We start from the raw sequence: 41,722 nt of genomic DNA, 5'->3' as shown, positions 1-41,722 counted from the left end.
CACATCACCCGCCGGGGCGTGGCCGGCGCGGTGCTGGACATTCAGATGAAAGCAGCCAACGGCAAGCTGCCCACAGCCGGCCACGACGGTCACCGTGAGCTCGCACAGATCTGGCGCGACGTGGGCAGCGACGACTCGGTGCGCTGCGCCGTGTTGCGCGGTGAGGGGCTGGGATTTTCCGGCGGCGGCGACCTGGCCCTGGTGCAGGACATGGCCGACGACTTTGCCACCCGAACCCGCGTCTGGAAAGAAGCGCGCGACCTGGTTTACAACGTGATCAACTGCGATAAACCGATTGTCAGCGCCCTGCATGGCCCGGCGGTAGGCGCAGGGCTGGTGGCAGGTTTGCTGGCCGACATCTCGATTGCCGCCAAAAGCGCGAAGATTGTTGATGGCCATACCCGGCTGGGTGTGGCGGCGGGCGACCATGCTGCCATTGTCTGGCCCTTGCTCTGCGGTATGGCCAAGGCCAAGTACTACCTGATGCTGTGCGAGCCCATCAGTGGCGAAGAAGCCGAGCGCATCGGTCTGGTGTCGCTGGCGGTGGACGAGGCCCAGTTACTACCCAAGGCCTATGAGGTGGCCGACCGCCTGGCTGCCGGTTCGCAAACCGCCATCAGCTGGACCAAATACGCGCTGAACAACTGGCTGCGCCAGGCTGGGCCGGCCTTTGACGCCTCGCTGGCGCTGGAGTTCATGGGCTTTGCGGGGCCCGATGTGCGCGAAGGCGTGGTCAGCCTGCGCGAGCGCCGGCCCCCCAGCTACGGCCCTGGCGCTGCGTAGTTGCTATAAAACTGATAGCTGCTTGTGCAATTGCTATATGGGCTGGAGGCTGATTTTGCTTGTGAGAGCGGCTCAACAAGGTGCTGGCCGATAAAACGGGTTGACGTGGCGCCGCGACCCTGCACAATGAAAGCATCGTGAACTTTTCACACGTCCACAACAACACCAGGAGACAGACATGAGCGACGCCGACAATTCTTCCTTCGCCGGTTTCGGCAAGATGGTCCCTGGTTTTGATTTTTTGCAGAACCTGGCCAAACAGGCAACCGACACCGCGACCCAGAAGATTCCCCAGTTGCCTAACCTGGGCAACTGGATCGCACCCACGCTCAATGTCGAGGAGCTGGACAAACGCATTGAAGAGCTCAAGGCGGTGCAGTTCTGGCTGGATCAGAACGCCATGGCGCTCAAGGCCACCATCCAGGCGCTGGAGGTGCAGAAGATGACACTGGCCACGCTCAAGGGCATGAACTTCAACATGGGCGACGTCGCCAATGCCTTCAAGCTCAAGGTGGCAGACACCGTGGCGGGCGGCGTGCAAAAAGTTGCCGACAAGGCCAAGTCCTTCTCCGGCCTTGAAATTCCGCCTACCGGTTTTCAGGCCACTGCCGGGAAACGTGCAGCCCCCACCAGGTCCAGAACGGGCAGCGCCAAAGCGGCGGCCCCTGCCCCCGGTGTGGTGGACCCGATGCAGTGGTGGGGGGCGTTGACCCAGCAGTTTCAGAGCATCGCCACCACAGCCATGCAGGACGCGGCCAGGAAGACCACGATGAGCGCCACCAAAAACATGGCGACCGGTCTGGCCAAGGACGCGATGAAAACCGCGACCGGCATGGCCAGCGGCCTGGCCAGAGGCATGGCTGATACCGCGAGCCGGACAGTTGCCAAGGGCGCCCGTTCTGCCATGGACACCGCGCTGCGCAGCAGCCAGGCGTGGCCTACGCCAACCGCAGCGCCTGCGAAAAAACCAAAGGCCAAGGCTGCTCCGCGCAAGACGGCGCGGAAAACAGCGCGTTGATGTAGCGTTGAGGGCGCGGTTTACTTCCTGACATTCGGGTCGGCGCCTGGCGCCAACACATCACCATCGTCTCAGCACCATGAAACTTTTCCCTTACGGTCACGCCACTCACCCGCAATGGCAGATGGCCGCCGGCTTGGTACTGGCCCAACTGCGCGCCCTGATGGCTCTGCCCGGGTATGCCAGTGCGCCTTCGCTGGGTCTGCTCTACATCACTGACCATTACGCCGCGCAGGCGCAGGACATTCTGGATTTTGTCGGCGCCGAGCTGCCTGAAATCACCGACTGGGCGGGCACGGTGGGTATCGGCATTGCGGCCAATAACGTCGAATATTTCGACGAACCGGCGCTCGCTGTCATGCTGTGCGAATTGCCCAGCGACCAGTACCGGGTGTTCTCCGGCGTCTCGCCCCTGCCGCCTGCAGGCGCCAGCCATTTTCAGGCCCATACCGCACTGGTGCATGCCGATGCCAGCACGCCCGATGTGGCCGAACTGATAGCCGAGATGGCGCAGCGTACAGGCAGTGGTTATGTGTTTGGCGGGCTGGCCTCCAGCCGCAGCAGTGCAGTCCAGTTTGCGCTCAGCGGTAACGGCAATGTCAAGGGGCAGGGGGCGGCGGGCGGGGTGTTCAGCGGCGGCCTCAGTGGTGTCGCTTTTGCCCAGGGGGCCGCCCTGATGTCGCGCGTGACCCAGGGTTGCCAGCCGATATCGCGCGAACACGAGATCACCGCCTGTGACGCCAACGTCGTCACCGGGCTGGACGGCAACAGCGCGCTGGATGTCATGCTGGCCGATCTGGGGGTGTCACTCGACAGTCCACGGGAAGCGCTTGAAAAAGTGCGTACCACCCTGGTGGGACTGCGCAGTGCAGAGGCCGCTCTGCAGGACGGTCGTATCCAGCGCCCGGGGCAATTCAGTGCCGATGTGCTGGTGCGCCACATCATCGGGCTGGACCCGGCCCGCAAGGGCATCGCGATTGCCGAGCTGCCGCTGGTTGGCATGAAGCTGGCTTTTTGTGAGCGCAACGCTGTCGTGGCGCGCGCCGACCTGGTCCGCGTCTGCGCCGAAATCCGCGAAGAACTGGAGCCGGAGGAAGTGACCCTCGAAGTAGCCAGTGCACTGAGCGCCCCGGAGGCTGAATCGGCGCCGCACCCGGCCCGACGTATCGCCGGCGCCATCTACGTCAGTTGTGCCGGCCGCGGCGGCCCCCATTTCGGCGCCCCCAGCGCCGAGCTGCAGATTGTGCGGCGCGCCCTGGGCGACGTGCCTCTGGTCGGATTTTTTGCCGGTGGCGAGATCGCCAGACACCATGTCTATGGCTATACCGGCGTGTTGACGGTGTTTACTGCGGCGGCTGAATAGTCTCAGCAGTGGGCGGCGGCGCTGACCACTGAATTTCTTCAAAAATCCCGAGGTCATTCCATGAGCAAAGCATTGCGACTGTCCGAAAAATGGTTTCAGCGCGGCCTGTGGCTGGTGGCGCTGGTGTTTGCTGCTTTTCTGATTGGTCTGGGCGGCACCGTGGTGGGCGATCTGCCGCAGGTTGAAAAATCGCTGGGTGTGGACGACTTCATCGAGCAGCCAGCCGCCACGCAACTGCGCGATGGCCTGAAGGCGGCTGAGCGCAACGGGCGTGATGCGCAAGAGGCGCTGGAGCAGGCCAGGCTCAAACTCAAGGTGGCCCAGGCCAATTCACGCACGGCCAGCGAGACCTTCGGCAACTGGCTGGCCACGCGACGCGCCACTGCGCTGGCCGGGCAAGACCCGGAACTGGTCGAACGTACCCGGGTGCTCGACGGCCTCAAGGCGGCCGAGCGGCAAGCGCTGGCAGCCATGGAGACCCAGCAGCAAAAGGCGCTTGATGCCAGCCAGGGCGCCGGTCGCTCGCGCGAGCAGCTGGGGGAACTTGAGCGTGTGGCGCAAGACAAATGGCGAAGCGCGATGCGTGCCCAGGAGTTGCGCGTGTTTTTATACCGCCTGGCGCTGACCTTGCCGCTGCTGGTGGTAGCTGGGTGGCTGTTTGTGAAAAAGCGCAAGGGGACGTATTGGCCTTTTGTCTGGGGCTTCATCCTTTTTGCGTTGTTTGCTTTTTTTGTGGAGCTCGTGCCCTACCTGCCCAGCTACGGCGGCTATGTGCGTTACATCGTGGGCATTGTCGTCACAGTGCTGGTGGGCCGCCAAGCCATTGTTTCCCTGAACCGTTACCTGGAAAAGCAGAAGCTGGCCGAGCAGCTGCCGGATGCACAACGCCGTGAAGAACTCAGTTACGACACGGCGCTGACGCGGCTCTCCAAAGGCGTGTGTCCGGGTTGCGAACGGGCGGTGGATCTGAAAAACACCGCGATTGATTTTTGCCCGCATTGCGGCATTGGCCTGTTTGATAATTGCGGCGTTTGCAGCGCCCGCAAAAGCGCGTTTGCCAAGTTTTGCCATGCGTGCGGCGCCAGGGGCGACCATTCGGCAGTGCCGCCAACGCGCGCTGAAGGCGACGGTTCTTCAGGCTGAGAGCGCGCTGGCGGCCTACCCGCATCGGCCAATTGCGCCTACAGCGGCAGGCCGGCGCCGCGCGCAGAGTCGTCAAACCTAACTACAAGGTTTGACCATCATGAAAAAACATCTACGCAGTCAAGTTGCAGCCCTCTTCCTGCTGCTTCCCACCACCACCGTTTTGCTTGGACTGCCGGGCACGGCCCTGGCGCAACCGGCAGCGCCGCAGCTGCGCTCCATGCAGGTCGGCAGCGACAGCGGATTGCGCGCCGGCGCCCAGCTTGACTTTACGGTGGAGGGCACGCCCCGGGGTCAGGTCAGTCTGACGATTCGCGGCATTCCGCGCACGCTGGTCCTGAAGGAAACAGAGCGCGGCGTGTACACCGGCAGCTATACCGTCAGGCGCCAGGACCGGGTTGAAGAAAACAGTCAAATCCGCGCGACCTTGCGTGTGCGCAACCGGACGACTGCTGCCAACTACACCTTTCCGGCGGGCATGGGCGACACCAGCGTGGCAACTGCGCCCGCTGGCCTGAAAATTGACCGCTTCTCGGTAGCGCCGATCGACAAGCTGGAGCCCGGCGCCGAGCTGCGTTTCACGCTGAACGGCATGGCCGGCGGCGTAGCCGAGTTTGATATCCCGGGCGTTGTCAACAACGTGCCCATGCGCGAAGTGCGCCCTGGTGTTTATGAGGGCGCCTACACCATACGCCGGCTCGACAACCTGGCGCCTTCGCGCCCGGTGGTGGCCACGCTGCGCCTGGGCGACCGGGCCGTGACATCCACGCTAACGCAGGCTTTGCTCACCGATGCCAAACCGCCGGTGATCCGCAACATGTCCCCGCGTGAAGGCGAGGTGGTGGTCCGTAGCGCCAACACCTCGGTGTCGGGCACTTTTGACGATGCCGGTGGTGTGGGGGTTGACCCCAAAAGTGTTCGCCTCATGCTGTCGGGCCGCAACGTCACTGCCGAGACGCAGATCACACCGCAGTTTTTTACCTACCGGGCTGACCTGGCACCAGGCCGTTACACCATGGACGTCACCGCCAAGGACCTGGCGGGTAACGCCGTGCGTCAGGCCTGGAACTTTGAGGTCACGCCTGCCGTGAGTGCGGCGCCTGCCACGGTGCTGCTGCAGGTCAGCAGCCATACCAACAACGCATCGGTGGAAGGCAGCCCGGTGGTGGTGCGCGGGCGTACCGCGCCGGGTGCGGTGGTGGACGTCAAGGTCGGTGCAGTAGGCGCGCTGGCGGGTCTCTTTGGCCTGAACCAGGATTTGCTGACGCAGCGGGTCCAGGCCGACGGCAACGGCAATTTCTCCTTCAGCTTCGCGCCGCAGTTTCCGCTGCCTGGTACGCGGTATGAAATACAGATGACTGCCGGCAAAGACGGCATGACTGCCACCGAGACACGCCTGGTCTTGTTCCAGAAGTAAGATACACCAGGGTTGGGGTCTGAAACGGCCTCAGCCCTTGTGCAGCAAGCGCAAGCAGCTATGAATTAAATAGCAATCTTGTTCAATGGACGACCGAAAAAAGGATAACTCGGGTCGTTGTAGCCGTGGCTGGAGGCGTGGCCCGGGATGACGAGTTCGTTGACGAAAACCTCGTCCTCGCTGTCCAGCACCAGATCCACCGCGCCGTAAACATCTTCCAGGTGCGACAGCAGGCGCGGCCCGGCGATCACCGAGCTGACCAGCGGATTGGCCAGCACCCAGGCGGCTGCAAACTGCCCGGGCACCCAGCCTTTGGCCTCGCAGCGCGCCTTGATCTTCTGGGCAATAAGCAGCGACTCTTCGCGAAATTCGGTTTCCAGAATGCGTTTGTCGCCGCTGCCGGCGCGCGTATCTGCGGCTGGCGGCTGGCCGGGCGGGTATTTGCCGGTCAACACGCCGCGCGCCAGCGGGCTGTAGGGGACCACACCCAGTCCGTAGTGGCCGCAGGCCGGCAAAATTTCGACTTCGGGGCCGCGGTTGAGCAGGTTGTAATACGGCTGGCAGACCACGGGTTGTGGCGTGCCGGTTTTTTCACAGACACGCATGATCTCGGCGATGCGCCAGCCGCGGAAGTTGGACAGGCCAAAGCTGCGAATTTTTCCGGCGCGAATCAGGTCACCCAGGGCGCGCACGGTTTCGTCGTAGTTCTCGTCTGGATAGTCGCGGTGCAGGTAGAGGATGTCCAGGTAGTCCGTGCCCAGGCGTTTCAGGATGGCATCGGTCTGCGACAACAACCACTGCCGCGAATAGTGGCCCTGGTTGATACCCTCACCCGCCTTGTTGCCGAGTTTGCTGGCCAGCACCCAGTCGTGGCGCTGCCCGGCGAGGATTTTGCCCAGCACGGCTTCGGACCGGCCTTCGTTGTACACATCGGCGGTGTCGATGAAGTTGATGCCATGGTCTTTGGCCGAAGCGACGATGCGTGCCGCTTCGTCGTCCGGCGTCTGCAGGCCAAACATCATGGTGCCCAGGCAGAGGGCGGACACTTGCAGGTTGCTGGTTCCGAGGCGGCGGTATTGCATGAAATGTCCTGAGGTTGAAGCAGTACTAGACGCCGCGTTGCCGGTCCTGCCGGAACTGCAGCACAAAGGCGCCAAATTCTCCGGCATCGAGCGCACTGCGCACTTCCTGCATGAGGTTCAGGTAGTAGTGCAGGTTGTGGATGCTGCTGAGCATGGGGCCCAGCATTTCGCCGCAGCGGTCCAGGTGGTGCATGTAGGCACGGCTGAAATTCTTGCAGGTGTAGCAGCTGCAAGTGGCGTCCACCGGTGCGTCTTCGGTCTTGTAGCGCGCATTGCGGATTTTCAGGTCGCCAAAACGCGTGAACATGTGGCCGTTGCGCGCATTGCGCGTTGGCATGACGCAGTCGAACATGTCTACCCCTGCGCCCACACCTTCGACCAGGTCTTCCGGCGTGCCCACCCCCATCAGGTAGCGCGGCTTGTTGGCGGGCAGGCGATGCGGCGTGTGCGCCATGATGCGCAGCATTTCTTCCTTCGGCTCGCCGACGCTGACACCGCCGACGGCATAACCGGGCAGGTCGAGTTCGACCAGTGCATCGAGAGACTCCTGGCGCAGGTTTTCGAACATGCCGCCCTGCACGATGCCGAACAAGGCATTCGGGTTCTGCAACTTGGTGAATTCCTCAACGCAGCGTTTGGCCCAACGCAGGCTGAGCTCCATCGAGATCCGTGCTTCGGCTTCGGTGGTGATGTGGCCCTTGGTGTCGTAGGGCGTGCACTCGTCGAACTGCATCACGATGTCGCTGTTCAGGATGGTCTGGATCTGCATCGAGATTTCGGGCGTCAGAAACAGCTTGTCTCCGTTGACGGGTGAAGCGAACTTCACCCCTTCTTCAGAGATCTTGCGCATCTCGCCGAGCGACCAGACCTGAAAGCCGCCGCTGTCGGTGAGGATGGGTTTGTTCCAGCTCTCGAATTTGTGCAGACCGCCGAACTGCTGCATCACGTCCAGCCCCGGCCGCATCCACAGGTGAAAGGTGTTGCCCAGGATGATTTGCGCGCCCATCTCGTGCAGCGACTGCGGCATCACACCTTTGACCGTGCCATAAGTACCCACCGGCATGAAGATAGGCGTCTGCACCACGCCGTGGTTCAGGCTGAGGGTGCCGCGACGGGCGTGGGAGCCGAGGTACGCCCCGTCCGCCGCGTCGGTTTTCAAAACTTCAAAATTCAGCATGGAGCGATTGTCTCAGGGGTGCTGCGTTGCAGCAGCATGGCGTCGCCGTAGCTGAAAAAGCGGTAACGCTGCGCGATGGCGTGTTGGTACAGCGCCATGATGTGGTCGTAGCCGGCAAAGGCGCTGACCAGCATCATCAGCGTGCTTTTGGGCAGGTGAAAGTTGGTCAGCAGCAGGTCCACGACCTGGAAGTCAAAACCTGGCGTGATGAAGATATTGGTGTCCTTGCACTCAGGGCCAAACCTGGCCGCAGACTCCAGCGCACGCACACAGGTGGTGCCCACCGCAAGCACCCGGCCACCGCGCGCTTTGCAGTCGCGAATCGCCTGCAGGGTTGCTTCGGGCACCTCGAAACGTTCGAAATGCATCACATGGTCGGCAATGTTTTCCGCTTTCACCGGCTGAAAGGTGCCGGCGCCCACATGCAGTGTCACGTGGGCGCGCTGGATGCCGCGCGCTGCCAACTGATTCAGTACGGTCTCGTCAAAATGCAAGGCGGCCGTTGGTGCGGCAACCGCGCCGGGGTTTTTGGCAAACACGGTCTGGTAGCGGCGTTCGTCGTCGGCCGAGTCGCTGTGGGTGATGTAGGGCGGCAACGGCACATGGCCATGGCTTTCCATCAGTGCGTAGGGGTCGCTGCTGAGGGCAAAGTGGTACAGCGGGCCGTCCTTGTTGGGCCAGCGGCCGAGCAGGGTGGCGCTAAAGCCGCCGTCCATCTGCAAAACGGCGCCCGGCAGCGGCTTCTTGCTGACCTTCATGTGGGCCGCTACTTCGTGACCGGCATCCGGCGAGAGTGACAGCACCCGCTCGATCAGCAGCTCCAGCCGCCCGCCGCTGCTTTTTTGCCCGAACAGTCGGGCCTTGACCACTTTGGTGTCGTTGAGTACCAGCAGATCGCCGGGCTGCAGAAGGTCCGGCAACTCGGTAAAACGCCGGTCCACAGGGCTGGCGCTGCGGCCGTCCAGCAGGCGCGAGGCACTGCGTTCGGCGGCCGGATGCTGGGCGATCAACTCGTCGGGGAGTGTGAAATCGAAGTCACTGAGCTTGAAGGGCGTGTTCATGAAGGCACAATTGTCCCATGTCGCCCCCCGCTGCTTCACCCCGCAAGGCGCCACCTGCTGTGGGTGGGACGGGTAGCGCTTCGGTCGCCAAATCCCAGCCGCAGAAAGCGCTGGACAAACTGAGTCTGCGCCGCGACATCGATCTGGCGCTGCACCTGCCACTGCGCTACGAGGACGAAACACGCATCACTCGCCTGGCCGATGCGCGTGACGGCGACATGGTGCAGATCGAAGGCCAGGTGACCCACAGCGAGGTGACCTTCCGCCCGCGCCGGCAGTTGCGCGTCACGGTCGATGACGGCAGCGATACCTGTGTGCTGCGCTTCATCAACTTTTACCCCTCGCACCAGAAAACACTGAGCGTGGGTGCGCGCGTGCGGGTGCGCGGCGAAATCCGCGGTGGTTTTGTCAGCCGTGAAATGGTGCACCCGGGCTTTCGCGTCGCTGGCGGCGATCTTGCGACGGCGCTGACGCCGGTGTATCCCACGGTCGCTGGCCTGCCGCAGGCCTATCTGCGCAAGGCGGTACTTGGCGGGCTGGCCCGTGCGGACCTGTCGGAGACCATTCCAGAGCAGTTTTTGAATAAAAACATGCCGCAGCCCTTGTCCGGCCTGCGTGAGGCGCTATTATTTTTGCATCAACCCACGCCGGATGTGTTGCCGTCCACGCTGGAAGACCGCAGTCACCCGGCGTGGCAGCGGCTCAAGGCCGAAGAGTTGCTGGCCCAGCAACTGTCGCAACTGCAGGCGCGCCGTGTGCGTGCCGCCATGCGCGCGCCAGCCTTGCGCTCGCCTGTGCACGGCCCGCAATGCACGCTGCATGAGCAACTGCTGGAGCGCCTGCCGTTTCGGCTGACGACCGCTCAGCAACGTGTGGGCGCCGAAATTGCGGCTGACCTGCAGAAGAACCTGCCCATGCACCGCTTGCTGCAGGGGGATGTCGGCTCCGGCAAAACCGTGGTGGCGGCGCTGGCCGCGGTGCGTTGCATCGACGCGGGCTGGCAGTGTGCGCTGATGGCACCGACGGAAATTCTTGCTGAGCAGCACTTTCGCAAACTGATCGGCTGGCTGGAGCCGCTGGGCATACAGACCGCCTGGCTGACCGGCAGCCAGAAGGCCAAAGAGCGGCGCGAGGCGCTGGCCATGATTGCAAGCGGCGCAGCCAGCCTGGTCGTTGGCACCCATGCGGTGATCCAGGACAAGGTGGTTTTCCATAACCTGGCGCTGGCCATCATCGACGAGCAGCACCGTTTCGGCGTGGCGCAGCGGCTGGCTTTGCGCAGCAAGATGACGCAGGGCGGAGAGGAACCCCATCTGTTGATGATGACCGCCACCCCTATCCCGCGCACCCTGGCCATGAGTTATTACGCCGACCTGGACGTCTCGACGATTGACGAGCTACCGCCCGGCCGCACCCCCATCGTCACCAAAGTGGTGGCCGAAGCGCGGCGCGACGAGGTGGTGGAACGCATACGCGGACAGCTCGCCGAGGGCCGGCAGGTCTACTGGGTCTGCCCGCTGATTGAAGAAAGTGAATCGGTGGACCTGATCAACGCCACGCAGACGCATGAAGCCTTGACAGCGGCATTGCCCGGCACGCAGGTCGGCCTGCTGCATTCGCGCATGCCGCCGCTTGAAAAGAAGGCCGTGATGGCGCAGTTCACCGGCGGCCATCTCGGCGTGCTGGTCAGCACCACGGTGATCGAGGTGGGTGTGGACGTGCCCAACGCCTCGCTGATGGTGATTGAACATGCCGAACGGTTTGGCTTGAGCCAGTTGCACCAGCTACGCGGCCGCGTGGGGCGCGGTGCGGCCGCGTCAGCCTGTGTGCTGCTCTATTCCACCGGCGAAGCCCCGCGCCTGGGCGAAACCGCGCGGGCCCGGCTCAAGGCCATGGTCGAAACGCAGGACGGTTTCGAGATCGCCCGGCGTGACCTTGAGATCCGCGGGCCGGGTGAGTTTCTGGGTGCTCGCCAATCCGGTGCGCCGCTGTTGCGCTTTGCTGATCTGGCGACGGATTCGGAATTGCTGGCCTGGGCGCGGGAGCTGGCGCCAGTGATGCTGGACAAGTACCCGGACCTTGCGCATCGGCATATCTTGCGGTGGCTGGGCGGGAAGGCGGAGTTTTTGAAGGCTTGAGTAGCTGGTCGGTATTTGCATCACGCTGCGCCTACGGTTTGCTTTGGGCAGTAGGCGTAACTTCCCACTCCCAACCCCCCGCCCTTCTCTCGCCCCGCTGGGCGATGGAAGGGCGCCCCATTTGACCGCGTGCGCTGCGCGCGTGTGCAAACATGACGGACTGTTGGGATTCCCGTCGAAGAAGCGCTGCGCGCTTCTTCGACTCCGGATTGGGGTCCGTATTCGTATCTGGCTGTTTGTCTTCTCCTCCTCCACCCGTCGGGCTGGGCCGAGGAGCGCAGGTAAAAGCGGATCAGGGCTTGCGATTGTTTGAGCGAAGCGAGTTCGAGCAAGACCCCGCTTTTACCGAGCACCGCAGGTTGCCCGTAGCGAAGCGAAGGGACCCAGACCATCGGGTCGCCTTTCTTTTCCTTAGGTTTCTTTGGCGAAGCAAAGAAAAGTAAGTCGCCCGCCGGGGCGAGTCCCGGCTGGTTGGCAAACATCCGCCGCGGCAACTTATCCGCTCGAAAAGCCGCACAATAAGCCCATGACGCTCACCGAACTCAAGTACATCGTAGCCGTCGCCCGCGAAAAGCACTTCGGTAAAGGTGCAGAAGCCTGCCACGTCTCGCAGCCGACCCTGAGCGTGGCCATCAAAAAACTTGAAGAAGAGCTGCAGGTCAAGCTGTTCGAGCGCAACGCCAACGAAATCACGGTGACGCCGCTGGGCGAAGAGATCGTGCGCCAGGCGCAAAGTGTGCTGGAGCAAGCTGAAAACATCCGCGATATTGCCAAGCGGGGCAAAGACCCACTGGCGGGTGCGCTGCGGCTGGGCATCATCTACACCATTGGCCCCTACTTGCTGCCGGATCTGGTGCGCCAGGCGATTGCGCAGACCCCGCAAATGCCGCTGATGCTGCAGGAGAACTTCACGGTCAAGCTGATCGACTCCCTGCGCACCGGAGAGATTGATTGCGCGATTCTGGCCGAGCCTTTTCCCGACGCCAATCTGGCGATTGCGCCGCTTTATGACGAACCCTTCATGGCAGCCGTGCCCAGCAACCACCCGCTGGCGGCGCGCAGCAGCATCACCGCCGAGGAGCTGAAAAAAGAGACCATGCTGTTGCTGGGCAACGGTCACTGCTTTCGCGACCATGTGCTGGAAGTCTGCCCCGAATTTGCACGTTTTTCCAGCTATGCAGAAGGCATCAGCAAGAGCTTTGAGGGCTCGTCGCTGGAGACCATCAAACACATGGTGGCCGCCGGCATGGGGGTCACACTTGTGCCGCGTTTGAGTGTGCCCAAAGAGGCCCTCTTGCCTCCGGTCAAGCCTGCGACGAAGTCCAGAATTAATCAAGCCCCGGAACTGCCGTCGTATATCAAGTACCTGCCGTTTGAAGGCCATGTACCGACGCGCCGGGTGGTGCTGGCCTGGCGCCGCAGCTTCACGCGGTATGAGGCGATTGCAGCCTTGCGCAACGCGATTTACGCCTGTGAGCTGCCGGGGGTGACGCGGCTGTCCTGAGCGAAGTCATCGGGCATTTCATGATGCCTGTCAAGGCGATGCACTTTGACTGTTGCCGTGAGCCGCCTGATTGCTTAAAGTGAAATTCAACTTTGTTTGGAGGAAAAATCGCCATGCCCAAATCCGCCCCGAAAAAAAGCTCGACCGCCAGCCGCACCGGCGCTCCGCCCATCAACATCGGCATCAGTGAAAAAGACCGCGCGGCCATCACCCAGGGCCTGAGCCGCCTGCTGGCCGATACCTACACCCTTTACCTGACGACGCACAACTTCCACTGGAACGTGACCGGCCCGATGTTCAACACGCTGCACCTGATGTTCATGACGCAGTACACCGAGCTGTGGACCGCGGTGGACCCGGTGGCAGAACGCATTCGTTCGCTGGGTTATCACGCGCCCGGCTCTTATGCGGAGTTTGGCCGTCTGACCTCTTTGCCGGATGTGCCGGTCAAGCCGCCGCCGGCGATGGAGATGGTGCGTATTCTGGTCAAGGGCCACGAAGCCGTTGCCCGCACCGCGCGCGAACTTTTCCCGCTGGCCGACAAAGCCAGTGACGAGCCAACCGCCGACCTGTTGACGCAGCGTCTGACTGTGCACGAGCAGACCGCCTGGATGCTGCGCTCCTTGCTGGAAGAGTGAGTTCCGGCAGCGATTAACATCGCCGGGTGACAAGCCGACTGCGTCTTTACCTTGAACTCATCCGCTGGGACCGCCCGGCTGGCTGGCTCTTGCTGCTGTGGCCAACGCTGTCGGCGCTGTGGGTGGCGTCGCATGGCTTTCCGGGCTGGCACCTGATTGCGGTGTTCACGCTCGGCACCATCCTCATGCGCAGCGCCGGCTGCTGCGTCAACGATGTCGCCGACCGCGATTTTGACCGCCACGTCAAACGCACCGCCCAGCGGCCGGTGACGCGCGGCGCGGTATCCGTCAAAGAGGCCTTGCTACTGGGAGCGGTGCTGGCGCTGCTGGCCTTTGGCTTGGTGCTCACCACCAACAAGACCACCATTTTGTGGTCCTTCGCCGCGCTGGCCATTGCACTGATTTATCCGTACGCCAAACGCTTTGTGTCCATGCCGCAGGCTGTGCTGGGCGTGGCCTTCAGCTTTGGCATCCCGATGGCGTTTGCCGCCGTGCAGGCGCGTGTGCCTGCGCTGGCCTGGCTGCTGCTGCTGGGCAATCTGTTCTGGGTGATCGCCTACGACACGGAATACGCCATGGTGGACCGGGACGACGACCTGAAGATTGGCATGAAAACCTCGGCCATCACGCTGGGTCGTTTTGATGTGGCGGCGGTGTTCGTCAGCTACCTGATCTACCTGTCAATCTGGGCTGTAGCCCTTGTGCATATTGCGCAAGCAGCTATTTATTTGATAGCGGTTGTGCTTGCGCTGGCGCAGGCACTGTGGCATGTCTGGCTGATCCGCAAGCGCGAGCGGGAGGATTGTTTCAGGGCCTTCAGGCTGAACCACTGGCTGGGCTTCACGCTGTTTGCCGGTATTGCGCTGTCCTATCTGTTGGTCGGCAGCTAGAGACGAATTTGCTACAAAAAATATAGCTGCGAGCGCCCGCTGGATATGGGCTGAGGCCTCTTTTTATTCATAAATCTCAGCTGGTGCCGAACTCGTCGCCAAGTGCCGCAGCGCGTTGCCGGGCTGCGTGCATGGCCTGCATGAAGTGTTGCTTTACCCCGGCTTGTTCCATGGCGGTCAGCGCCGCGTAGGTGGTGCCGCCTTTGGAGGTTACGCGTTCACGCAGTGTCTCGGGTGGCTCGCTCGATGCTTTTGCGAGCGCCGACGCGCCGACAAAAGTCCCGACGGCCAGCTGGTGCGCCTGCGCGCGGCTCAGGCCCATCTCGGTGCCCGCCTGCACCATGGCCTCGATGAAATAAAACACATAGGCCGGGCCCGACCCCGAGAGGGCTGTCACGGCATCAAGCGCTTCCTCCTGCTCCAGCCACAAATACGCGCCGGTGGTCTGGATCACGCCCTCGACCGCCAACCGGTCCGCTGCCGTCACCGCTGGCCGGGCGAAGAGGGCGGTCATGCCCTTGCCAACCAGCGCCGGGGTATTGGGCATGGCGCGCACGATGCGCTCGCTGCCCAGCCAGCCGGCGATGCTGCCTGAGCGGATGCCGGCCGCTACGCTCAGGTGCAGGGCCTGGCCGGTGTGCGGGCCGGCCTGCTGCGCGGCTTGCTTGAAGGTCTGCGGTTTGACAGCCCAAACCACCAGAGTTGCTGCTGCCAGCGCGGCGTCGGGCTCTGCTTGCGCGGTGATGCCGAAATCAGCGGCCAGCTTGCTACGCTGCTCGGCCCAGGGTTCGACGATCTGGATCTGCCTGGCCGGCCGCCCTTGTTTCAAGAGGCCACCAATGATGGCGCTGGCCATGTTGCCGCCGCCGATGAAGGCGATGATCCCGGAAGATTCAGAGGCGGTGCTTGCGGTTGCTGAAGTCATGCGTGTACTCAATCAAGAAATTCAAAGGCCAGCCATTGGGTGATCTGGCGCGGACCGAAATTGTCGTCGCTGATAACGTGCAGGCTGCGGTTGCCGTTGGCAAGCCGTGGGCCCCAGCACATGCCCTCGCTATTGTCGAGGCGGTCCAGCCGCGGGCCCGGGCCTGCACCCGTGAATGCCGAAAAGTCCGCCAGCAATACCTTGACAACCGGCTGGTGATTGCCGGGCTGCAGGGCTGGCAGGTTCAAGGTGTCCGTACCGCCCCGTGTGTCAATCAAGTACAGACGCAGCGAATTGGCGGTGTCAGGCCCGTGCCCTGCCATGTAGGCCCGCTCCAGCACCAGCAGGCGGTGGTCATCCAGCATCAGGATTTCTGTCACGCCGTTATCGGCATGGGTGGCCGGGGGCAGCGGCGCACGTGGGATGGCGTCGGGCAGGTAAGCGATTTGCCGCAGCACCTTGCCGCTGGTCAGGTCAATTTCGGTAAAGCGGCATGGCCCGCCCGGTGCCTGCACGGTCGGCACCGGGCCGTCCTGGCGCAAGGGGCCTTCCATGGCGACCCAGGCGCGGTTGCCGTCCGGGCTCAGCGCCAGACCTTCCAGCGTCAGGTTGATACGCGGCCCCTGGGTGAGCTGAAAGTCAAACATGGGCGGCAGGGCGAACTCACGCAGCAACGTACCGTCGGTCCGGCTTTCACGCAGCGCCGGGGCTGCACCCGTCAGGGCATGGCCTTCGCTGGTCCATAGCAGTGTTTGGCTGGATGCGCGCCAGCGAATCGCTTCGGGGTCGGGCACCTGAATGCCGTGCAGCGCTGCGGGGTAAGTGCTGCCGTCGGCCTGGCGCAGGGTGGTCACGGCGGTCAATTCTGGCGCGCCCAGCCGGTTGGTTTCCAGTGCGATGCGCGCTGTGTAAAACCGCGCCGGGTTGAAGCTGGAGCCGTCGTCGCTGATCAGGTAATACAGGCCGCTCACCGGGTCATGATCTATGCCCGACAAGCCGCCCACGGTGGTGCCCTGAAACTGCAGCCGGTGCGGCAGGCGGGCCTCGCCAATCAGTCGCAGCCGCGCCCTGGGCCGCTGTGCTGCGGCGTGGCGCGGCAGACAAACGGCCAGCGCGGCGCCTGCGCCAAAACCCAGCGCCTGGCGCCGGGTCCATGGCGTGCTGACTGTCAGGGGCGCGGGGCGGCAGGGCATGGCGCGAGTCTAGCGCCCTAAACCACCGCGCGATGTGACAGGTCCCTAAAGAGAAACGGTTTGCCGCACCGCATGTTCCCACTGCGCCATCAGTTCCGCAGCGCGGCTTGCGCTGAGTGTGGGTAAAAAGCGGCGCTCGGCGCGCCACATGGCAGAGAGCTCATCGGTACTGGCGTACACGCCGCTGGACAGCCCGGCCAGGTAGGCGGCACCCAGGGCCGTGGTTTCGGTCACGGCGGGCCGCACCACGGGTATGCCCAGCAGATCGGCCTGAAACTGCATCAGCAGATCATTGATACACGCGCCGCCGTCAACCCGCAACTCGGCCACCGGCGCTGCGCCGGCGGCCACCGCGTCGCGGCTCATGGCCTGCAGCAGGGCCGCGCTCTGGTAGGCAATACTTTCAAGCGCGGCACGTGCAATGTGGGCCACGGTGGTGCCGCGTGTCAGCCCGGTGATGGTGCCGCGTGCTTCAGGCTTCCAGTAGGGAGCGCCCAGGCCGGTGAAGGCTGGCACCATCATTACGCCGCCGGAGTCCGGCACACTTTGCGCCAGCGCCTGCACCTCGCCACTGCCCTTGATGGCATGCAGGCCGTCGCGTAGCCACTGCACCACGGCACCGCCGACAAACACGCTGCCTTCAAACGCGTATTCCGTCTGCGGGGTTACCTGCGCCGCGCTGGTGGTCAGCAGGCCGTTGTGCGAGGTTTGAAATTTATGGCCGGTGTGCATCAGCATGAAGCAGCCGGTGCCGTAGGTATTTTTGGCCATACCTTCCTTGAAGCAGGCCTGGCCGAAGAGCGCGCTTTGCTGGTCACCAGCAACACCACCAATCGGTATGGCGGCGCCCAATATGTCAGGCGACACGTCGCCATAGTGGGTGCTCGAAGGCATGACCCGAGGCATCAGGCTCTCGGGGATGTCCAGCAAGGCCAGCAGCTCGGCGTCCCAGGTATTGCTGCGTACATTGAAGAGCATGGTGCGCGAGGCGTTGGTGACGTCGGTGGCATGCAACTTGCCGCCGGTGAGCTGCCACATCAACCAGCTGTCCACCGTGCCAAAAGCCAACTCGCCGCGCGCGGCCTGCTGTCTGGCCTGCGGCACGTTGTCCAGCAGCCATTTGAGCTTGGTACCGGAAAAATAGGCGTCAATCAGCAGGCCGGTTTTTTGCTGAATCAAGGTAGCCTTGCCGTCCTCGCGCAATTTGGCACAGGTGGCTTCGGCGCGCCTGTCCTGCCAGACGATGGCGTGGTGAATCGGCTGGCCTGTCTTGCGGTTCCACAGCACAGTGGTTTCACGCTGGTTGGTGATGCCGATCGCACGGACGTCCTGCGCCTTGATCTTTGCTTTGGCCAGCGCCTCGCGCGCGGTGGCCAGTTGCGTGCGCCAGATCTCCATCGGGTCATGCTCGACCCAACCCGGTTTGGGGTAAATCTGTGGCAGCTCCTGCTGGGCCAGGGCGACGATGTGGCCGCCCTCATCAAACACAATGCTGCGGGAACTGGAGGTTCCCTGGTCCAGGGCGAGCAGGTAGGTCATGGCGGTGGCGCGGAAAGTGGGGCTGGGTTGCTCAGGGGTGGGCGACGTCGCAGCTTACCCCGGCTTCGGCCAGCAGGGCCGGAAAGGGCTCGGGTGGGGGCTGGTCGGTAAACAGCCGGTCGATTTGCGACAGTGTGGCCAGTTCAACCATGGCCGGCCGGTGAAACTTGCTGCTGTCAGCGGCCAGCCAGACCTCGCGGGCATGTTCAATGATGACTTGGGCCACTTTCACTTCGCGGTAATCGAAGTCGCGCAGCGATCCGTCGGCCTCAATACCCGAGATCCCGATCAGCGCTATGTCCACGCGGAATTGGCGAATGAAATCGACGGCCGCCTCGCCGACGATGCCGCGATCCCGCGCCCGTACCACGCCCCCGGCCACGATCACTTCACAACTGGGGTTGCCGCTCAGGGTGGCCGCCACATTGAGGTTGTTCGTGATGACGCGCAAACCCTTGTGGTGCATCAGTGCGCGGGCAATGGCTTCAGTGGTGGTGCCGATGTTGAGGATCAGCGAGCAGTTGTCGGGCACCTCGCGGGCGACGGCCTGGGCGATACGTGCCTTGCCGTCGGCGTTGAGGCTTTCCCGCTGGCGGTGTGCCAGGTTTTCAATCGTCGAGCTGGGAGCCCGGACACCGCCGTGAAAACGCGCCAGCAGACCGGCTTCTGACAGGCGCTGCACGTCGCGCCGCACGGTTTGCAGCGTGACTTCCAGCGTGTCGGCGAGTTGCTCGACGGTGACAGACCCGCGTGCGCGGACCACTTCCAGAAGCTTGAGTTGGCGGGGATTGGAGTTCAAGCTCATGTTTTGTAGTGGATGTTTGGACTGTATATCGAAACAAAAAGAAACAAATAAGGGAAACTATCTATTCAAAACGGTCAGAAAGGAAGAAAAATCGAAAGAAATCGAAACAGGCAGATTTATTTTGTACTTACTTCCTTGCAGGATTCTGGCGCGGCTGTCCGCTTTGAAGGACGCGTGATGGAGCTGGTCCTCAACAACATCACAAAAAAAGTGGGGCCTGAGTGCTGGCTTCACGAGATGACGATTGCGCCGCGCGCGGGGGAAGTCACGGTGCTGCTGGGCGCCACGCAAGCGGGCAAGACCAGCCTGATGCGCATCATGGCGGGGCTGGACGTGCCGAGTACCGGCCGGGTCCGGGTTGACGGAACTGACGTGACCGGCATGTCGGTGCGCGAGCGCAATGTCGCGATGGTTTATCAGCAATTCATCAATTACCCCTCGTTGAAGGTGGCGGACAACATCGCGTCGCCGCTCAAGTTGCGGCGCGAGGCAGACATTGATGTGCGGGTGCGGGAGATTGCCACGCGCCTGCATATAGAGATGTTTCTGGACCGCTACCCCGCCGAGCTTTCGGGTGGGCAACAGCAGCGTGTGGCACTGGCGCGCGCGCTGGCCAAGGGCGCTCCCCTGATGCTGCTCGACGAGCCGCTGGTCAACCTGGACTACAAATTGCGCGAAGAGCTGCGCGAGGAGCTGACGCAGCTGTTTGCAGCAGGTGATTCCACCGTGATCTACGCCACCACAGAGCCTGGCGAAGCCTTGCTGCTGGGCGGCTACACCGCCGTACTCGACGGCGGGGAGTTGCTGCAATACGGGCCCACCGCCGAAGTTTTCCATTCGCCAAAGTCGCTGCGTGTGGCACGCGCCTTCAGCGACCCGCCCATGAACCTGATTGCTGCCACAGCCACTGCAAGAGGCGTGCGGCTGACCGGAGGAGCCGAACTTGTCATCGCGCTGCCCGCGGGCGCGTCACCTGCCTTGACTGTCGGTGTGCGCGCAAGCGCCTTGCGCGAAACCGCGCGCGACGACGACGTCACACTGTCCGGCAGGGTCGAGCTGGCCGAAATCTCCGGCTCGGACACTTTTGTGCATGTGAGTACGGCGGTGGGCGAGCTGGTGGCGCAATTGACGGGCGTGCATTACTTTGATCTGGGCGCGACCATCCAGTTGTATTTGTACCCGGGTCATGTTTACGTGTTTGATGCTGCCGGTGTATTGCTGGTGGCGCCGCAACGCCATGCGGGAGGTGCTTGTGGCGCGAATTGATCTCGACCTGGCGCACTCGTACAAGGCCAACCCCGCTGGGGATGCCGACTATGCCTTGCTGCCGCTGAAAATGACCTTTGAGGACGGCGGCGCCTACGCGTTGCTGGGCCCTTCGGGCTGCGGCAAGACCACCATGCTCAACGTGATATCGGGGCTGCTGGCGCCGTCTCAGGGCAGTGTCAAGTTCGATGGCCGCGACATGACGCTTGCCAGCCCGCAGCAGCGCAATATCGCCCAGGTGTTCCAGTTCCCGGTGATTTACGACACCATGACCGTCGCTGAAAACCTGGCTTTCCCGTTGCGAAACCGCAAGGTGCCCGAAGACCAGATCAGGAAACGTGTGGGCCAGATTGCCGAAATGCTGGAGATGAGCGGGCAATTGAACCAGCGTGCGGCAGGCCTTGCCGCCGACGCCAAACAGAAAATTTCGCTGGGGCGTGGCCTGGTGCGTTCTGATGTCTCGGCGGTGCTTTTCGACGAACCGCTGACCGTGATCGACCCGCACCTCAAATGGCAGTTAAGACGCAAGCTCAAGCAGATTCATCATGAACTCAAACTGACGCTCATCTACGTCACGCACGATCAGGTCGAGGCCCTGACTTTTGCCGAACAGGTGATTGTCATGACGCGTGGTCGCGCGGTGCAGGTCGGTTCGGCCGATGCGCTGTTTGAGCGTCCGCAACACACCTTCGTAGGGCATTTCATCGGGTCGCCGGGCATGAACTTTCTGCCGCTGCGTGTGACTGGTGATTCCATCTGTATTGCCGACCATGCGCTGACGCTGCCAGCCGGTCGTGAACTGCCCGATGGCGAGTACAAACTGGGAATTCGTCCTGAATACGTGAGCCTGGCGCAGGCTGGTGCGTCTGGCGCCCTGCCGGCGACGATCACGCGTGCTCAGGACATTGGTACCTACGTGATGCTGACGTGCAGGGTGGGTGAAGCCACCGTCAAGGTGCGCCTGAACCCGGAGGCTGCCGCGCCGAAGGCCGGCGACACGGCCTGGCTGCAGGTGCTGGGTGCACATACCTGCTTCTACAAAGATGAGGAGTTGGTGGCATGAGCACAACAACCAAACCAGTCAACCAGAAGGCCTGGCTGCTGGTGTTGCCCGTCATCATTTGCGTGGCCTTTTCGGCCATTCTGCCTCTGATGACTGTCGTCAACTATTCGGTGCAGGACATCATCTCTCCGGAAAGGCGGGTGTTCGTCGGCACCGAGTGGTTTGCCGCCGTCATGCGCGACGAAGACCTGCATGCCGCACTCTGGCGACAGCTCACGTTCTCGTTTGCCGTGCTGGCTGTGGAGATTCCGCTCGGTATTGCGCTGGCCTTGTCCATGCCTGCCGACGGCTGGAAAGCCTCGCTGGTACTGGTCCTGGTCGCACTTTCCCTGCTGATTCCCTGGAATGTCGTCGGCACCATCTGGCAAATTTACGGTCGCGCAGACATTGGGCTGATGGGCATGGTGCTGCAGAAGATGGGTTTTGACTACAGCTACACCGGTAACGCACTGCATGCGTGGATCACGGTGCTGGTGATGGACGTCTGGCACTGGACCCCGCTGGTGGCCCTGCTGGGCTATGCGGGCCTGCGATCCATACCCGACGCCTATTACCAGGCGGCGCGTATCGATGGTGCCAGCAAGTTCGCGGTGTTTCGCTATATCCAGCTGCCCAAGATGCGCGGCGTATTGATGATCGCCGTGTTGCTGCGTTTCATGGACAGCTTCATGATTTACACCGAGCCCTTTGTGCTGACCGGGGGCGGGCCCGGCAATGCCACCACCTTTTTGTCGCAATACCTGACCCAAAAGGCCGTGGGCCAGTTTGACCTGGGGCCCGCGGCGGCCTTCTCGCTGATTTACTTCCTGATCATCCTGCTGCTGTGCTTCATCCTCTATAACTGGATGCAGCGGGTGGGCACAGCCACCAAGGAGGCTACCGGTGAATAAGCCCCGCTTCCAGGCCCGGACGCTGTTCCTGGTTGCCTACATCGTTTTTGCGCTGTTGCCCATCTACTGGATGGTCAACATGAGTTTCAAGACCAACTCGGAAATCCTGTCGAGCTTTTCTTTCTTCCCGCAGGAGTTCACCTGGGCCAACTACCGGACGATATTTACCGATCCGTCCTGGTATTCGGGTTACATCAACTCGCTGATCTATGTGGCGATCAATACCGTGATTTCGATCACCGTGGCCTTGCCAGCTGCGTATGCGTTTTCACGGTACAGCTTCATCGGCGACAAACACGTGTTTTTCTGGCTGCTGACCAACCGCATGACACCTCCGGCGGTGTTTTTGCTACCGTTTTTTCAGCTGTACACCACGGTGGGGCTGATGGACACCCACATTGCCGTGGCGTTGGCGCACCTGCTGTTCAACGTGCCACTTGCGGTCTGGATTCTCGAAGGATTCATGAGCGGCATTCCGCGCGAAATTGATGAAACCGCGTATATCGACGGCTATTCTTTCCCGCGTTTTTTCATGCGCATATTTTTGCCGTTGATCAAGGCCGGCGTTGGTGTGGCGGCGTTTTTCTGCTTCATGTTTAGCTGGGTCGAGCTGCTGCTGGCACGTACGCTGACCAGCGTCAATGCCAAACCGATTGTGGCGACCATGACTCGCACGGTCTCCGCCTCCGGCATGGACTGGGCCACTCTGGCGGCCGCCGGTGTGCTCACCATCGTGCCCGGTGCGATCGTCATCTGGTTTGTGCGGCACTACATCGCCAAGGGTTTTGCGATGGGCCGGGTGTGAAGCGAGGGGCGAGGTGCGCCGCGCGCGGTGATAGCGCAACGGAGCACTCCGCGAATGAGGAGGCGCTATGCCTCCGACTGAGAAAAGGAGCTTCAAATGTTCGAATGGATGGCCTGGACTTTGCCGGTGGCGGTATTTTTCACCTGCATTGTCCTGACGCTGATTGGCATGACGGTCTGGGAAATCAGATCCCCGACTGCCGTGCGCCGAGGCTTTTTGCCGCTGGACACCACACGCGGCGACCGGTTGTTCATCGGCCTGCTGGGCGCTGCCTATATCAACCTGATTTTTGTCGGCCTCAGCGGCAAGCTGGGGGTGGCGCTCAGCCTGCAGGCAGATCCGTCGATCTGGATCAGTTTTTTTATTTCCATGGGATGGATTGCGCTGGTCATGCGCAAGGGTTAGCAGAGATACGGATCCGGCTCATTGCTTCCCCGGAGCCGGGCGAGTCATGGAAACCATTGGGGGAGGTAATTTATGAGGAGACAAGTCATGAAGATGCGTTACACAGCGCTGGCGCTGGCGGCGGCCCTGATGGCCACCCAGCATGCCGGTGCCGGCGATGCCGAAGCCAAAAAGTGGATAGACAGCGAATTCCAGCCTTCCACGCTGTCCAAGGACCAGCAGATGGCCGAGATGAAGTGGTTCATCGAAGCGGCCAAAAAACTGCAGGCCAAGGGCGTCAAGGAAATTTCGGTGGTGTCGGAAACCATCACTACCCACGAGTACGAATCGAAAACCCTGGCCAAGGCGTTTGAAGAAATCACCGGCATCAAGGTCAAACACGATTTGATCCAGGAAGGCGATGTGGTCGAAAAGCTGCAGACTTCCATGCAGTCGGGCAAGTCGATTTACGACGGCTGGATCAGCGACAGCGACCTGATCGGAACCCATTACCGCTACGGCAAGGTGATGAATCTGACCGACTACATGGCCGGCAAGGGCAAGGAATGGACCAACCCGGGCCTGGACTTGAAGGACTTCATCGGGACCAGTTTCACCACGGCCCCGGATGGCAAGCTCTACCAGCTGCCCGACCAGCAATTCGCGAACCTGTATTGGTTCCGTGCTGACTTGTTTGCGCGCAAGGACCTCCAGGACAAGTTCAAGGCCAAGTACGGCTACGACCTCGGCGTGCCGCTGAACTGGAGCGCATATGAGGACATCGCCGCTTTTTTCACCAATGACGTCAAGACCATCGACGGTAAGCCGATCTATGGCCATATGGACTACGGCAAGAAGGACCCCTCGCTGGGCTGGCGTTTCACAGACGCGTGGCTGTCAATGGCCGGTACCGCCGACAAGGGTATTCCGAATGGCCAGCCGGTTGATGAGTGGGGTATCCGCGTGGGCGCCGACAAGTGCACGCCGGTGGGCGCCTCGGTGTCACGCGGTGGAGCCACCAACTCGCCCGCAGCAGTGTATGCCCTGACCAAATACGTGGACTGGATGAAGAAGTACGCGCCCAAGGAGGCCACGGGCATGACCTTCGGCGAAGCCGGACCGGTGCCTGCCCAGGGCCAGATTGCGCAGCAGATTTTCTGGTACACGGCCTTCACCGCTGATATGACCAAAAAAGGCCTGCCCGTGGTCAATGAGGACGGCACGCCCAAATGGCGCATGGCGCCTGGTCCGAACGGCCCCTACTGGAAACAGGGCATGCAAAACGGCTACCAGGACGTGGGTTCGTGGACTTTCTTCAGCGCGCATGATGAGAATCGAACGGCGGCTGCCTGGCTGTACGCCCAGTTTGTCACTGCCAAGACCACATCGCTCAAAAAGACCATTGTTGGGTTGACGCCTATCCGCGAGTCGGACATTCGCTCCAAGGCCATGACCGACCTGGCACCCAAACTGGGTGGTCTGGTGGAGTTCTACCGCAGCCCGGCCCGTGTGGCGTGGACGCCGACGGGTACCAACGTGCCTGACTATCCGAAGCTGGCCCAGCTCTGGTGGAAAAATGTGGCCCAGGCAGTGACCGGCGAAAAAACACCGCAGGTTGCCATGGACACGCTGGCCGAAGAGATGGATCAGGTCATGGCTCGACTTGAGCGCGCTGGCATGGAAAAATGCGCGCCCAAGCTAAATCCCAAGGGCGACCCGGCCAAATACCTCAGCGACACCGGTGCGCCGTGGAAAAAGCTGGCCAACGAGAAGCCCAAAGGCGAAACCATCAACTATGACAAGCTGCTCCAGGCCTGGAAGGATGGCAAGGTCCGTTGATCGGGACCCGGCGGGTGTTCGCCCGCTGCCTGGTTGACCGATAAGGGTGCGTGCAAACCTGGGGGGTTTGCACGCACATACCACGGCCCGGAAAGTGCACCTGCAAAGGAGCCTTTTCGTGGAGATGGACAATGAAGCCCATGACTTTTGAAACCTTGCTGCTACCGACGCACCGCGCCGAACTGATCAATCGCCTCCGGGCGCCCCAGACCTATGACATTGCGATCATTGGCGGGGGTGCAACCGGCCTCGGTGTGGCTCTTGATGCGGCGGCGCGCGGATTCTCGGTGGTTCTTGTCGAGTCGCACGACTTTGCCAAAGGTACCTCATCCCGGGCAACCAAGCTGGTCCATGGGGGCGTCCGTTATCTGGCTCAGGGCAATATCTCTTTGGTGCGTGAAGCACTGCACGAACGTACGCGTTTGCTGGCCAATGCACCGCATCTGGCCCAACCGCTAGCCTTTGTGATGCCCTCCTATAAATTCTGGGAAGCTCCCTTTTACGGCGTTGGCCTCAAGATGTACGACGCGCTGGCGGGCAAGTCCGGCCTGGGCGCCACTGAGTTTTTGAGTCGCACCGAAACCTTGCAACTGCTTCCGACGGCGCATCAGGACGGGCTCAAGGGGGGCGTGAAATATTGGGATGGGCAGTTTGACGACGCACGTCTGGCCCTGGCCCTGGCCCGCAGCGCCGCCCGGGCGGGCGCCTTGCTGGTCAATTACTGCGCTGCGACCGGGCTGATTCACGAAAAAGGCAAACTGGCCGGTTTGCGTGTGACGGACGCCGAAAGTGGGCAAACACTTACGATAAAGTCCAAATGTATTGTCAATGCGGCTGGCGTTTGGGTGGACCAACTGCGTTTGCTCGATGGACAGGCCATAGGCCGCGAGGCCAAACCCATGGTGGCGCCCAGCCAGGGCGTTCATATTGTTGTGGATCGGTCATTTTTGCCGGGCGACCATGCGCTGCTGATACCCAAAACTGCCGATGGACGCGTTCTATTTGCCGTGCCCTGGCTTGGCAAGACCATCCTGGGTACCACCGATACGCCGCGCAACGACCTGGCGCGTGAGCCGGTGGCTTTTCGCGAAGAAGTCGATTTCATCCTGGGTGAGTCCGCGCGTTACCTGAGCAAGGCGCCCGGACCGGCTGACATTCGCAGTATCTGGGTTGGGCTGCGGCCACTGGTCAAACCCCCGGAAGATGATGGTGAGCGCACCCAGGCCTTGTCGCGCGAACACACCGTGCTTGTCAGCAAAAGCGGCCTGGTGACCGTGACCGGGGGGAAGTGGACCACCTACCGCGCCATGGCGGAAGACGTGCTGGACAACTGTTTTGCCGCCCACCTGCTGGCAAAACGTCCGGGCGGTGTGACGGCCGACCTGCGCCTGGTCGGTGCCCAGCCTTCGAGTCACAAAATCAGCGAGCCGCCGGGAATCCATCAGTACGGAAGTGAAGCGCCCGCTGTTCTCGCTTTGCCCGGTGCGGACCGGGTGTTGGGCGGCGGCTTGACCGAAGCCATGGTGCGTTTTGCCGCCAGGCACGAGTACGCCAGAACGGTAGAGGATGTGCTGGCGCGCCGGTCCCGGCTGCTTTTCCTGGATGCGGCGCTGGCGAAATCCTTGGCGGGCCTCGTGGCCGCGCTACTGGCTGAAGAAAATCAGGTTGATCCGCAACTAACCGCTTTTCTTGCGTTGGCAGACCGGTATCTGGCCCTCCCGACCTGATGGTGGGTAATGCGCCTGCGCGACGGTGGTACTGACGAGCTCCTTTTTTAAGAGCTGTCCGTGCAGCTTTGACTGGGGTCCGGGCGATTTTTTGACGCCAAATTTTCATCCTCAAAGACAGTCAAGCAGGTAGATTGCGGTTTCTTGGTTGACAGGGCAGGAAAATTTGGTAATAATCGTGGGCTTCGCTTTAAAAAGCTGAGAATTCTGCCTAACGGAGGCATCGCAAGTGGTTTGTGGTGCGGACGACGGGCCCAAGACTGACTGGTAAGTGGGTTTCCGGTGAAAACCGTAAAAGTACGCGCTGGTGCAAGTTGGGACTAATTTAAATGATTCAAACGCAATCCAAACTCGATGTTGCTGACAACACGGGCGCCAAATCCGTGATGTGCATCAAAGTGCTGGGCGGATCCAAGCGCCGGTACGCCAGCGTTGGTGACGTCATCAAGGTGAGTATCAAAGAAGCCGCTCCGCGTGGCCGCGTCAAAAAAGGCGAGGTTTACAGTGCTGTGGTGGTTCGTACCGCCAAGGGTATCCGCCGCGGTGATGGTTCGCTCGTCAAATTCGATGGCAACGCAGCAGTGTTGCTTAATGCCAAGCTGGAGCCTATCGGCACCCGTATCTTCGGACCGGTCACGCGCGAACTGCGCACCGAAAAGTTCATGAAGATCGTGTCCCTGGCTCCCGAAGTTCTGTAAGGACACGCCATGAACAAGATTCGCACAGGCGACGAGATCATTGTGAGCGCAGGTCGTGACACGGGTAAGCGCGGCACGATTTCGCTCCGCAAGGACGATAGCTACGTGCTGGTGGATGGGATCAACCTGGTGAAAAAACACACCAAGCCGAATCCGCTCAAGGGTACGACGGGTGGCATCGTTGAGAAAAACATGCCGATTCACCAATCCAATGTCGCTATTTTCAATGCGGCAACCGGCAAGGCGGATCGCGTTGGCATCAAGCTTCTGGCTGACGGCAAAAAAGTGCGCGTCTTCAAATCCAGTGGCGACGAAATCAAGGCTGCATAAACATGGCAAAAATCGCACCTACACAAGCTGCTCCTGCTCAGGCTCGCCTGCAGGCCCAGTTCCGCGAAAAAATCGCGCCGGCGCTGATTGAAAAATTCGGCTACAAATCGCCGATGCAGGTTCCCCGCATCACCAAGATCACGCTCAACATGGGTGTGAGCGAGGCTGTGGCCGATAAAAAGGTCATGGACAACGCGGTGAGCGACATGACCAAGATCGCCGGCCAGAAGCCGGTGGTGACCAAGGCCAAGAAGGCGATTGCCGGTTTCAAGATCCGCGAAGACCTGCCCATTGGCTGCATGGTGACTTTGCGCGGTGTGCAGATGTATGAGTTCCTGGACCGTTTCGTCACCGTGGCGCTGCCGCGTGTTCGTGACTTCCGGGGTATTTCTGGTCGCGCGTTTGATGGCCGTGGCAATTACAACATCGGCGTGAAAGAGCAGATCATTTTCCCTGAAATTGAGTACGACAAGGTTGACGCCCTGCGCGGTCTCAACATCAGCATCACCACCACGGCTAAGACCGATGAAGAGTGCAAGGCGCTCCTCACTGGCTTCCGTTTTCCGTTCAAGAACTGAGGCGGACATGGCAAAACAGGCTTTATTGCAACGTGAATTGAAGCGCGAGAAACTCGCGGCCAAGTTCGCCAAGAAATACACAGAACTCAAAGCAACGTCCAACGACGCCAAGCGCTCCGATGAAGAGCGCGCCCTGGCCCGTCTGGAGTTGCAAAAGTTGCCCCGCAATGCGAACCCGACACGTCAGCGCAATCGCTGTGCGATCACGGGTCGTCCGCGCGGTACATTCCGTCAATTCGGCTTGGCTCGCGCCAAGATTCGTGAGTTGGCTTTTGCTGGTGATATCCCTGGTATCACCAAGGCAAGCTGGTAAGCATAGGAGAACTACAAATGAGCATGAGTGATCCTATTGCCGACATGTTGACACGCATCCGCAATGCACAAATGGTTGAAAAAGCCGTTGTGCTGGTGCCGTCGTCAAAAGTCAAAGTCGCCATCGCGCAGGTGTTGAAGGATGAGGGCTACATCGATGGCTTCTCCGTCAAAACCGACGACGGCAAGCCCCAGTTGGAAATCGCCCTGAAGTATTACGCAGGACGCCCGGTGATTGAGCGCATTGAGCGCGTCAGCCGCCCTGGCCTTCGCGTTTACAAAGGCCACGGTGCCATCCCCCAGGTCATGAATGGCTTGGGTGTGGCCATCGTCACGACCCCCAAGGGCGTGATGACAGATCGCAAGGCGCGCGCTACCGGTACCGGTGGTGAAGTGCTTTGTTACGTAGCTTAACGGCGACATTGAGGAGTAACTGAAATGTCTCGTGTAGGAAAAATGCCAGTCATCGTGCCTCAGGGCGTCGATGTGGCGATGAAAGACGACCAGATCAATGTCAAGGGCAGTCTCGGCACCCTGGCGTTGACGCAGAATGCACTGGTAACCATCAAGAGCGATGCAGGGCAGCTGACTTTTGTGCCGGCCAATGACTCTCGTGAAGCCAATGCCATGAGCGGCACGATGCGCCAGCTTGTCAACAATATGGTGACGGGTGTGACCAAGGGCTTTGAGAAGAAGCTGAGCCTGGTTGGGGTGGGCTACAAGGCCCAGGCACAAGGCGCCAAGCTGAATCTGACGGTTGGTTATTCGCACCCTGTGGTGATGGATATGCCGGCTGGTATCCAGGTGGCTACCCCCACCCCTACCGAGGTGGTGATCAAGGGGTCGGATCGTCAGCGTGTTGGTCAGATTGCTGCAGAAGTTCGCGCAGTCCGTCCACCCGAGCCGTACAAGGGCAAGGGCATCCGTTATGCGGATGAGAAGATCACGATCAAAGAAACCAAGAAGAAGTAAGGAGCTGCACCATGTTGACCAAAAAAGAGCAGCGCCTTCGTCGTTCACGCCAGACCCGTATCCGCATTGCCACGCAAGGTGTTGCGCGTCTGACCGTCAACCGGACCAATTTGCACATTTACGCCAGCGTCATTTCTGGCGATGGCACAAAAGTCCTGGCATCTGCGTCAACCGCAGAAGTCGAGGTCCGCAAGGATCTTGGCGCGTCGGGCAAAGGTGCCAACGTTGCTGCTGCGCAGGCCATAGGCAAGCGCATTGCCGAAAAGGCAAAAGCGGCAGGTGTTGAAAAAGTGGCGTTTGACCGCGCTGGCTTTGCGTACCACGGCCGCGTGAAAGCGCTGGCTGAGGCTGCTCGCGAAGCTGGCTTGCAGTTCTAAGCAGACTGGAATTAAGTATGGCCAAGTTTCAAGCAAAATCAAACAACGACGCTCCAGACGATGGTCTGAAGGAAAAGATGATCGCGGTCAACCGCGTGACCAAAGTGGTGAAGGGTGGCCGTATTCTCGGTTTTGCCGCACTCACAGTGGTCGGTGATGGCGACGGTCGTGTCGGCATGGGTAAGGGCAAGTCGAAGGAAGTGCCGGCTGCCGTGCAAAAGGCCATGGAAGAGGCCCGTCGCAACATGACCAAGGTCTCGTTGAAAAACGGCACCATTCATCACAACGTATTCGGTCATTGGGGCGCAGCCAGCGTCATGATGATGCCTGCCGCAAAAGGTACCGGCATCATTGCCGGCGGCCCAATGCGCGCGGTATTTGAAGTGATGGGCATTACGGACATCGTGGCGAAAAGCCATGGCTCCAGCAACCCTTACAACATGGTGCGTGCAACGATGGACGCGCTGAACAACTCCACGACGGCTTCGGACATCGCGGCCAAGCGTGGTAAATCAGTCGAAGAAATCTTCGGCTAAGGCGGTACCCATGACGACAGAGAAAAAACTCACTGTGACACTGGTTCGCAGCCCGATTGGCACCAAGGAATCCCACCGCGCAACTGTGCGTGGTCTGGGCCTGCGTGGCATCAACAGCAAGAGCGAGTTGCAGGATACCCCCGCAGTGCGCGGCATGATCAACAAGATCAGCTACCTGGTCAAGGTGCTTTAAGCGGAGCCGATGATGGAACTAAATGGAATCAAGCCTGCTGCAGGCGCAAAACATGCCAAGCGTCGGGTCGGACGAGGTATCGGTTCGGGTATTGGCAAAACGGCTGGTCGTGGTCACAAGGGCCAAAAGTCCCGCGCTGGTGGTTATCACAAAGTAGGTTTTGAAGGCGGTCAGATGCCATTGCAGCGTCGCCTGCCAAAACGCGGCTTTAAATCACAGCTGCTGAAATTCAATGCCGAAGTAACTTTGGCCGCGCTGGAGCAGCTTGGGCTGGCCGAAGTAGACGTCCTGGCGCTGAAGACAGCTGGGTTGGTGGGGCAGCTTGCCAAAAATGTCAAGGTCATCAAGTCTGGCGAGCTCACCAAAGCGGTGAAGCTCAATGGAATCGGTGCGACCGCAGGTGCCAAGGCAGTGATTGAAGCCGCTGGCGGCACGCTGGCTTAATACTTCCATACGGATAACGATCAGTGGCAACCAGCTCTGCACAAATTGCAAAAACCGGCAAGTTCGGTGACCTGCGCAACAGGCTTGTGTTCTTGCTGCTTGCGCTGGTGGTATATCGGGTTGGTGCGCACATTCCTGTTCCCGGAATTGATCCGACCCAGCTCCAACAACTTTTCAAGGGGCAGCAGGGCGGCATATTGAGTTTGTTCAATATGTTCTCGGGCGGGGCGCTCTCGCGGTTTACTGTATTTGCGCTGGGGATCATGCCCTACATTTCGGCCTCCATCATCATGCAGCTGTTGACCTATGTGGTGCCAACATTCGAGCAGATGAAAAAAGAAGGAGAAGCGGGTCGGAGGAAGATCACGCAATACACCCGCTATGGAACTTTGGGTCTCGCGCTGTTCCAGTCCATGGGTATTGCAGTTGCGCTAGAGAGCTCGCCAGGCCTCGTCCTTGCTCCTGGATTCGGCTTTCGCATGACGGCGGTGGTAAGTTTGACGGCTGGTACGATGTTTTTGATGTGGCTCGGCGAGCAAATTACGGAACGCGGTTTGGGTAATGGCATCTCCATCCTGATTTTCGCGGGCATCGCGGCTGGTTTGCCCAGCGCACTCGGTGGGTTACTTGAATTGGTACGTACCGGTGCGATGAGCATCTTGGTGGCCATTGCAATCGTGTTGGTGGTTGTGTTGGTGACGTATTTTGTGGTGTTCGTGGAGCGTGGGCAGCGGAAAATTCTGGTGAACTACGCGAGACGGCAGGTGGGCAACAAGGTTTACGGCGGTCAATCCTCCCATTTACCCTTGAAACTCAACATGGCTGGGGTGATACCTCCCATTTTTGCGTCATCGATCATTCTGTTACCGGCGACTGTGGTGGGGTGGTTCAGTACGGGCGAAGGCATGCGCTGGCTCAAGGATATTGCCGGCACCTTGACGCCGGGCCAGCCAATCTACGTATTGCTTTATGCCAGTGCGATCATATTTTTCTGTTTCTTCTACACCGCTTTGGTTTTCAATAGCCGCGAGACAGCTGACAACCTGAAGAAGAGCGGTGCGTTCATACCCGGCATCCGTCCTGGCGACCAGACCGCAAGGTATATCGACAAGATTTTGGTTCGACTGACGCTCGCTGGTGCTGTGTACATCACCTTTGTCTGCCTGCTACCCGAGTTTCTGATTTTGAAGTACAACGTGCCGTTCTATTTTGGGGGAACGTCGTTGCTGATTATTGTGGTTGTCACCATGGATTTCATGGCGCAAGTGCAGAACTACATGATGTCTCAGCAGTACGAATCCTTATTGAAGAAAGCAAATTTTAAGACGTCGCCCGGTGGTTGATTCATGTCGAAAGATGATGTCATCCAGATGCAGGGGGAGGTCGTCGAGAATCTTCCCAATGCGACGTTTAGGGTGAAGTTGGAAAATGGTCATGTAGTTTTAGGTCACATATCTGGAAAAATGCGAATGCATTACATACGTATTCTTCCAGGAGACAAAGTGACTGTTGAGTTAACGCCCTACGATTTGTCGCGAGCACGCATCGTATTCCGCGCCAAGTAGGCGCAGTCAAAAGTTTAGGAGAAAGAAATGAGAGTTTCAGCTTCGGTCAAGAAAATTTGCCGTAACTGCAAAATTATCCGCCGCAAGGGCGTTGTACGCGTGATCTGCACAGACCCGCGCCACAAGCAACGCCAAGGCTGATTTTCACAAGTTTTAGAGGACGCATATGGCTCGTATCGCTGGTATAAACATTCCGCCGCAGCAACACGCCGAAATCGGCTTGACTGCTATTTTTGGCATAGGCCGCACTCGTGCGCGCAAGATTTGCGTCGCGTGTGAAATCGCCTATTCCAAAAAAGTCAAAGACCTGACTGACAGTGACCTGGAAAAGATTCGTGACCAGATTGCACAGTTCACCATTGAGGGTGATTTGCGCAGGGAAACCACGATGAACATCAAGCGTCTGATGGACATTGGTTGTTACCGTGGATTTCGCCACCGTCGTGGCCTGCCCATGCGTGGCCAGCGTACTCGCACGAATGCGCGTACCCGTAAGGGACCGCGCAAGGCCGCCGCGTCCTTGAAGAAATAATTGAGTAAGAGGTAGTTATGGCAAAAGCCCCCAGCAGTAACGCAGCACAACGCGTTCGCAAGAAAGTACGCAAAAACGTCGCCGACGGTGTCGCGCACGTTCATGCGTCTTTTAACAACACCATCATTACGATCACGGATCGCCAGGGCAATGCACTGTCGTGGGCGTCATCTGGCGGTCAGGGCTTCAAGGGGTCGCGCAAATCGACACCTTTTGCGGCCCAGGTTGCATCAGAGGTTGCAGGCCGTGCCGCCATTGAGCAGGGGATAAAGAACCTAGACGTGGAGATCAAAGGGCCAGGGCCTGGCCGAGAGTCTTCCGTTCGCGCGCTGGCGGCTCTTGGCATTCGAATCAACTCGATTGCAGATGTGACGCCCGTTCCTCACAACGGTTGCCGCCCCCAGAAGCGCCGTCGTATTTAAGTTCGACCTGTCCGGGCCAGGTTGCATCTAATGCGACCAGACCGGGCGGGTTTTCAACAAGCCCACCGCCGTTAGGTTAATTACCGAAGGCTCCTGCAGTTTCTGCAGCAGATGACATAAGGAATTCAAGTGGCACGTTATCTCGGCCCCAAGGCCAAATTATCCCGCCGTGAAGGCACAGACCTGTTCCTGAAAAGCGCTCGCAGGGCAATTGGCGACAAGGCCAAATTTGACTCCAAGCCTGGTCAGCACGGTCGCACATCCGGTATGCGTACCTCGGACTTCGGCTTGCAGCTTCGTGAGAAGCAAAAAGTCAAGCGTATGTATGGTGTTCTGGAAAAGCAGTTCCGTCGATATTTCGAGGAAGCCGATCGCAGAAAAGGCAATACCGGTGCCAATTTGCTTTTCATTCTTGAGTCTCGTCTCGACAATGTTGTATATCGGATGGGTTTTGGTTCTACCCGGGCCGAGGCGCGCCAGCTGGTTTCGCACAAGGCGATCACTGTCAATGGCGGGTCGGTGAACATTCCGTCATACATGGTTAAAGCGGGTGATGTCATTGCCGTCCGCGAAAAGTCCAAAAAACAGACCCGCGTGGCAGAAGCTCTTCAGTTGGCGCAGCAGGTTGGTATTCCGGCCTGGGTCGACGTCAGCATTGACAAAGGTGAAGGCACCTTCAAGAAGGTGCCTGATCGCGACGAGTTCGCTGCCGATGTCAACGAGTCGTTGATTGTCGAACTGTATTCTCGTTAATTTTCGTTCCTGCGTTTACGGGGCACTGGAATCGCAGGGTCGCTTCACCCGACCTTATCGGTGTAACGAGCCGAGGGTATTGAGAGGAAGAATGCATGCAAACAAATCTACTGAAACCAAAAACAATCAATGTTGAGCAGCTTGCTGCCAATCGCGCGAAGGTGACTCTGGAGCCTTTCGAGCGCGGTTATGGCCACACGCTTGGGAATGCCCTGCGCCGTGTGTTGCTGTCGTCGATGGTCGGTCATGCTGCCACTGAGGTCACGATCGCCGGCGTGCTGCATGAGTACTCGTCGATCGACGGCGTGCAAGAGGACGTAGTCAACATCCTGCTCAATCTCAAGGGTGTGGTATTTAAACTCCACAACCGTGATGAAGTGACTTTGAGTCTGCGCAAGGACGGCGAAGGGCCAGTCACCGCAGCCGACATTCAGACCCCCCATGATGTTGAGATCATCAATCCCGAGCACGTGATCGTCAATTTGTCGCATGGCGGCAAGATCGATATGCAAATCAAGGTGGAGAATGGTCGCGGCTATGTACCTGGCACGATGCGCCGCTATGGCGACGAGTCGACAAAGTCCATTGGACGCATTGTTCTTGATGCTTCGTTCTCGCCGGTCAAACGCGTCAGCTACACCGTGGAGAGCGCCCGCGTCGAGCAGCGCACGGACCTGGACAAGCTGGTGCTGGAAATCGAAACGAATGGTGCGGTGACTGCCGAAGACGCGGTCCGCGCGTCAGCCAAAATTCTGGTGGAGCAGCTTGCCGTGTTTGCCCAGCTGGAAGGCAACGAGCTGGCTGCATTTGATGCCCCAATTCAGCGCAGCTCGCAGCAATTTGATCCGATTCTTCTGCGTCCAGTGGATGAACTAGAACTTACCGTTCGATCGGCCAACTGCCTGAAGGCAGAGAATATCTATTACATCGGTGACCTGATTCAGCGCACCGAAAACGAACTGCTCAAGACCCCCAATCTTGGCCGCAAGTCGCTCAATGAAATCAAGGAAGTATTGGCATCCCGCGGTTTGACACTGGGTATGCGGTTGGAGAGCTGGCCTCCCGCAGGTCTTGACAAGCGTTAATTGAAACAAAACCTCCTTTGGGAGGAAGTGCACGGGCAGTACCTGATACGGCTGCCTGAAATACAAATGAAAGGAAAGCACTATGCGTCACGGACACGGACTTCGTAAACTCAATCGGACCAGCTCTCACCGGCTGGCCATGCTGCGCAACATGATGAATTCCCTGATTCAGCATGAAGCGATCAAAACCACGTTGCCAAAGGCCAAGGAACTGCGCCGCGTGGTTGAACCCATGATCACTCTGGCGAAAGAACCAACAGTTGCAAACAAGCGACTGGCGTTTGATCGCCTGCGCGATCGTGATATGGTGGTGAAGCTCTTTGCGGAGCTCGGACCCCGTTACAAGGCCAGGCCTGGTGGTTACACACGCATACTGAAAATGGGCTTCCGTGTTGGCGACAATGCGCCAATGGCGCTGGTTGAACTCGTAGATCGCCCGGAAGTTTCGGAAGACGTTTCCAATGACGGCGTTAAAGCAGCAGACTAGGTTATAATCCTTATATAACGCGCGGTGGAGCAGCCTGGTAGCTCGTTGGGCTCATAACCCAAAGGTCGTAAGTTCAAATCTTGCCCGCGCAACCAATATTCTGGCTATTAGAGTCAGAAACAGAATCGCCCACTTTATGTGGGCGTTTCTGTTTTCATTCCTCACTTTTTTCGGTTTGAGGGCAATCTATCTGTATCGGCAGGTGGGCGCGGTGATTGAGGGCTTGCTTTAATCCGCTGACTCTCTGTCGCGGATAAGCTTTGGATTTGACCGCGACCTGGCTATCGCCTTTCGCCGACTTCGCATGGACGGATCGTTTGATCGCTCTACGGGATAATTCTCGAATCTGGATTGCGAGGTGTCGCGTAAACTATCAATGCTTTTCTGGTCATGGCAACGTGTCCATAACGAGTGAGTGATCCCCGGGGCTGTTGCCATTGGGCCACCATAGAGTCGGGGTATGTCACTATAAATGTCGAAAAAGTTGTGGAACGGACTTGCAATCATGGCGGCAAGTGCTTGATTCTATTACAATTACTTACGCCTGCGCGGATCTCAACATGGGGTGGGTCGATCATCGAGACCAATAAGAATGAGTGACATGAACGTGCCCTTGCCAGCCGGTCAAAAAAGCGAAGCCAGCCATTTGGCGCAAGGCTTGCGCGAGGACTTGTTGCATCACGATCCTTTGCTCGATTGCTTGGTGGAGCTGACGCGGATCTATGCCCGACCTAGTACCCGTGCGGCGCTTTCCGCCGGGCTACCACTTCCCAAGACTGGCTTGCCGCCCTCTTTGTTTGCCCGAGCTGCAGCGCGTGCGGGTCTCTCCTGCAAGATATTGCGGAGACCGCTTCAAAAGATTGACGCCGCATTGTTGCCGGTGGTCCTGCTGCTCGAAGGCGACGGGGCCTGTCTTCTGTTGGGATGGGATGAAAGCGGCGAATCAGCAAATCTGCTTTTTCCTGAGGCTGGGCAAGGTGTGGTGGTGTTGCCTCGCGAACAACTGCTGGCTCGTTATGTCGGCATAGCAATTTTTTCTAGGCCCAACTTCCGATTCGACCAGCGAACCCCTGAATTGGCGAATACTTCTCAGCGCCACTGGTTTTGGGGTGCTTTTAGAGATCAATTTCCCCTCTATCGAGACATTCTTGCAGCGGCGCTCCTGATCAACTTATTTGCGTTGGCGTTTCCATTGTTCTCGATGAACGTTTATGACCGCGTGGTACCTAACTTTGCGGTCGAAACCTTGTGGATGTTGGCTTTCGGTTTGGTGCTGGTGCTCGTCATTGATTATTTCCTGCGGGTCATGCGCGGTTATTTTGTGGATCTGGCTGGATCCCGAATAGATATAAAGCTATCCACGCTCATCATGGAAAAAGTGCTCGGGATGCGGCTCTCAGATCGCCCACCGTCGGTCGGCTCCTATGCGGCTACTTTGCGATCCTTCGAGTCAGTGCGTGACTTTATCGCCTCCGCCACGGTGATTGCTGTTGTTGACTTGCCTTTTGCCCTCCTTTTTTTCCTGGTTCTCGGCTGGATTTCGTGGCCACTTGTCATTCCGCCCCTCGTGGGTGTATTTCTTGTCGTCGCTTACAGTTACGTCGTTCAGAACAAGATGCATGCGCTTTCTGAGACCACGTTCAGAGCTTCGGCCATGCGTAACGCTACTCTGGTTGAAACGCTCACTGCAATGGAGGCCATCAAGGCGCATGGAGCGGAAAGTCAGATGCAGGCCAAGCTGGAGGACACCGCCGCTTTTCTTGCGCGGGTTAGTGCTCAGTTGCGACTGCTTTCGTCGTCTGTGGTTAATGTCGTTTCCAGTCTGCAGCAGCTCATCAACATCGTGATGATTGTGGCGGGAGTCTATTTGATACACGAGGGGTTTCTGACAATGGGGGGACTCATTGCGGCCACGATGTTGTCAGGGCGTGCGATGGCGCCGCTGGGTCAGATCGTTGCGCTGTTGATGCAATATCAAAATGCCAAGACGGCCCTAGCTTCGTTGGAAGATACGATGAAAAAACCGGGCGAACGCTCTGGCGAAACAAATTTTGTGCACCGACCGGACATCGCTGGCGAGATCGTATTTGACGATGTGCATTTCACATACCCTGGACGTACGCAGGAGGCTCTACGGGGGGTGTCCTTCAGGATCAAGCCGGGTGAAAACGTTGTCGTCATTGGCCGCGTAGGGTCTGGCAAGACCACACTACAGAGGCTCATACTTGGGCTTTATACCCCCTCCAGCGGCGCGATCAGCATGGACGGTATCGATCTTCGTCAACTAGACCCCGCCGATTTGAGGCGTAATGTGGGATATGTCGAGCAAGACGCGATGCTGTTTTATGGGACCTTGCGTGACAACATTGCCATAGCCGCGCCCTACGCGGACGATGGAGCAATCCTTGCGGCCGCTGAAGTAGGTGGTCTGATCGAGTTTGCCAACCGCCACCCGCAGGGCTTCGACATGATCATTGGGGAGCGCGGAGAGTCTCTTTCGGGTGGGCAGAGACAAGGGGTGGCAATTGCTCGCGCGGTGTTGCTGGAGCCCCCTGTATTGCTGTTGGATGAACCCACCGGGGCTATGGATTTTTCCTCGGAGGCACAGTTTAAAGAGCGTTTGCGCAGCTACGCCAAACACAAGACTATGGTGGTTGTTACCCACAGAAACACGCTGTTGGATCTGGCAGATCGAATCATCGTGATTGATGAAGGTCGTATTGTTGCGGATGGACCTTACGAACAGGTCATTGAGGCATTAAAAGCCGGGCGTATCGGGAAAGCTTCATGAATCCACGATGGACCTCATGGACTCGTCCGATGATTTTCCTTTGGGCTACTGGCAAGAGGCTGCTTCAACCCGCCCTTGAACGCACTTCCGCGTCGTGGCAACGGGCAGATGAGCACATGGATGCGGGTTTTGGCGGCGACGCAGATCGTGCGATGCTGGATCAGGAGCCTCTGCGTGCCCGAATGCTTGTCAAGAGCCTTGGCGTGGTTTTTGTGCTGGCGCTTTTATGGGCTGGTTTGTCGGAGGTCGATGAAATTACCAAGGGCGAAGGTAAGGTAATTCCCTCCCGGCAGTTGCAGATCATGCAAAGCCTGGACGGAGGTGTCGTTTCAGAGATTCTGGTCCAGGAGGGGCAGGTTGTTGAGGCGGGACAGATACTCGTAAACATTGATACGACGCGCTTCGATTCTTCTGTAAAGGAAAATCGGGTCCAGTATTTGGCGCTGTTGGCCAAGGCGGCGAGGGTCCGAGCACTCGCTGAGGGGGTGCCGTTCATACCTCCGCCGGAAGCACTGGCTGAGGCGCCTAAAACAGTTCAAGAAGAGCGACGTGCCTATGAGGCCAGCACCTCTACGCTCAACGCTCAACTGGCCATAGCCCAGCAGCAGTTATCGCAACGCCAGCAGGAGCTTGTCGAAGCGCGAGCCAAGCGGGAACAGGCTTCAAGAGCGTATGAGTTGACTGCGAAAGAGCTGGGTTATACAAAACCGTTGCTGAAGGATGGGGCTGTTTCAGAGGTGGAATTGTTAAGGCTTGAGCGGGATACTGGGCGCTTCCTGGGCGAGCGGGAGATGGCCTCGGCACAAATCGCAAAAACTCAAGCTGCAGTGGCAGAGGCTTCCCGCAAAATTCAGGAGATAACCCTGAATTTTCAGAGCGAGGCCCGTAAAGAGCTATCCGAAACCCTTGCGAAGCTCAATGTGAGCTCTGCAGGCGGGGTCGGGCTTGCCGACAAAGTGGATAAGTCTTCGCTGCGTTCACCGGTCAGGGGCACTGTCAAGCGTCTTTTGGTGAATACGGTGGGTGGCGTGGTTCAACCAGGACGAGACATCATTGAAATTGTGCCCTTGGAAGAAAACCTGTTGCTCGAGGCAAAAGTCTTGCCTAAGGATATTGCTTTTCTCCGGCCAGGGGACAAGGCTTTGGTCAAATTCACCGCCTATGATTTTTCTATTTACGGTGGTCTGGAGGCTAAGCTTGAATTTATAGGGGCCGACTCGGTGACTGACGAGCGAGGTAATACTTTCTATACAGTACGTGTACGAACTGAGAAGTCCAGACTAGGTGAAGGACTACCCATCATTCCCGGTATGGTGGCGGAAGTTGACATCATTACCGGTCAGAAATCCATACTGTCTTACCTTCTCAAACCTGTTTTGAAGGCAAAGCAAGCTGCCTTTACTGAACGCTGATCGGCTTGGTTGTGGGAAATCAGGAGCCGCAGTGTCTATTTCTTTGCCTGCAAGGCCGTATGCTCCCACGTTGGATCGAAGCCTTTCAGACGGGAAAAGCCGGCAAGGTAGAGACGGCGCGAGCCAAGGCTGATGCAGCTAAGGTAAGTCTCGTTTGGTTGAGGCTGGAGCAAGGCATGGCTTTGGAGGCTCAAATTGAACGCGTGGGAGCGCAGTTCGGCCAAACTCCCTGTATTGTTCTTAGTGATCGACCGACGGATGAGGAGGCCCTTGCTGCTTTTGCTGCAGGTGTCCGGGGGTACTGCAATACTCACGCTGCGGCGCAGCTCCTGATTCAGATTGCCTCTGTGGTGTTGCAAGGAGGCCTCTGGATTGGCGAGCCATTGATGCAACGCCTAATCAGTGCGACAAGCCGCATTCAGGCGACTTCTGGCCGAATTGGCGCTGGACTCGACACGTGGTCTCAAAATCTGACCGAGCGCGAAAAGGAAGTGGCCTTGACGATTGCCCGCGGTTCCAGCAACAAGGAAATTGCCAAGGCGCTCGGCATTACGGAGCGCACTGTCAAGGCGCATGTTGGCTCTATTCTGGACAAGCTCCAAGTCAGGGATCGGCTTCAATTGTCCCTGATAGTCAATGGGCGGGCCTCTGAGGCGGGTTGAGGCCGCTTGAGGTAGTACCTCGGTACAATTTTTTTACCAGACAGAACGGACTATATTGAGTTCAATACAGTAACTCCGTTTGGGATTCGTCATGGCCAATGAAGGCAAAGTTGTTGGTAATGTAGTGGTGCTTGAAGGCATCGCTTTCGCTGAAAACGCAAGCGGTGAACGTCGACAGCTGAAATTTGGAGATCCCGTATTAGAAGGCGACGTGATCGTCACCAGCACTGGCGCACGGGTGGAGCTGGCATTTGACCAAGGGGGGAAGTTTCTTCTTCGTTCGCGGGAAACCGTTACCCTTGATTCCACGGTGTTCGGCAATTTGTTGCCTGATGGCGGGAGTGCCGCGCTTTTGCCAAGGGTGGAGGAGCTCACCCGGATCCTGAATGCGATCAGCGAAGGCAGCACGCTTGACAGGCTTTTGCAGGAAACGTCCTCGGGTGTGAGCTCATCCTCGGGTGTTGGTGTCTCCGGCATCAGGTCTGATGATGGCAATAACTTCGTTCAGTTGTTGAGGACAGTGGAGGCGCTGGCACCGCTGACATATGAATACACCTCTCTAGATAAAGCAGTGTTGGGCTATTTGCCTAACGGAGTTGCAGATGAACCCATTGCAGCGTCTGCTGCTAGTGTTTTGCCCGGATCGGTTGTCGACCGGCTTGCAGTGGTTGAGTCCGCTGTTGTTGCCGGATCTACTGTCGCAGGCGCCGCAGAGGCTCCAAGCCCAAGCTTGGGAGGCAATCAGGTCAAGGCATTGACAGAGGGTAATGCAGCGCTGACCACGGGTGGCGATTTTGCAGCGACGGTGGTGGCCCAGACCGGCACGGCCGGGACCTACGGCAGCTTCGTGATCAACGCCGCCGGTGCCTGGACCTACACCACCAGCAGCGCCCTGAACAACCTGAACGCCGGCCAGGTGGTGA

Annotated in this window: 45 protein-coding genes and 1 tRNA gene; 39 read left to right on the top strand and 7 right to left on the bottom strand. The window is 59.3% G+C overall.

What is annotated here, in order from left to right; genetic code table 11:
- The first annotated feature begins 3 nt into the window (after positions 1-3).
- From Q8L50_RS11990 to Q8L50_RS11970, 5 genes are all read left to right on the top strand, one after another.
- The gene (locus tag Q8L50_RS11990; RefSeq protein ID WP_305348861.1) at positions 4-783 is read left to right on the top strand and encodes an enoyl-CoA hydratase/isomerase family protein; all 780 of its coding nucleotides are present in this window, start codon (positions 4-6) and stop codon (positions 781-783) included.
- Positions 784-961: 178 nt separating this feature from the next.
- A complete protein-coding gene (locus tag Q8L50_RS11985) occupies positions 962-1,801 on the top strand; it encodes a PhaM family polyhydroxyalkanoate granule multifunctional regulatory protein (protein ID WP_305348858.1) in 840 nt (279 codons plus the stop codon).
- A 79-nt stretch (positions 1,802-1,880) separates the two neighbouring features.
- Positions 1,881-3,164: an FIST N-terminal domain-containing protein gene (locus Q8L50_RS11980; RefSeq protein ID WP_305348857.1), complete on the top strand. Its 1,284-nt coding sequence runs from the start codon at positions 1,881-1,883 to the stop codon at positions 3,162-3,164.
- 60 nt (positions 3,165-3,224) lie between these two features.
- On the top strand, positions 3,225-4,307 hold the full coding sequence (locus Q8L50_RS11975; RefSeq protein ID WP_305348856.1) for a serine endopeptidase: 1,083 nt from the start codon (positions 3,225-3,227) through the stop codon (positions 4,305-4,307).
- Positions 4,308-4,407: 100 nt separating this feature from the next.
- A complete protein-coding gene (locus Q8L50_RS11970) occupies positions 4,408-5,724 on the top strand; it encodes an Ig-like domain-containing protein (RefSeq protein WP_305348855.1) in 1,317 nt (438 codons plus the stop codon).
- A gap of 65 nt (positions 5,725-5,789) precedes the next feature.
- Here the strand turns inward: Q8L50_RS11970 and Q8L50_RS11965 are convergent, their stop codons facing one another.
- Genes Q8L50_RS11965 through queA form a run of 3 tightly spaced genes read right to left on the bottom strand, consistent with a single transcriptional unit; the run spans position 5,790 to position 9,044 of the window.
- Positions 5,790-6,806 (bottom strand): aldo/keto reductase, encoded by a 1,017-nt coding sequence (locus Q8L50_RS11965; RefSeq protein ID WP_305348854.1) that lies wholly within the window; start codon positions 6,804-6,806, stop codon positions 5,790-5,792.
- Between the two features lie 25 nt (positions 6,807-6,831).
- On the bottom strand, positions 6,832-7,983 hold the full coding sequence (gene tgt / locus Q8L50_RS11960) for a tRNA guanosine(34) transglycosylase Tgt (protein ID WP_305348853.1): 1,152 nt from the start codon (positions 7,981-7,983) through the stop codon (positions 6,832-6,834).
- Positions 7,977-9,044 carry a tRNA preQ1(34) S-adenosylmethionine ribosyltransferase-isomerase QueA gene (gene queA / locus Q8L50_RS11955; protein ID WP_305348852.1) on the bottom strand — a complete coding sequence of 356 codons (1,068 nt, stop codon included), beginning with the start codon at positions 9,042-9,044 and terminating at the stop codon, positions 7,977-7,979. Before queA ends, tgt begins: the two co-directional genes overlap by 7 nt.
- Positions 9,045-9,061: 17 nt before the next feature.
- Between queA and recG the strand changes: the two genes are divergently transcribed.
- From recG to ubiA, 4 genes are all read left to right on the top strand, one after another.
- Positions 9,062-11,182, top strand: a complete 2,121-nt coding sequence (recG, locus tag Q8L50_RS11950; RefSeq protein WP_305348851.1) for an ATP-dependent DNA helicase RecG — start codon at positions 9,062-9,064, stop codon at positions 11,180-11,182.
- 526 nt (positions 11,183-11,708) lie between these two features.
- Positions 11,709-12,686, top strand: a complete 978-nt coding sequence (locus Q8L50_RS11945) for a LysR substrate-binding domain-containing protein (RefSeq protein WP_305348850.1) — start codon at positions 11,709-11,711, stop codon at positions 12,684-12,686.
- A gap of 113 nt (positions 12,687-12,799) precedes the next feature.
- Entirely contained in the window at positions 12,800-13,324 is a 525-nt protein-coding gene (locus tag Q8L50_RS11940; RefSeq protein ID WP_305348849.1) for a Dps family protein, read from the top strand.
- A 26-nt stretch (positions 13,325-13,350) separates the two neighbouring features.
- Positions 13,351-14,214 (top strand): 4-hydroxybenzoate octaprenyltransferase, encoded by an 864-nt coding sequence (ubiA, locus tag Q8L50_RS11935; protein WP_305348848.1) that lies wholly within the window; start codon positions 13,351-13,353, stop codon positions 14,212-14,214.
- Between the two features lie 76 nt (positions 14,215-14,290).
- Here ubiA and proC read toward each other — a convergent pair whose 3' ends face one another.
- From proC to Q8L50_RS11915, 4 genes are read right to left on the bottom strand one after another with little or no spacing between them, the layout of a single operon-like run.
- Positions 14,291-15,139: a pyrroline-5-carboxylate reductase gene (proC, locus tag Q8L50_RS11930; RefSeq protein ID WP_305348847.1), complete on the bottom strand. Its 849-nt coding sequence runs from the start codon at positions 15,137-15,139 to the stop codon at positions 14,291-14,293.
- 8 nt (positions 15,140-15,147) lie between these two features.
- Positions 15,148-16,332 (bottom strand): esterase-like activity of phytase family protein, encoded by a 1,185-nt coding sequence (locus Q8L50_RS11925; protein ID WP_305348846.1) that lies wholly within the window; start codon positions 16,330-16,332, stop codon positions 15,148-15,150.
- Positions 16,333-16,377: 45 nt separating this feature from the next.
- Positions 16,378-17,871 (bottom strand): glycerol kinase GlpK, encoded by a 1,494-nt coding sequence (glpK, locus tag Q8L50_RS11920; RefSeq protein WP_305348845.1) that lies wholly within the window; start codon positions 17,869-17,871, stop codon positions 16,378-16,380.
- Positions 17,872-17,902: 31 nt separating this feature from the next.
- A complete protein-coding gene (locus Q8L50_RS11915; RefSeq protein WP_305348844.1) occupies positions 17,903-18,670 on the bottom strand; it encodes a DeoR/GlpR family DNA-binding transcription regulator in 768 nt (255 codons plus the stop codon).
- A gap of 183 nt (positions 18,671-18,853) precedes the next feature.
- Between Q8L50_RS11915 and Q8L50_RS11910 the strand changes: the two genes are divergently transcribed.
- The 30 genes from Q8L50_RS11910 to Q8L50_RS11765 form a co-directional block, all read left to right on the top strand.
- Entirely contained in the window at positions 18,854-19,942 is a 1,089-nt protein-coding gene (locus tag Q8L50_RS11910) for an ABC transporter ATP-binding protein (protein ID WP_305348843.1), read from the top strand.
- Positions 19,929-21,005 carry an ABC transporter ATP-binding protein gene (locus Q8L50_RS11905; protein WP_305348860.1) on the top strand — a complete coding sequence of 359 codons (1,077 nt, stop codon included), beginning with the start codon at positions 19,929-19,931 and terminating at the stop codon, positions 21,003-21,005. Before Q8L50_RS11910 ends, Q8L50_RS11905 begins: the two co-directional genes overlap by 14 nt.
- The gene (locus tag Q8L50_RS11900; RefSeq protein WP_305348842.1) at positions 21,002-21,895 is read left to right on the top strand and encodes a carbohydrate ABC transporter permease; all 894 of its coding nucleotides are present in this window, start codon (positions 21,002-21,004) and stop codon (positions 21,893-21,895) included. Before Q8L50_RS11905 ends, Q8L50_RS11900 begins: the two co-directional genes overlap by 4 nt.
- Positions 21,888-22,700, top strand: a complete 813-nt coding sequence (locus Q8L50_RS11895) for a carbohydrate ABC transporter permease (RefSeq protein ID WP_305348841.1) — start codon at positions 21,888-21,890, stop codon at positions 22,698-22,700. The genes Q8L50_RS11900 and Q8L50_RS11895 overlap by 8 nt, the downstream gene beginning before the upstream one ends.
- A 96-nt stretch (positions 22,701-22,796) precedes the next feature.
- Positions 22,797-23,105, top strand: coding sequence for a DUF2160 domain-containing protein (locus Q8L50_RS11890; RefSeq protein ID WP_305348840.1), 309 nt, complete (start codon positions 22,797-22,799; stop codon positions 23,103-23,105).
- An 87-nt stretch (positions 23,106-23,192) separates the two neighbouring features.
- Complete coding sequence (locus Q8L50_RS11885) at positions 23,193-24,923, top strand: ABC transporter substrate-binding protein (RefSeq protein ID WP_305348839.1); 1,731 nt, start codon at positions 23,193-23,195, stop codon at positions 24,921-24,923.
- Between the two features lie 140 nt (positions 24,924-25,063).
- Complete coding sequence (locus tag Q8L50_RS11880; RefSeq protein ID WP_305348838.1) at positions 25,064-26,650, top strand: glycerol-3-phosphate dehydrogenase/oxidase; 1,587 nt, start codon at positions 25,064-25,066, stop codon at positions 26,648-26,650.
- Between the two features lie 329 nt (positions 26,651-26,979).
- A complete protein-coding gene (gene rplN, locus Q8L50_RS11875) occupies positions 26,980-27,348 on the top strand; it encodes a 50S ribosomal protein L14 (protein WP_007869247.1) in 369 nt (122 codons plus the stop codon).
- Positions 27,349-27,357: 9 nt separating this feature from the next.
- Entirely contained in the window at positions 27,358-27,678 is a 321-nt protein-coding gene (gene rplX, locus Q8L50_RS11870; RefSeq protein ID WP_305348837.1) for a 50S ribosomal protein L24, read from the top strand.
- 2 nt (positions 27,679-27,680) lie between these two features.
- Positions 27,681-28,256, top strand: coding sequence for a 50S ribosomal protein L5 (gene rplE, locus Q8L50_RS11865; protein ID WP_305348836.1), 576 nt, complete (start codon positions 27,681-27,683; stop codon positions 28,254-28,256).
- 7 nt (positions 28,257-28,263) lie between these two features.
- The gene (gene rpsN, locus Q8L50_RS11860; protein ID WP_305348835.1) at positions 28,264-28,569 is read left to right on the top strand and encodes a 30S ribosomal protein S14; all 306 of its coding nucleotides are present in this window, start codon (positions 28,264-28,266) and stop codon (positions 28,567-28,569) included.
- Between the two features lie 17 nt (positions 28,570-28,586).
- Entirely contained in the window at positions 28,587-28,982 is a 396-nt protein-coding gene (rpsH, locus tag Q8L50_RS11855) for a 30S ribosomal protein S8 (RefSeq protein ID WP_305348834.1), read from the top strand.
- Positions 28,983-29,006: 24 nt separating this feature from the next.
- Positions 29,007-29,540: a 50S ribosomal protein L6 gene (gene rplF / locus Q8L50_RS11850; protein ID WP_305348833.1), complete on the top strand. Its 534-nt coding sequence runs from the start codon at positions 29,007-29,009 to the stop codon at positions 29,538-29,540.
- Between the two features lie 11 nt (positions 29,541-29,551).
- Positions 29,552-29,917, top strand: coding sequence for a 50S ribosomal protein L18 (gene rplR / locus Q8L50_RS11845; protein WP_305348832.1), 366 nt, complete (start codon positions 29,552-29,554; stop codon positions 29,915-29,917).
- 17 nt (positions 29,918-29,934) lie between these two features.
- Positions 29,935-30,453: a 30S ribosomal protein S5 gene (gene rpsE / locus Q8L50_RS11840; protein WP_188709721.1), complete on the top strand. Its 519-nt coding sequence runs from the start codon at positions 29,935-29,937 to the stop codon at positions 30,451-30,453.
- Between the two features lie 10 nt (positions 30,454-30,463).
- On the top strand, positions 30,464-30,646 hold the full coding sequence (gene rpmD / locus Q8L50_RS11835) for a 50S ribosomal protein L30 (RefSeq protein ID WP_077592479.1): 183 nt from the start codon (positions 30,464-30,466) through the stop codon (positions 30,644-30,646).
- A gap of 12 nt (positions 30,647-30,658) precedes the next feature.
- Positions 30,659-31,090 (top strand): 50S ribosomal protein L15, encoded by a 432-nt coding sequence (gene rplO / locus Q8L50_RS11830; protein WP_305348859.1) that lies wholly within the window; start codon positions 30,659-30,661, stop codon positions 31,088-31,090.
- Positions 31,091-31,113: 23 nt separating this feature from the next.
- Positions 31,114-32,433: a preprotein translocase subunit SecY gene (gene secY / locus Q8L50_RS11825; RefSeq protein WP_305348831.1), complete on the top strand. Its 1,320-nt coding sequence runs from the start codon at positions 31,114-31,116 to the stop codon at positions 32,431-32,433.
- A gap of 3 nt (positions 32,434-32,436) precedes the next feature.
- Complete coding sequence (infA, locus tag Q8L50_RS11820; protein ID WP_007869286.1) at positions 32,437-32,655, top strand: translation initiation factor IF-1; 219 nt, start codon at positions 32,437-32,439, stop codon at positions 32,653-32,655.
- 27 nt (positions 32,656-32,682) lie between these two features.
- Complete coding sequence (rpmJ, locus tag Q8L50_RS11815; protein WP_011481465.1) at positions 32,683-32,796, top strand: 50S ribosomal protein L36; 114 nt, start codon at positions 32,683-32,685, stop codon at positions 32,794-32,796.
- A gap of 25 nt (positions 32,797-32,821) precedes the next feature.
- Positions 32,822-33,187 carry a 30S ribosomal protein S13 gene (rpsM, locus tag Q8L50_RS11810; protein ID WP_305348830.1) on the top strand — a complete coding sequence of 122 codons (366 nt, stop codon included), beginning with the start codon at positions 32,822-32,824 and terminating at the stop codon, positions 33,185-33,187.
- Positions 33,188-33,204: 17 nt separating this feature from the next.
- The gene (gene rpsK / locus Q8L50_RS11805; protein ID WP_077592475.1) at positions 33,205-33,609 is read left to right on the top strand and encodes a 30S ribosomal protein S11; all 405 of its coding nucleotides are present in this window, start codon (positions 33,205-33,207) and stop codon (positions 33,607-33,609) included.
- 129 nt (positions 33,610-33,738) lie between these two features.
- Positions 33,739-34,362: a 30S ribosomal protein S4 gene (rpsD, locus tag Q8L50_RS11800; RefSeq protein ID WP_305348829.1), complete on the top strand. Its 624-nt coding sequence runs from the start codon at positions 33,739-33,741 to the stop codon at positions 34,360-34,362.
- 95 nt (positions 34,363-34,457) lie between these two features.
- Complete coding sequence (gene rpoA, locus Q8L50_RS11795) at positions 34,458-35,447, top strand: DNA-directed RNA polymerase subunit alpha (protein WP_305348828.1); 990 nt, start codon at positions 34,458-34,460, stop codon at positions 35,445-35,447.
- A gap of 82 nt (positions 35,448-35,529) precedes the next feature.
- On the top strand, positions 35,530-35,934 hold the full coding sequence (gene rplQ, locus Q8L50_RS11790) for a 50S ribosomal protein L17 (RefSeq protein WP_305348827.1): 405 nt from the start codon (positions 35,530-35,532) through the stop codon (positions 35,932-35,934).
- A gap of 18 nt (positions 35,935-35,952) precedes the next feature.
- Positions 35,953-36,029, top strand: a tRNA-Met gene (locus Q8L50_RS11785).
- A gap of 506 nt (positions 36,030-36,535) precedes the next feature.
- Positions 36,536-38,725, top strand: a complete 2,190-nt coding sequence (locus tag Q8L50_RS11780; RefSeq protein WP_305348826.1) for a type I secretion system permease/ATPase — start codon at positions 36,536-36,538, stop codon at positions 38,723-38,725.
- Positions 38,726-38,841: 116 nt separating this feature from the next.
- Positions 38,842-40,137: an HlyD family type I secretion periplasmic adaptor subunit gene (locus Q8L50_RS11775; protein WP_305348825.1), complete on the top strand. Its 1,296-nt coding sequence runs from the start codon at positions 38,842-38,844 to the stop codon at positions 40,135-40,137.
- A gap of 176 nt (positions 40,138-40,313) precedes the next feature.
- Positions 40,314-40,799, top strand: coding sequence for a response regulator transcription factor (locus Q8L50_RS11770; protein ID WP_305348824.1), 486 nt, complete (start codon positions 40,314-40,316; stop codon positions 40,797-40,799).
- Between the two features lie 91 nt (positions 40,800-40,890).
- A partial coding sequence (locus Q8L50_RS11765) for a retention module-containing protein (RefSeq protein ID WP_305348823.1) occupies positions 40,891-41,722 on the top strand: 832 nt, incomplete at its 3' end.

Source organism: Polaromonas sp., assembly GCF_030680935.1.
Taxonomy (GTDB): domain Bacteria; phylum Pseudomonadota; class Gammaproteobacteria; order Burkholderiales; family Burkholderiaceae_C; genus Polaromonas.
The sequence above is the reverse complement of the archived record's forward strand: the minus strand, read 5'-3'. Positions and strand labels throughout refer to the sequence as shown.

Coding starts and splice junctions, on each gene's coding strand:
- Q8L50_RS11985 (WP_305348858.1), top strand. CDS start 962: ATGAGCGACGCCGACAATTCTTCCTTCGCCGGTTTCGGCAAGATGGTC.
- Q8L50_RS11980 (WP_305348857.1), top strand. CDS start 1,881: ATGAAACTTTTCCCTTACGGTCACGCCACTCACCCGCAATGGCAGATG.
- Q8L50_RS11975 (WP_305348856.1), top strand. CDS start 3,225: ATGAGCAAAGCATTGCGACTGTCCGAAAAATGGTTTCAGCGCGGCCTG.
- Q8L50_RS11970 (WP_305348855.1), top strand. CDS start 4,408: ATGAAAAAACATCTACGCAGTCAAGTTGCAGCCCTCTTCCTGCTGCTT.
- Q8L50_RS11965 (WP_305348854.1), bottom strand. CDS start 6,806: ATGCAATACCGCCGCCTCGGAACCAGCAACCTGCAAGTGTCCGCCCTC.
- tgt (WP_305348853.1), bottom strand. CDS start 7,983: ATGCTGAATTTTGAAGTTTTGAAAACCGACGCGGCGGACGGGGCGTAC.
- queA (WP_305348852.1), bottom strand. CDS start 9,044: ATGAACACGCCCTTCAAGCTCAGTGACTTCGATTTCACACTCCCCGAC.
- recG (WP_305348851.1), top strand. CDS start 9,062: ATGTCGCCCCCCGCTGCTTCACCCCGCAAGGCGCCACCTGCTGTGGGT.
- Q8L50_RS11945 (WP_305348850.1), top strand. CDS start 11,709: ATGACGCTCACCGAACTCAAGTACATCGTAGCCGTCGCCCGCGAAAAG.
- Q8L50_RS11940 (WP_305348849.1), top strand. CDS start 12,800: ATGCCCAAATCCGCCCCGAAAAAAAGCTCGACCGCCAGCCGCACCGGC.
- proC (WP_305348847.1), bottom strand. CDS start 15,139: ATGACTTCAGCAACCGCAAGCACCGCCTCTGAATCTTCCGGGATCATC.
- Q8L50_RS11925 (WP_305348846.1), bottom strand. CDS start 16,332: ATGCCCTGCCGCCCCGCGCCCCTGACAGTCAGCACGCCATGGACCCGG.
- glpK (WP_305348845.1), bottom strand. CDS start 17,871: ATGACCTACCTGCTCGCCCTGGACCAGGGAACCTCCAGTTCCCGCAGC.
- Q8L50_RS11910 (WP_305348843.1), top strand. CDS start 18,854: ATGGAGCTGGTCCTCAACAACATCACAAAAAAAGTGGGGCCTGAGTGC.
- Q8L50_RS11900 (WP_305348842.1), top strand. CDS start 21,002: ATGAGCACAACAACCAAACCAGTCAACCAGAAGGCCTGGCTGCTGGTG.
- Q8L50_RS11890 (WP_305348840.1), top strand. CDS start 22,797: ATGTTCGAATGGATGGCCTGGACTTTGCCGGTGGCGGTATTTTTCACC.
- Q8L50_RS11885 (WP_305348839.1), top strand. CDS start 23,193: ATGAAGATGCGTTACACAGCGCTGGCGCTGGCGGCGGCCCTGATGGCC.
- Q8L50_RS11880 (WP_305348838.1), top strand. CDS start 25,064: ATGACTTTTGAAACCTTGCTGCTACCGACGCACCGCGCCGAACTGATC.
- rplN (WP_007869247.1), top strand. CDS start 26,980: ATGATTCAAACGCAATCCAAACTCGATGTTGCTGACAACACGGGCGCC.
- rplX (WP_305348837.1), top strand. CDS start 27,358: ATGAACAAGATTCGCACAGGCGACGAGATCATTGTGAGCGCAGGTCGT.
- rplE (WP_305348836.1), top strand. CDS start 27,681: ATGGCAAAAATCGCACCTACACAAGCTGCTCCTGCTCAGGCTCGCCTG.
- rpsN (WP_305348835.1), top strand. CDS start 28,264: ATGGCAAAACAGGCTTTATTGCAACGTGAATTGAAGCGCGAGAAACTC.
- rpsH (WP_305348834.1), top strand. CDS start 28,587: ATGAGCATGAGTGATCCTATTGCCGACATGTTGACACGCATCCGCAAT.
- rplF (WP_305348833.1), top strand. CDS start 29,007: ATGTCTCGTGTAGGAAAAATGCCAGTCATCGTGCCTCAGGGCGTCGAT.
- rplR (WP_305348832.1), top strand. CDS start 29,552: ATGTTGACCAAAAAAGAGCAGCGCCTTCGTCGTTCACGCCAGACCCGT.
- rpsE (WP_188709721.1), top strand. CDS start 29,935: ATGGCCAAGTTTCAAGCAAAATCAAACAACGACGCTCCAGACGATGGT.
- rpmD (WP_077592479.1), top strand. CDS start 30,464: ATGACGACAGAGAAAAAACTCACTGTGACACTGGTTCGCAGCCCGATT.
- rplO (WP_305348859.1), top strand. CDS start 30,659: ATGGAACTAAATGGAATCAAGCCTGCTGCAGGCGCAAAACATGCCAAG.
- infA (WP_007869286.1), top strand. CDS start 32,437: ATGTCGAAAGATGATGTCATCCAGATGCAGGGGGAGGTCGTCGAGAAT.
- rpmJ (WP_011481465.1), top strand. CDS start 32,683: ATGAGAGTTTCAGCTTCGGTCAAGAAAATTTGCCGTAACTGCAAAATT.
- rpsM (WP_305348830.1), top strand. CDS start 32,822: ATGGCTCGTATCGCTGGTATAAACATTCCGCCGCAGCAACACGCCGAA.
- rpsK (WP_077592475.1), top strand. CDS start 33,205: ATGGCAAAAGCCCCCAGCAGTAACGCAGCACAACGCGTTCGCAAGAAA.
- rpoA (WP_305348828.1), top strand. CDS start 34,458: ATGCAAACAAATCTACTGAAACCAAAAACAATCAATGTTGAGCAGCTT.
- rplQ (WP_305348827.1), top strand. CDS start 35,530: ATGCGTCACGGACACGGACTTCGTAAACTCAATCGGACCAGCTCTCAC.
- Q8L50_RS11780 (WP_305348826.1), top strand. CDS start 36,536: ATGAACGTGCCCTTGCCAGCCGGTCAAAAAAGCGAAGCCAGCCATTTG.
- Q8L50_RS11775 (WP_305348825.1), top strand. CDS start 38,842: ATGGATGCGGGTTTTGGCGGCGACGCAGATCGTGCGATGCTGGATCAG.
- Q8L50_RS11770 (WP_305348824.1), top strand. CDS start 40,314: ATGGCTTTGGAGGCTCAAATTGAACGCGTGGGAGCGCAGTTCGGCCAA.